Annotated in this window: 58 protein-coding genes (2 of these 58 only partly in view); 30 read left to right on the top strand and 28 right to left on the bottom strand. The window is 64.3% G+C overall.

Features of this window, described 5'->3' with window-relative positions:
- The 3 genes from AC0L3J_RS07490 to AC0L3J_RS07480 all read right to left on the bottom strand — a co-directional run.
- Window positions 1-306, bottom strand: the 5' portion of a protein-coding gene (locus AC0L3J_RS07490; RefSeq protein ID WP_473346661.1) for a sensor histidine kinase. Its footprint begins 1,290 nt before the window's first position; only the first 306 of its 1,596 coding nucleotides appear in the window; it begins with the start codon at window positions 304-306; the stop codon falls past the left edge of the window.
- Window positions 307-443: 137 nt separating this feature from the next.
- Window positions 444-1,721, bottom strand: a complete 1,278-nt coding sequence (gene nhaD, locus AC0L3J_RS07485) for a sodium:proton antiporter NhaD (RefSeq protein ID WP_473346659.1) — start codon at window positions 1,719-1,721, stop codon at window positions 444-446.
- A gap of 22 nt (window positions 1,722-1,743) precedes the next feature.
- Entirely contained in the window at window positions 1,744-2,616 is an 873-nt protein-coding gene (locus tag AC0L3J_RS07480) for an NAD(P)-dependent oxidoreductase (RefSeq protein ID WP_473346658.1), read from the bottom strand.
- A 182-nt stretch (window positions 2,617-2,798) separates the two neighbouring features.
- On the opposite strand from AC0L3J_RS07480, the gene AC0L3J_RS07475 reads away from it, so the two are divergent.
- The 4 genes from AC0L3J_RS07475 to AC0L3J_RS07460 all read left to right on the top strand — a co-directional run bounded on the left by AC0L3J_RS07475 (window position 2,799) and on the right by AC0L3J_RS07460 (window position 6,529).
- A complete protein-coding gene (locus tag AC0L3J_RS07475) occupies window positions 2,799-3,236 on the top strand; it encodes a VOC family protein (protein ID WP_354161083.1) in 438 nt (145 codons plus the stop codon).
- A 53-nt stretch (window positions 3,237-3,289) separates the two neighbouring features.
- Window positions 3,290-4,432, top strand: coding sequence for an Mrp/NBP35 family ATP-binding protein (locus AC0L3J_RS07470; RefSeq protein ID WP_247360352.1), 1,143 nt, complete (start codon window positions 3,290-3,292; stop codon window positions 4,430-4,432).
- A gap of 232 nt (window positions 4,433-4,664) precedes the next feature.
- Window positions 4,665-5,756, top strand: a complete 1,092-nt coding sequence (locus AC0L3J_RS07465) for a TRAP transporter substrate-binding protein (RefSeq protein ID WP_007592593.1) — start codon at window positions 4,665-4,667, stop codon at window positions 5,754-5,756.
- 338 nt (window positions 5,757-6,094) lie between these two features.
- Window positions 6,095-6,529, top strand: coding sequence for a YunG family protein (locus AC0L3J_RS07460; protein WP_473346657.1), 435 nt, complete (start codon window positions 6,095-6,097; stop codon window positions 6,527-6,529).
- On the opposite strand, the gene AC0L3J_RS07455 is transcribed toward AC0L3J_RS07460, so the two are convergent.
- Both AC0L3J_RS07455 and AC0L3J_RS07450 read right to left on the bottom strand, forming a co-directional pair.
- Window positions 6,526-7,017, bottom strand: a complete 492-nt coding sequence (locus AC0L3J_RS07455; protein ID WP_473346656.1) for a GNAT family N-acetyltransferase — start codon at window positions 7,015-7,017, stop codon at window positions 6,526-6,528. The genes AC0L3J_RS07460 and AC0L3J_RS07455 overlap by 4 nt on opposite strands.
- A 150-nt stretch (window positions 7,018-7,167) precedes the next feature.
- Window positions 7,168-8,226, bottom strand: a complete 1,059-nt coding sequence (locus AC0L3J_RS07450) for an alpha/beta fold hydrolase (RefSeq protein ID WP_473346655.1) — start codon at window positions 8,224-8,226, stop codon at window positions 7,168-7,170.
- Window positions 8,227-8,539: 313 nt separating this feature from the next.
- Here AC0L3J_RS07450 and AC0L3J_RS07445 point away from each other — a divergent pair, with 313 nt between their 5' ends.
- The gene (locus AC0L3J_RS07445; RefSeq protein ID WP_007592584.1) at window positions 8,540-9,214 is read left to right on the top strand and encodes a response regulator transcription factor; all 675 of its coding nucleotides are present in this window, start codon (window positions 8,540-8,542) and stop codon (window positions 9,212-9,214) included.
- 1 nt (window position 9,215) lies between these two features.
- The gene (locus tag AC0L3J_RS07440; RefSeq protein WP_473346654.1) at window positions 9,216-10,625 is read left to right on the top strand and encodes a sensor histidine kinase; all 1,410 of its coding nucleotides are present in this window, start codon (window positions 9,216-9,218) and stop codon (window positions 10,623-10,625) included.
- A gap of 72 nt (window positions 10,626-10,697) precedes the next feature.
- Here AC0L3J_RS07440 and AC0L3J_RS07435 read toward each other — a convergent pair whose 3' ends face one another.
- On the bottom strand, window positions 10,698-11,999 hold the full coding sequence (locus AC0L3J_RS07435; protein WP_473346653.1) for a M20/M25/M40 family metallo-hydrolase: 1,302 nt from the start codon (window positions 11,997-11,999) through the stop codon (window positions 10,698-10,700).
- A gap of 276 nt (window positions 12,000-12,275) precedes the next feature.
- Between AC0L3J_RS07435 and AC0L3J_RS07430 the strand changes: the two genes are divergently transcribed.
- Entirely contained in the window at window positions 12,276-13,364 is a 1,089-nt protein-coding gene (locus AC0L3J_RS07430) for a TRAP transporter substrate-binding protein (protein WP_018459382.1), read from the top strand.
- Window positions 13,365-13,443: 79 nt separating this feature from the next.
- Here the strand turns inward: AC0L3J_RS07430 and AC0L3J_RS07425 are convergent, their stop codons facing one another.
- The 5 genes from AC0L3J_RS07425 to AC0L3J_RS07405 all read right to left on the bottom strand — a co-directional run bounded on the left by AC0L3J_RS07425 (window position 13,444) and on the right by AC0L3J_RS07405 (window position 18,348).
- Window positions 13,444-15,099, bottom strand: a complete 1,656-nt coding sequence (locus AC0L3J_RS07425) for a TRAP transporter large permease (protein WP_473346652.1) — start codon at window positions 15,097-15,099, stop codon at window positions 13,444-13,446.
- 28 nt (window positions 15,100-15,127) lie between these two features.
- Window positions 15,128-15,709, bottom strand: coding sequence for a TRAP transporter small permease subunit (locus tag AC0L3J_RS07420; protein WP_456764884.1), 582 nt, complete (start codon window positions 15,707-15,709; stop codon window positions 15,128-15,130).
- Window positions 15,710-15,878: 169 nt separating this feature from the next.
- Window positions 15,879-16,913: a GTP 3',8-cyclase MoaA gene (moaA, locus tag AC0L3J_RS07415; protein WP_473346651.1), complete on the bottom strand. Its 1,035-nt coding sequence runs from the start codon at window positions 16,911-16,913 to the stop codon at window positions 15,879-15,881.
- Between the two features lie 108 nt (window positions 16,914-17,021).
- The gene (locus AC0L3J_RS07410; RefSeq protein ID WP_473346650.1) at window positions 17,022-17,522 is read right to left on the bottom strand and encodes a hypothetical protein; all 501 of its coding nucleotides are present in this window, start codon (window positions 17,520-17,522) and stop codon (window positions 17,022-17,024) included.
- Between the two features lie 136 nt (window positions 17,523-17,658).
- Complete coding sequence (locus tag AC0L3J_RS07405) at window positions 17,659-18,348, bottom strand: HAD-IA family hydrolase (RefSeq protein ID WP_473346649.1); 690 nt, start codon at window positions 18,346-18,348, stop codon at window positions 17,659-17,661.
- Window positions 18,349-18,524: 176 nt separating this feature from the next.
- Between AC0L3J_RS07405 and rpiA the strand changes: the two genes are divergently transcribed.
- The 3 genes from rpiA to gor are packed head-to-tail and all read left to right on the top strand — an operon-like array spanning window position 18,525 to window position 21,203.
- Window positions 18,525-19,238 carry a ribose-5-phosphate isomerase RpiA gene (gene rpiA / locus AC0L3J_RS07400; protein ID WP_354055680.1) on the top strand — a complete coding sequence of 238 codons (714 nt, stop codon included), beginning with the start codon at window positions 18,525-18,527 and terminating at the stop codon, window positions 19,236-19,238.
- A gap of 2 nt (window positions 19,239-19,240) precedes the next feature.
- The gene (locus AC0L3J_RS07395; RefSeq protein WP_456764880.1) at window positions 19,241-19,759 is read left to right on the top strand and encodes a DUF2059 domain-containing protein; all 519 of its coding nucleotides are present in this window, start codon (window positions 19,241-19,243) and stop codon (window positions 19,757-19,759) included.
- Between the two features lie 55 nt (window positions 19,760-19,814).
- Complete coding sequence (gene gor, locus AC0L3J_RS07390) at window positions 19,815-21,203, top strand: glutathione-disulfide reductase (protein WP_473346648.1); 1,389 nt, start codon at window positions 19,815-19,817, stop codon at window positions 21,201-21,203.
- A gap of 6 nt (window positions 21,204-21,209) precedes the next feature.
- Here gor and AC0L3J_RS07385 read toward each other — a convergent pair whose 3' ends face one another.
- The 8 genes from AC0L3J_RS07385 to AC0L3J_RS07350 all read right to left on the bottom strand — a co-directional run bounded on the left by AC0L3J_RS07385 (window position 21,210) and on the right by AC0L3J_RS07350 (window position 29,691).
- Entirely contained in the window at window positions 21,210-22,349 is a 1,140-nt protein-coding gene (locus AC0L3J_RS07385; RefSeq protein ID WP_473346647.1) for a hypothetical protein, read from the bottom strand.
- 337 nt (window positions 22,350-22,686) lie between these two features.
- Window positions 22,687-22,872, bottom strand: a complete 186-nt coding sequence (locus AC0L3J_RS07380; RefSeq protein WP_027569415.1) for a hypothetical protein — start codon at window positions 22,870-22,872, stop codon at window positions 22,687-22,689.
- A gap of 63 nt (window positions 22,873-22,935) precedes the next feature.
- Window positions 22,936-24,162, bottom strand: coding sequence for a carboxylate-amine ligase (locus tag AC0L3J_RS07375; RefSeq protein WP_473346646.1), 1,227 nt, complete (start codon window positions 24,160-24,162; stop codon window positions 22,936-22,938).
- A gap of 21 nt (window positions 24,163-24,183) precedes the next feature.
- Window positions 24,184-25,011 carry a class II glutamine amidotransferase gene (locus AC0L3J_RS07370; RefSeq protein WP_473346645.1) on the bottom strand — a complete coding sequence of 276 codons (828 nt, stop codon included), beginning with the start codon at window positions 25,009-25,011 and terminating at the stop codon, window positions 24,184-24,186.
- 92 nt (window positions 25,012-25,103) lie between these two features.
- Window positions 25,104-25,730 (bottom strand): FMN-binding negative transcriptional regulator, encoded by a 627-nt coding sequence (locus AC0L3J_RS07365; protein WP_473346642.1) that lies wholly within the window; start codon window positions 25,728-25,730, stop codon window positions 25,104-25,106.
- A gap of 74 nt (window positions 25,731-25,804) precedes the next feature.
- Window positions 25,805-27,271 (bottom strand): MocR-like pyridoxine biosynthesis transcription factor PdxR, encoded by a 1,467-nt coding sequence (pdxR, locus tag AC0L3J_RS07360; RefSeq protein WP_473346640.1) that lies wholly within the window; start codon window positions 27,269-27,271, stop codon window positions 25,805-25,807.
- A gap of 50 nt (window positions 27,272-27,321) precedes the next feature.
- Window positions 27,322-27,918 carry a redoxin domain-containing protein gene (locus AC0L3J_RS07355; protein WP_473346638.1) on the bottom strand — a complete coding sequence of 199 codons (597 nt, stop codon included), beginning with the start codon at window positions 27,916-27,918 and terminating at the stop codon, window positions 27,322-27,324.
- Between the two features lie 15 nt (window positions 27,919-27,933).
- Window positions 27,934-29,691, bottom strand: a complete 1,758-nt coding sequence (locus AC0L3J_RS07350) for an MOSC domain-containing protein (RefSeq protein ID WP_473346637.1) — start codon at window positions 29,689-29,691, stop codon at window positions 27,934-27,936.
- Between the two features lie 170 nt (window positions 29,692-29,861).
- Here AC0L3J_RS07350 and AC0L3J_RS07345 point away from each other — a divergent pair, with 170 nt between their 5' ends.
- The 5 genes from AC0L3J_RS07345 to AC0L3J_RS07325 all read left to right on the top strand — a co-directional run bounded on the left by AC0L3J_RS07345 (window position 29,862) and on the right by AC0L3J_RS07325 (window position 32,590).
- The gene (locus tag AC0L3J_RS07345) at window positions 29,862-30,242 is read left to right on the top strand and encodes a nuclear transport factor 2 family protein (RefSeq protein ID WP_473346635.1); all 381 of its coding nucleotides are present in this window, start codon (window positions 29,862-29,864) and stop codon (window positions 30,240-30,242) included.
- A 260-nt stretch (window positions 30,243-30,502) separates the two neighbouring features.
- Entirely contained in the window at window positions 30,503-30,976 is a 474-nt protein-coding gene (locus AC0L3J_RS07340; protein ID WP_473346633.1) for a tellurite resistance TerB family protein, read from the top strand.
- A gap of 2 nt (window positions 30,977-30,978) precedes the next feature.
- A complete protein-coding gene (locus AC0L3J_RS07335) occupies window positions 30,979-31,344 on the top strand; it encodes a hypothetical protein (RefSeq protein WP_473346632.1) in 366 nt (121 codons plus the stop codon).
- Window positions 31,337-31,972, top strand: coding sequence for a TerC family protein (locus tag AC0L3J_RS07330; protein WP_007592545.1), 636 nt, complete (start codon window positions 31,337-31,339; stop codon window positions 31,970-31,972). Before AC0L3J_RS07335 ends, AC0L3J_RS07330 begins: the two co-directional genes overlap by 8 nt.
- A 33-nt stretch (window positions 31,973-32,005) precedes the next feature.
- Window positions 32,006-32,590 carry a TIGR00645 family protein gene (locus tag AC0L3J_RS07325; RefSeq protein WP_027517271.1) on the top strand — a complete coding sequence of 195 codons (585 nt, stop codon included), beginning with the start codon at window positions 32,006-32,008 and terminating at the stop codon, window positions 32,588-32,590.
- Window positions 32,591-32,631: 41 nt separating this feature from the next.
- On the opposite strand, the gene AC0L3J_RS07320 is transcribed toward AC0L3J_RS07325, so the two are convergent.
- The gene (locus AC0L3J_RS07320) at window positions 32,632-33,579 is read right to left on the bottom strand and encodes a helix-turn-helix domain-containing protein (protein WP_473346630.1); all 948 of its coding nucleotides are present in this window, start codon (window positions 33,577-33,579) and stop codon (window positions 32,632-32,634) included.
- A 130-nt stretch (window positions 33,580-33,709) separates the two neighbouring features.
- Window positions 33,710-34,648 carry a LysR family transcriptional regulator gene (locus AC0L3J_RS07315; protein WP_473346629.1) on the bottom strand — a complete coding sequence of 313 codons (939 nt, stop codon included), beginning with the start codon at window positions 34,646-34,648 and terminating at the stop codon, window positions 33,710-33,712.
- A gap of 158 nt (window positions 34,649-34,806) precedes the next feature.
- On the opposite strand from AC0L3J_RS07315, the gene AC0L3J_RS07310 reads away from it, so the two are divergent.
- Entirely contained in the window at window positions 34,807-35,382 is a 576-nt protein-coding gene (locus AC0L3J_RS07310) for a hypothetical protein (protein WP_473346627.1), read from the top strand.
- 33 nt (window positions 35,383-35,415) lie between these two features.
- On the opposite strand, the gene AC0L3J_RS07305 is transcribed toward AC0L3J_RS07310, so the two are convergent.
- Complete coding sequence (locus tag AC0L3J_RS07305) at window positions 35,416-36,498, bottom strand: substrate-binding domain-containing protein (RefSeq protein ID WP_473346625.1); 1,083 nt, start codon at window positions 36,496-36,498, stop codon at window positions 35,416-35,418.
- Window positions 36,499-36,611: 113 nt separating this feature from the next.
- Here AC0L3J_RS07305 and AC0L3J_RS07300 point away from each other — a divergent pair, with 113 nt between their 5' ends.
- Window positions 36,612-38,096 carry an aldehyde dehydrogenase family protein gene (locus AC0L3J_RS07300; protein ID WP_473346763.1) on the top strand — a complete coding sequence of 495 codons (1,485 nt, stop codon included), beginning with the start codon at window positions 36,612-36,614 and terminating at the stop codon, window positions 38,094-38,096.
- Between the two features lie 53 nt (window positions 38,097-38,149).
- Here the strand turns inward: AC0L3J_RS07300 and AC0L3J_RS07295 are convergent, their stop codons facing one another.
- On the bottom strand, window positions 38,150-38,284 hold the full coding sequence (locus tag AC0L3J_RS07295; RefSeq protein ID WP_473346624.1) for a hypothetical protein: 135 nt from the start codon (window positions 38,282-38,284) through the stop codon (window positions 38,150-38,152).
- Here AC0L3J_RS07295 and AC0L3J_RS07290 point away from each other — a divergent pair.
- The gene (locus AC0L3J_RS07290; RefSeq protein WP_473346622.1) at window positions 38,283-38,546 is read left to right on the top strand and encodes a hypothetical protein; all 264 of its coding nucleotides are present in this window, start codon (window positions 38,283-38,285) and stop codon (window positions 38,544-38,546) included. The genes AC0L3J_RS07295 and AC0L3J_RS07290 overlap by 2 nt on opposite strands.
- Window positions 38,547-38,553: 7 nt before the next feature.
- Here AC0L3J_RS07290 and AC0L3J_RS07285 read toward each other — a convergent pair whose 3' ends face one another.
- Entirely contained in the window at window positions 38,554-39,450 is an 897-nt protein-coding gene (locus AC0L3J_RS07285) for an alpha/beta hydrolase family protein (RefSeq protein WP_473346621.1), read from the bottom strand.
- A 180-nt stretch (window positions 39,451-39,630) separates the two neighbouring features.
- Between AC0L3J_RS07285 and AC0L3J_RS07280 the strand changes: the two genes are divergently transcribed.
- From AC0L3J_RS07280 to AC0L3J_RS07270, 3 genes are read left to right on the top strand one after another with little or no spacing between them, the layout of a single operon-like run.
- The gene (locus tag AC0L3J_RS07280; RefSeq protein WP_027517279.1) at window positions 39,631-41,019 is read left to right on the top strand and encodes a class II 3-deoxy-7-phosphoheptulonate synthase; all 1,389 of its coding nucleotides are present in this window, start codon (window positions 39,631-39,633) and stop codon (window positions 41,017-41,019) included.
- 4 nt (window positions 41,020-41,023) lie between these two features.
- On the top strand, window positions 41,024-41,377 hold the full coding sequence (locus tag AC0L3J_RS07275) for a diacylglycerol kinase (protein ID WP_473346619.1): 354 nt from the start codon (window positions 41,024-41,026) through the stop codon (window positions 41,375-41,377).
- A gap of 23 nt (window positions 41,378-41,400) precedes the next feature.
- The gene (locus tag AC0L3J_RS07270) at window positions 41,401-43,158 is read left to right on the top strand and encodes an NAD+ synthase (RefSeq protein WP_473346618.1); all 1,758 of its coding nucleotides are present in this window, start codon (window positions 41,401-41,403) and stop codon (window positions 43,156-43,158) included.
- 162 nt (window positions 43,159-43,320) lie between these two features.
- On the opposite strand, the gene AC0L3J_RS07265 is transcribed toward AC0L3J_RS07270, so the two are convergent.
- A complete protein-coding gene (locus AC0L3J_RS07265; RefSeq protein WP_473287337.1) occupies window positions 43,321-44,502 on the bottom strand; it encodes a DUF2865 domain-containing protein in 1,182 nt (393 codons plus the stop codon).
- 130 nt (window positions 44,503-44,632) lie between these two features.
- Window positions 44,633-44,938, bottom strand: a complete 306-nt coding sequence (locus tag AC0L3J_RS07260; protein ID WP_473346762.1) for a hypothetical protein — start codon at window positions 44,936-44,938, stop codon at window positions 44,633-44,635.
- 292 nt (window positions 44,939-45,230) lie between these two features.
- Between AC0L3J_RS07260 and cysS the strand changes: the two genes are divergently transcribed.
- The 4 genes from cysS to AC0L3J_RS07240 all read left to right on the top strand — a co-directional run bounded on the left by cysS (window position 45,231) and on the right by AC0L3J_RS07240 (window position 49,356).
- Entirely contained in the window at window positions 45,231-46,613 is a 1,383-nt protein-coding gene (gene cysS / locus AC0L3J_RS07255; protein ID WP_473346616.1) for a cysteine--tRNA ligase, read from the top strand.
- Window positions 46,614-46,728: 115 nt separating this feature from the next.
- A complete protein-coding gene (locus tag AC0L3J_RS07250; protein WP_473346614.1) occupies window positions 46,729-47,238 on the top strand; it encodes a GNAT family N-acetyltransferase in 510 nt (169 codons plus the stop codon).
- The gene (gene cimA, locus AC0L3J_RS07245) at window positions 47,235-48,833 is read left to right on the top strand and encodes a citramalate synthase (protein WP_473346612.1); all 1,599 of its coding nucleotides are present in this window, start codon (window positions 47,235-47,237) and stop codon (window positions 48,831-48,833) included. The genes AC0L3J_RS07250 and cimA overlap by 4 nt, the downstream gene beginning before the upstream one ends.
- Window positions 48,834-48,978: 145 nt before the next feature.
- The gene (locus AC0L3J_RS07240; protein ID WP_473346611.1) at window positions 48,979-49,356 is read left to right on the top strand and encodes a VOC family protein; all 378 of its coding nucleotides are present in this window, start codon (window positions 48,979-48,981) and stop codon (window positions 49,354-49,356) included.
- Here the strand turns inward: AC0L3J_RS07240 and AC0L3J_RS07235 are convergent.
- Window positions 49,353-49,958 (bottom strand): LOG family protein, encoded by a 606-nt coding sequence (locus tag AC0L3J_RS07235; RefSeq protein WP_018459347.1) that lies wholly within the window; start codon window positions 49,956-49,958, stop codon window positions 49,353-49,355. The two genes, AC0L3J_RS07240 and AC0L3J_RS07235, sit on opposite strands and share 4 nt — an antisense overlap.
- A 203-nt stretch (window positions 49,959-50,161) precedes the next feature.
- Here AC0L3J_RS07235 and AC0L3J_RS07230 point away from each other — a divergent pair, with 203 nt between their 5' ends.
- The 4 genes from AC0L3J_RS07230 (at window position 50,162) to AC0L3J_RS07215 (ending at window position 54,741) form a co-directional block, all read left to right on the top strand.
- A complete protein-coding gene (locus AC0L3J_RS07230) occupies window positions 50,162-52,117 on the top strand; it encodes an ABCB family ABC transporter ATP-binding protein/permease (RefSeq protein ID WP_473346609.1) in 1,956 nt (651 codons plus the stop codon).
- Window positions 52,118-52,194: 77 nt separating this feature from the next.
- Entirely contained in the window at window positions 52,195-52,899 is a 705-nt protein-coding gene (locus tag AC0L3J_RS07225) for a phosphatidylserine decarboxylase (protein WP_473346761.1), read from the top strand.
- 87 nt (window positions 52,900-52,986) lie between these two features.
- Window positions 52,987-53,868 (top strand): CDP-alcohol phosphatidyltransferase family protein, encoded by an 882-nt coding sequence (locus AC0L3J_RS07220; protein ID WP_473346607.1) that lies wholly within the window; start codon window positions 52,987-52,989, stop codon window positions 53,866-53,868.
- A 153-nt stretch (window positions 53,869-54,021) separates the two neighbouring features.
- Window positions 54,022-54,741 carry an RraA family protein gene (locus tag AC0L3J_RS07215; protein WP_473346606.1) on the top strand — a complete coding sequence of 240 codons (720 nt, stop codon included), beginning with the start codon at window positions 54,022-54,024 and terminating at the stop codon, window positions 54,739-54,741.
- 19 nt (window positions 54,742-54,760) lie between these two features.
- On the opposite strand, the gene AC0L3J_RS07210 is transcribed toward AC0L3J_RS07215, so the two are convergent.
- Window positions 54,761-55,054, bottom strand: coding sequence for a hypothetical protein (locus AC0L3J_RS07210; protein WP_027569442.1), 294 nt, complete (start codon window positions 55,052-55,054; stop codon window positions 54,761-54,763).
- Window positions 55,055-55,389: 335 nt separating this feature from the next.
- Here AC0L3J_RS07210 and AC0L3J_RS07205 point away from each other — a divergent pair, with 335 nt between their 5' ends.
- Window positions 55,390-55,393 carry the 5' end (the start) of a motility protein A gene (locus AC0L3J_RS07205; RefSeq protein WP_018459340.1) on the top strand. 770 nt of this gene lie beyond the right edge of the window, so the window shows 4 of its 774 coding nt (coding positions 1-4); its start codon is at window positions 55,390-55,392; its stop codon lies beyond the right edge, outside the window.

Here is a 55,393-nt window from a genome sequence, read left to right as displayed (position 1 = left end):
CGCGGCATGGATGCACAGCATGCCGACGGTCCAGGCCGCGGCGGGGATCGGCTGCATCCACAGGCCAAACAGCACGCCTGTCGCGACCACTAGCAGCATCACGACATAGGAGGCCGACAGCCGGGTCTGGGCGTAATGGCGCAGCATCTCGGCGTCGAAAGCCGGCCGGGTTCCACTGGTCGACGTTAACTTGTCGCGCGCCTCGCGCACCCGCTGTGCCGCAGCCCGGCGATGGCTCGCCGACGGCACGCTCACCGGCTCGGCCGGAAGCTGCACAACCTCGGGCTTTTCAGCGGGTTTACTCATCGCACAACAACAATTCCTGCCCGCGCGGGACGGGCCTTCTGCATTGTCTATCTCTGGCAAGAAATCCTTAAGAGGTGACTTAAGGAGCTAAAGAATTACGTTAACCCGGCGTTAATTTTGGATCCGGCGTGAGCCGCTCAATGTAGCGCCGCGTGCTGTGCGATGTACACCACGGCGCCCGCCAGATAGCCGGCGAGCGCCGGGAGGGCGATGCGACGGGCGTACCAGAGGAACTCGATGCGCTCGAGCCCCATGGCGGCGACGCCTGCGGCCGAGCCGATGATCAGGATCGAGCCGCCGGTTCCGGCGCAATAGGCGATGAACTCCCAGAGGAAGCTGTCGGGTGGATAATGCGCCAGGTCGTACATGCCCATCGTCGCGGCGACCAGCGGCACGTTGTCGATGACGGCGCTGAGCAGGCCGAGCACGATCACGATGATGTCCTGTCGGCCGATCGCGGTGTCCAGCCATTTGGCCAACATAGAGAGCAGGCCGGCATGTTCGAGGCAGGCGACCGCGAGCAAGATGCCGAGGAAGAACACGATCGAGCCCATGTCGATCCGCGTCAGCGCATTCGCAAGCGTGAGCGGACCGCGGACATGCTCATCCTTGTGGCGGTGAACGATCTCGCCGACCAACCACACGACGCCAAGCCCGAGCAGGACGCCCATGAAGGGCGGCAGGTGCGTGACCGTCTTGAAGGCGGGCACCGCGATCAGCACGCCAAGTCCGAGATAGAACATCACGTTCCGCTCGAACGGATCGACGCCTTGCAATCCGTCCTCTTTCGGCGGCGGTGCGATGGTCTTGCCCTTGAGCGAAAAGCTGATGAATGCGAGCGGCACCAGCAGGTTGAGCAGGGAGGGCAGGAACACCGCGCCCATGATTTTCAGCGGCGAAATCTGTCCGCCGATCCACAGCATGGTCGTGGTGACGTCGCCGATCACGGTCCATGCTCCGCCGGCATTTGCGGCGATGACGATGAGGGAGGCGAACAGCAAGCGGTCGTCGCGCTTGGCGATCAACCGCTGGATCAGCGAGACCATCACGATGGTGGTGGTCAGGTTGTCCAGGATTGCGCTGAGGAAGAAGGTCACGAAGCCAATCAGCCATATCAAACGGACCTGGCTGGTCGTGCTGATGCGGGAGGTAATGACCTCGAAACCATCATGGGCGTCGATGACCTCGACGATGGTCATCGCGCCGATCAGGAAGAACACGATCTGCGCGGTGGAGGCGACGGACTCATCTAGCTGATGGCCGACCAGCGTGTGGTCGCCGGTCGCGAGGGCGTAGATGGTCCAGAGCACGCCTGCGCCGAGGAGTGCAGACGCGCTCTTGTTCACCCCGATCGGATGCTCGAGCGCGATCGCCGCATAGGCGAGGACGAAGATTGCGGCGAGTGCGGTCAGCAAGGCAGGATCACTTCGTCAGAGGTCAGCGATTAAGGCGCGCGAGCAGGCTCGACGTATCCCAGCGCTTGCCGCCCATCTTCTCGACCTCCGCGTAGAACTGGTCGACCAGCGCGGTCACCGGCAAATTGGCGCCATTGCGGCGGGCTTCGGCCAGCGAGATCGAGAGATCCTTGCGCATCCATTCGACCGCGAAGCCGAAATCGTATTTGTCCTCGTTCATGGTCTTGTAGCGGTTTTCCATCTGCCAGGACTGCGCGGCGCCCTTTGAGATGGTTTCGATCACGGCGGCGACATCGAGGCCACTCTTCTTGGCGAAGTGAATACCCTCGGAGAGGCCCTGGACGAGGCCGGCGATGCAGATCTGGTTGACCATTTTGGTCAGCTGGCCGGAGCCGGCCGGCCCCAGCAATTTGCACATCCGCGCATAGGCGCCTGTGATGATCGGCTCGGCACCCGCATAGGCGTCCTGCGCGCCGCCGCACATCACCGTCAGCACGCCGTTCTCGGCGCCGGCCTGGCCGCCGGACACGGGTGCGTCGATGAACTTGAAGCCGGCCTTGGTCGCGGCCGCATCGAGCTCACGGGCGACCTCGGCGGACGCGGTGGTGTGGTCGACGAAGGTCGCACCCTTCTTCATGCCGGCAAACGCGCCGTCGGCACCGATCGTGACCGCGCGCAGATCGTTGTCGTTGCCGACGCAGCACATCACGAAATCCTGGCCCTCGGCTGCAGCCTTCGGGGTCGCCGCGGACTTGCCGCCGAACTTGTCCGCCCACTCCTTCGCCTTGGCCGCGGTGCGGTTATAGACGGTGACCTCATGGCCCCCTTTTTTCACGAGGTGTCCGGCCATGGGGAAGCCCATCACGCCGAGACCGAGGAAAGCGACTTTAGCCATCTGTGGTACCTTGTCCGTAGTTTGGGTTTTACGGTTCTTGCCGGGCGAGGGCCGCCCGGTTCCGCCATTGCGGCAGATCGGCCGCACCATAAACCCTTGAGGCCGGAGGGCAACGGGTTCGTTTGGCCCCCGCTTGTGCTAGAATGGCGGACCTAAGGACTTCAAAAAAAGGGAGCGAAGGCATGGGCGGCGTAAGCGTGGGCGTGCTCGATCATTTCAATATCCGGACCCGGAATCTGGCCGAGACCGTCCGCTTCTATGAGGACGTGCTGGGCCTTGAAAAAGGCCCCCGGCCGAATTTCGCCTTCCCCGGCGCCTGGATGTACAGCGAGGGTAAGCCGGTGGTGCACCTCGTCGATATTTCCCCGACTGCCGAGCCACAAAAGCCGGATTCCGGCGTTGTCCACCACGTCGCCTTCGCCAGCCGCGGGTTTGACGGCATGAAGCAGCGGCTGGCCTCAAAAGGGATGAAGTTCGACTCCCGCCAGGTGCCCGGCGGCGAGCTCTGGCAGATCTTCGTCCACGACCCCAATGGGGTCATGATCGAGCTGAATTACGAGGCGGCCCTGGAGCAGGGCGCCGCGCCCGCCGAGATGGCTGACGATATCGGCAGGCAGTAGCCTTTTGGGCGTTTCCGCTCTAATGGGGCATCTTGAATTCTAGGAGATGCGCTTTGAGCGTGACGCAGCAACAGGTTCTCGACAGCCTCGCCAGGATCAAGTCGCCCCGCGGGGTCGCGCTCACCAATGCCAATGTGCTGAGCGCGATCAGCGCGGCCGACGGCAAGGTGTTCTTCTCGATCAATGTCGATGCCGCCGAGGCGCGCGCCTGGGAATCCGTCCGGGCCGAGGCCGAGGCCGCGGTGCGTGCCATTCCCGGCGTCACCACCGTCATGGTGGCGCTCACGGCCGAGCGGAAGGCGGGCGCGGCGCCGCCACCGCCGCCAACGCCCAGCCGCGGCACGCCGGGCGTGCAGCCGGTCCACGCCCACAAGCCGCCGCCGCAGGGCGGCGCCCAATCGCCGATGGCGCGGCAGTCCGAGATTCCGGGCGTCGCGGCGGTGATCGCGGTCGCCTCGGGCAAGGGCGGCGTCGGCAAATCCACTACCGCGCTCAATCTTGCGCTGGGCCTGCGCGATCTCGGCCTCAAGGTCGGGCTGCTCGATGCCGACATCTACGGTCCCTCGGTGCCGCGGCTAACGGGCCTGCATGAGAAGCCGGAGCTGGATGGCGAGCGCAAGATGATTCCGCTCAGGCGCTTTGGCCTGGCCATCATGTCGATCGGCTTCCTGGTGGAGGAAGAGACCGCGATGATCTGGCGCGGGCCGATGGTGATGTCGGCGGTGACGCAGATGCTGCGCGACGTCGCATGGGGCCAGCTCGACGTTCTCGTCGTCGACATGCCGCCAGGCACCGGCGATGCCCAGCTCACGCTGGCGCAGAACGTCCCCTTGAAGGGCGCCGTGATCGTCTCGACCCCGCAAGACCTGTCCCTGATCGACGCGAGGCGCGGGCTTGCGATGTTCAAGAAGGTCAACGTGCCCGTGCTCGGCATCGTCGAGAACATGAGCTATTTCCAATGTCCGCAATGCGGCACGAAATCCGACATTTTCGGCCATGGCGGCGCGCGCCACGAGGCCGAGAAGCTCGGGGTACCGTTCCTGGGCGAGGTCCCCCTGCACATGGCGATTCGCGCCACCTCGGACGCCGGGACGCCCGTTGTGGACAGCGAGCCGGATGGTCCCCATGCGGCGATCTACCGCGCCATCGCGGGACAGGTGCGGGACCAGCTCAAGGGCGTCATCGCCGCGGCCTGAGCGGATCCAAGGCAATACCTTCAAGCCAATCCCTTCAAACCAGTACCTTGGGGACATGCGACTTTCGTAGAGCCCTGTCATGCCAATGTCGCGTTTCGAAAGCGGGGCTTCCGTGTTAAAGGCCCACGGCAGTCAAGCCCCTTCGGTTCGACGCGGCCAAAGAACGCGTCGCCGGAATGAGCGGCAGCAAAGAGGAAGTTAGGGGAAACGCCCCAACAAGGAGAGACTGAAGATGAAGCGTCGTGATTTTTTGAAAGTGTCGGCAGCCGGCGCGGCGGCGACCGCCGCGGTGGCCTCGCCGGCGATCGCGCAGTCCTCGCCCGAGATCAAGTGGCGCCTGACGTCGAGCTTCCCGAAGTCGCTGGACACCATCTATGGCGGTGCCGAGCAGATGGCGAAATACGTCGCCGAGATGACCGACAACAAGTTTCAGATCCAGGTCTTCCAGGCGGGTGAAATCGTTCCGGGCCTGCAGGCGCTGGATGCGACGCAGAAGGGCACCGTCGAGATGTGCCACACGGTGTCGTATTACTACGTCGGCAAGGACCCGACCTTCGCGATCTTCGCGTCGGTGCCTTTCGGCCTGAACGCACGCCAGCAGAATTCCTGGCTCTACCAGGGCGGCGGCAACGAGCTCGCCAACGAGTTCTTCAAGAAGTCGAACGTGATGGGCTTCCCCTGCGGCAACACCGGCACCCAGATGGGCGGCTGGTTCCGCAAGGAGATCAAGACCGTTGCCGACCTCTCGGGCCTCAAGATGCGCATCGGCGGCATTGCCGGCCAGGTGCTCCAGAAGGTCGGCGTGGTGCCGCAGCAGCTCGCCGGCGGCGACATCTATCCGTCGCTCGAGAAGGGCACCATCGACGCGGCCGAATGGGTCGGTCCCTACGATGACGAGAAGCTCGGCTTCGCCAAGGTCGCCAAGTACTACTACTACCCGGGCTTCTGGGAAGGCGGTCCGACCGTTCACGCCTTCGCCAACATCGACAAGTGGAACGAGCTGCCCAAGAACTACCAGGCGATCCTCACCAACGCGACCGTCAACACCAACACCTGGATGGCCGCGCGCTACGACATGGTGAACCCCGGCGCCCTGAAGCGTCTGGTCGCCGGCGGAACGCAGCTTCGCCCGTTCACCAATGAAGTTCTGGAAGCCTGTCTCAAGGCGACCAACGAATTGTGGGGCGAGATCTCGGCCAAGAATCCCGACTTCAAGAAGTCAATCGATGCCATGCAGGCCTACCGCTCCGACGAATATCTGTGGTGGCAGGTCGCCGAATACACCTACGACAGCTTCATGATCCGCTCGCGCACCCGCGGCTGATCTTCGAACAAGTCGCAAGACGACACGCCCGGTCTCGTTCGCGAGGCCGGGCTTTTTCTTTGGGACGACGCGATCGGAATAGGCGAGGCGGAAGCCGCCGAGCGGCGTCGTCGCCGGGGGACCGGTGGGGCGCCCAACAAAAAATCTGAAAAACAACCCCATGCACAGTAGACGAGGGGTGAGCGGATAAGGCGCCGCGAGTGCAGCCAAGCGCTTGATGCGATGAAGCTAATTGGCAGGCACGCCAGAGCATCGCGGGGGCGATGGGAACTTCGCAATTTGGGCGTCAAAGCGGGGTCTGCCCAGGAGTACCAAGCGAGCGCTTCAGCGAGGGCCGTTTGACTCGTCGGGCAAAACAGTGGCATAAAGGCATTATCGCAAAATCCGAAATCAACGACTCGGTGGCCAACCTGGGGTTGACCATGAGCTTCGATCCCGATGGGGTTCAAAGCGCGTTGCGCAAGGCCTGGTCGTTGGCAACCGCCAGTCAATGGACGGCGAGCAATCCGGCGGCAGGGCAATGCAACGTCACCTCGCTGCTGATTCACGAGCTCTTCGGCGGCGACTTGCTGAAGACGCCGCTGCCGGCCGGCGACCACTTTTACAATCGCATCAAAGGCCAGCGGTATGACTTCACGGCGAGCCAGTTCGATCAGCCGATTGCTTACAAGGATTTACCTGCAAGCCGTGCCGATGCGGAACGGGGAGCGACAAGCGATGAACTGGCTGCTCTAAGCGCTGCTTTTCACAAGCACCGTACCAAGTCAGGTTAGGAGCACCTCCGAACCCAAAGGTTAGTCTGTGGGCAAAGATTCATCGCAAGTTTCGGCAGTGTTCTTCCCGGCACCGACCCTGATGGTACTTGGCCGACCTCGTGAGCTCCCATTCTGCGGTAAAAGGGAGCTGCACCGGGATCCGCCTCGATTGTTAGCCGCTTGGCACCCAGTTTCCTCGCGACATCGGAAGCCCAAGCGAACAAGGCCTTACCCGTGCCGCTGCGAATCGCACTCGGCTCGACGAACAGCTTCAGCAAATCGGCCTCGTGATAGACGATTCTTAGCTGTGCAACTCCGATGGGTCTCCCGTGATTTTCGGCAACCGCGATGGACGTCACCTCCAGGTCGCGCGGTTCAAAGGAAAGCTCGCCACGACAGGCTTCCATGAACTCATTGTCGTAGCCCCAGACGGTTTTAGACCTGAAACACAAATCGGAAAGCCCGGATAGCTCATCGATCGTTGGCGGCCGGATGATCAGAGGCAAGCTAAACCTCCCTGCACTGAGGAAGTGTAGCACTTCGGCTTGCCGAAGTCTCCGTGGGTCAACCGGGTCGGTCTGCCTCTAACTGGACGGCTTCACAACCGACGTCGTAGGCGCCGGCATGTCTTGGCGTAGGCGGCTCGGCCACGCTGCTCAGGCGTCCGAGGTCTGCCGAGCCTGTATTACGGGTGAGTCTTCCCTCCCATGAGTCAACACGGCCTCGGCAGCAGCTTCGTCGATGGCCGCCATCACATCAGCGGTTGCGGAATGATGAATCATGTGTCCCGCTCCGTCGATCCGGTGCAATTTACTCTGCTTAATCTCGCCATGCAGCCTGGCCGACTGCTTGATGTCGATCATACGGTCGCCCTGGCCCGCGATAATGATCGTCGGCATCTTGAGTTCACCGTAAGTCTTCGAGCTTGAGAATGCGGCAGGGACCAACATCGTCGCTTCGGCCGCTGCGGCCCGCATCTGTGATGGGCGGAGCGCCATTTCTTTCGGAAAGCCCGCGAACTTGTTCGGGACCGGCCGCGGGCCAAACAGCTTGCGCAACATCGCGGGCCACATCATCCGACCGGCTAACGGCGAGATCGTGGAGCTGATGACGTCGCCGACCACCGGTAGGGCGGATAGCAGGGACGTGGCGCTGTCTGAGCGGGGCGTCGGGAAATAATAGCCCGAGGCCAGCACGAGAGCCTGCACGAACGAAGGATGTCTTGTCGCCAGCGCAACCGCAACCGACGCTCCCCACGAATGGCCGAGGACAATCGCTTGAGAGACGCCCAACTGATCGAGCGCCTTCTTGAACAAATCCGCTTGGGCATCCGGGGTCCAGAGGACGTGTCTCGGCCGCGAGCTATGCCCAAAACCGGGACGATCGAACACCATGACCCTGTAGTTCTCGGCTGCGAGATCGATCAATCCACTCGAGTCGAAATCCTGGACCATGCTGCCATTGCCGTGAAACAAAACCAGCGGCTTGCCCCTGCCGCGTTCCAGATAGTGCAGGCGAACCCCCTCGACGTCGATGAACCGACCCTGCGGAGGATTATCGCGTTGCGCTTTGTTCGCGAGCCGCCGATTTATGATCGCGGTAGCCGCAACGAGGGTCCCTGCGGCAGCAAATGCGGCGGCGCCCGGATGTCGCGTGATGGCGGTCAAGCAATCGGATAGGAGGGAGCTGGAACGTGTTCGTCGTGCAAGGCGCATGTGCATTACCTTAGGTGGTCTGCACGACGCCCCATCAAATGAGAAATGTTGCAGTTGAGCTAAACGGTCCGCGGGGGTGTTCGTTCCTTGGCAGGGTCGATGCGACGCGGACGGCAGGGCTCACGGAGGCAAGCTTCCGCGCCATCCGCGACCTCATCCGCGCATGCCCTGGTTGGCTTACAGGAACCTGACGGGAGGGAGCGGCCGGCCCGCCGGGCGCTTTTTCGCTGGCCGAGATGCCCCGGATGGTGGAAGACAGCCAACATGCGGCGCGAGCCGTGCGGTGTACCGGAACATCCCGCGGGACAATGCGATGCGCCTTCTGATCGTCGAGGACAATGCCGAGCTGTCGCGGCTGGTTGCCGGCGGGCTGTCGGCGGCCGGCTACGAGAGCGACATCGTCGGCAGCGCCGCCGAAGCGCGCGAGGCGGTCAGCAGCGTCAGCTATGCCGCGATGATCCTGGACCTCGGGCTGCCCGATGGCGATGGCCTGTCGGTGCTGCGCGAGCTGCGCCGGCAGATGGAGCCATTGCCGGTGCTGGTGCTGACCGCGCGCGGCGGCTTGCAGGACCGCGTCAGCGGCCTGCGCAGCGGCGCCGACGACTATCTGGCAAAACCGTTCGCGATGGAGGAGCTGGTGGCGCGGCTGGAAGCGATCCTGCGCCGTCCGGGCCAGTTGCTCGGCCGCTCGCTGCGCCTCGCCAACCTCGTCTATGACACCGAAAGCCGCCAGATCTTCGTTGACGACCAGCCGCGGATCATTTCCGCGCGCGAGACCTCGGTGCTCGAGATCCTGCTGCGCCGGCAGGGGCGGGTGGTGCCGAAGAAGAACGTCGAGGACCACATCTTCGGCCTCGACGGCGAGGTCGCCTCCAACGCGGTCGAGGTCTACGTCTCGCGGCTGCGCAAGCAGCTCGCCGAGCACGGCGCCAAGGTCGTGATCCACACTATCCGTGGCGTCGGCTATCTCATGGCCGAGGAGAAATAGCGTGGCGCGGATCGGATCTCACGCCGGATTCCGCGCCGGGATCCAGGCGAGGTCGCCGACGTTCAAATCGCTGATCTGGCGCATCGTGTTCCTGCACATCGTGGCGGTCGCGGTGGTCGCGATCTTCCTGCCGCTGGTGCTGTTCTGGCTGCTCAATTCCGAGATCGACCAGCTGCATCGCGATGCCATGCGCGCCCAGGCCGAGGTGTTGGCCGAGCGCATCGTCGCCCAGCCCGACGGCTTGTTGACGTTCAACCTGCCGGACAGTCTCAAGGGCCTTTATTCGGAAGCCTATGGCCGCTACCAGTACGACATCCGCGATGCCGAGGGGAATCTGCTGTTCTCGTCGCGGCGCAAGACCGGCACTGCCACGGCCGCGCCACCGCCGCTTTCCGAGACGATTTCCGGCGCCGGCGTCACCCGCACCATCGACGGCAAGGTGATACGCATTCGCGTCGCGGAGGATCTGGCGCACCGCGACGTCATCATCGACGACATCGTGTCGAACTTCTTCCGGCGGGTCGGGTGGATCACCATTCCGATCCTGCTGGTCCTGCTCGCCATCGACATCATCATCTTTCGCCGCGCCGTCGCGCCGCTGTGGAAGGCCTCCGAGGAGGCGAGCAATATCGGTCCGGCGCGCACCGACATCCGCCTGCCGACGGAGCAGATCCCCCGCGAGATCATGCCGCTCGTCACCGCCGTCAACCAGGCGCTCGACCGCCTCGAGGACGGCTTTCGGGTGCAGCGGCAGTTCACCGCCGACGCCGCGCACCAATTGCGCACGCCGCTCGCGATCCTGCGCACGCGGATCGAGACGCTCGGCGACGGCGCTGCACGGCAGGCGCTGCATGCCGACATCGAGGGCATGAGCCGCATCGTCGCGCAGCTGCTGGAGATCGCCGAACTCGACACGCTGGTGCTCGATCCCGGCGAGACCGCGGATTTGCGCGCAGTCTGCGCCGAGGTGGTCGGTTCGATCGCGCCGCTCGCGATCGCGCAGCACAAGGACATCGCGCTGAGGGGCACCGAGGCGCCGGTGCTGATCCACGGCAATTCCGTGATGCTCCAGCGCGCGATCTTCAATCTCGCCGAAAACGCCATCAAGTTCACGGCAAAGGACACGTCGGTCGATGTCGACGTGAGCGAGGACGGTGCGGTGCGCGTGCGCGATTGCGGACCGGGAATTGCGGAAGCCGAGCGCGAATTGATCTTCCAGCGCTTCTGGCGCGCCGACCGCCAGCGCAGCGACGGCGCCGGCCTCGGCCTCTCGATCGTGCGCGCGGTGGCGGATGATCACGCAGCGACGGTTGCGGTGGAGAATCTTCCGGGCGGCGGTGCGCAGTTCACGCTGCGGTTCAGGCTGGCGGAGAAGTCGGACGACGTTGATTTGAACGCGGTGCGGCACTGACGCGCCACCTTCTCCGACATCCGCCTTCGCCGAGGCTTCGGCGGACATGAGCGGAGAAGGAGAACGCGACGGCTATTTCAGCTTGCCGGTGGACAAATCCATGATCATGCGCGTGGTCAGATAAAGCCGCGGCACGATGCTGTTGAGCTGCACATATTCGGCATCGTTGGAATGCGCGCCGAAGCCCGACAGGCCCATGCCTTCCACCACGGCTCCGCTGGTCTTGAGCGCGGCAAACGCCGCATCCGTGCCGCCGCCGGTCGCCTTCTCGTCGACCTTGAGGGGCAGTCCGAGCTCCCCATAGATCGTCTTGCCATGGGCCGCGACGCGGCGAGAGGCGTCGTTGGCCTCAAGCGGCGGGCGACGCACCTCGAATTTGAGCGCGACCTTGGAGTCGGGCAGCAGGTGATTCTTGATCTTGTCCTGCAGCGCCTTCTCCAGCTCATCGAAATCGGCGACCTTGAGCGCGCGTGCATCGGCCTGGGCCGTGGCGTCGGCGGGGATCACGTTGCGGTTGGTGCCGGATTTGGAGACGGTCCAGTTCAGCTTCAGGCCCTGTTCTGGTTTGGACAGGTCCTTCATCTGCAGCAGCTGGTGCGAGAGTTCGTACAGCGCGTTGACGCCGCCCTCGGGCCGTGAGCCCGCATGCGAGGACTTGCCCTGCACCGTGAGATAAGCCGAGCCGATGCCGCTGGTGGCCAGCCGCAGCGTGCCGTCGGTGCCGCCGCCTTCAAAGGAGAACACCACATCCTGATCCGCGGCGAACCTGGTGATAGAGCTGCGCCAGCCCGGCGAGGAGATCTCCTCGTCGCCATTGGTGAGCACCGTGAGCGTGCCGTAATCCCGGAAGCTCAGCTTCTGCAGCAACGCCACGGTATGGAGAATGAGCGCGACGCCCTGCTTGTCGTCGGCAATGCCGAGGCCGTAGGCCTTGTCGCCGTCGATGCGGAACGGTTGATCCTTCAGCATCCCCCTCAGGTACACCGTGTCCATGTGGGCGATCAGCATGATCTTCTTGCTGCCCGTGCCCTTGAATACGGCGTGTACGGCCGGGCCGATCTTCTCCGGTGTGTCGTCGAGGCGATAGACGTCGGTGGGTTGCAGGATCTCCACGGTGCCGCCGAGCTGCTTGAGCTGGCCGGCAACGCGCTCGGCGATCTGGTTCAGGCCTTCGACATCCTTGCTGCCGGATTCGATGCTGACGAGATCGCGCAGCGTGTCGAGCAGCGGCTGCTGCTCCTTTTGCGCCAGCGCGTGGACGTCGGCCATGACATTCGCGCTGGGCTCGGCATGGGCCGGCATTGCCGCACAGGCCAGCCAGAGCGACGCGATCAAGGGAGCAACGAGCGATGGAGCAGGGTGCGATCGAGGCATGCGTGGCGGCCTTGGGTTGGGGGATGGCGCGGTATGCCCGTGTTTCCGGCGCTTGTCACGCCCGGCGCAGCCGTCATGCCGGGCCGAGGCGGACATGATGTCGAGAGGCAGGGCCGCTGGCCGCCTAAGCCTAAAGTCGTAGGACGGACGGTGCGGGAGCTGGGCATTTTCGTCCCTCACATCGTGAGGGATGGAAATCGGGCGACACTTGTTCCATGCTGACCGCCAAGCCTCGGCAAGAAGGCCCACCGTCACAATCCATCAGGGTAGGAAATCATGAAAAGACGAGATTTTATCAAGGTCACCGGGCTTGGTGCGGCGGGTGTCGCCACGCTCGCCGCTCCAGCGATCGCGCAGACGACGCCCGAGATCAAATGGCGCATGCCGACGAGCTGGCCGAAATCACTCGATACGCTCTATGGCGGCGCCGAGATGATGGCCAAGATGGTCGCGGAGGCGACGGACAACAAATTCCAGATTCAGACATTTGCCGGCGGCGAGATCGTGCCGGGCCTCCAGGTGCTCGATGCCGTGCAGAACGGCACCTGCGAAATCGGCCACACCGCGTCCTACTATTATTTTGGCAAGGACCCGACCTTCACCTTCGGATCGTCGGTGCCGTTCGGGCCGAACATGCGCATCAACCAGGCCTGGTACACACTCGGCGGCGGCAGGGAGATTCTCAACGAGTTCTACAAGAAGTACAACGTCGTCTCGCTGCTTGCCGGCAACACCGGCTGTCAGATGGGCGGCTGGTTCCGCAAGGAGGTCAAGACGCCTCAGGACTTCAGCGGCTTGAAATTCCGCATCGGCGGCTTTGCCGGAAAGGTGATGGCCAAACTCGGTGCGGTGCCGCAGCAGATCGCCGGTGGCGACATTTATCCGGCGCTGGAGAAGGGCACCATCGACGCAGCGGAATGGGTCGGGCCCTATGACGACGAGAAGCTCGGCTTCGTGAAAGTCGCGCCGCATTATTACTTCCCGGGCTGGTGGGAAGGCGGGCCGATGCTTCTCGCCTTCGTCAACCAGGACAAGTGGAATGCGCTGCCGAAGCACTACCAGAGCATCCTCGAGCAGGCGGGTCATTATGCCAACAACTGGATGATGGCGAAGTACGACCAGTCCAATCCGCCGGCGTTGCGGCGCCTGCTCGCAGCCGGCGCCAAGCTGCATCCGTTCTCGCCCGAGGTCATGCAGGCCTGCTTCAAGGCGTCAAAGGAGCTGCACACCGAAGTCTCGGCCACCAACCCGGACTTCAAGAAAGTCTATGAATCGCTGACCGCGTTCTCGAACAACGGATATCAGTGGTTCCAGGTCGCCGAAGTCGGCTATGACAACTTCATGGCGCGCAACTCGCAGAGCTGATCGCAGGGCGCGCGATCGGCCCAAACGAAAAAACCCGGAGCAAAAGCTCCGGGTTCTTTTTTTGCAGGCGGGCCGGGCGCTATTGCTTCGGCTGGCCGAAATCGAGCGGCGGCAGATCGATCTGGGGAATGTCGATCTTGATGCTGTTGGGATCGACGGTGGACTGTACGCCCTTGTAGTGCATCACCATCGACGGGAACATGATCACGAGCAGCACCATGATCATCTGAATCACGACGAACGGCACCGCACCCCAATAGATCTGTCCCGTCGTGACCGGCTCCATGCGCTTGCCGGTGACGCGATCGGTATAACGTTCCTTTGGCGCCACCGAGCGCAAATAGAACAGCGCAAATCCGAACGGCGGATGCATGAACGACGTCTGCATGTTGACGCCGAGGATGACGCCGAACCAGATCAGGTCGATGCCGAGATGCTCGGCAGCCGGCCCGAGCAGCGGGATCACGATGAAGGCAAGCTCGAAGAAGTCGAGGAAGAACGCCAGCACGAACACGAAGGCGTTGACGAAGATCAGGAACCCGATCTGGCCGCCGGGCAGGGAGGTCAGCAGGTGCTCGACCCAGACGTGGCCGCTGACGCCGTAGAAGGTGAGCGAGAATACGCGCGCGCCGACCAGGATGAAGACGACGAACGCGGACAGCTTCGCCGTCGATTCGGTGGCCTGACGGATCAGGTCCCAGGTCAGGCGCCGCTTCGCGGCTCCGAGAATGAGGGCGCCGGCTGCGCCCATGGCGCCGCCTTCGGTGGGGGTCGCGACGCCGATGAAGATCGTGCCCAGCACCAGGAAGATCAGGAATAGCGGGGGCACCATGACGAAGGTGGTCTGTTGCGCCATCTTCGAGAGGAAGCGGTAGCCCGTCAGCTTGTCGAGGACCCAGTTCGCGATGGCGACGAAGAACGCGAAGAGGATGCCGAAGAACATGCTGAGCACGACGAAGTCGGCGCCGTGTGTCTCCGAATTCCGCATCATGAGCCAGCCGAACACGCAGCTCGCCAGGAACAGCACGCCGAGCGACTTCAGGCCGCGGTCGCCGCTCTCCTCGCGGAAACCGATGGCCTCCTTGGGAAGACCCGGCGCTGCCTTCGGAAAAATCATGGTCACGAGGAACGCGTAACCTGCATAGAGGCCGGCGAGCACCAGGCCCGGAATGAATGCGCCCTCGTACATGTCGCCGACGGACTTGCCGAGCTGGTCGGCCATCACGATCAAGACGAGCGAGGGCGGAATGATCTGCGCCAGCGTGCCGGAGGCCGCGATGATGCCGGTCGCCACGCGGCGGTCGTAGCCGTAGCGCAGCATGATCGGCAGCGAGATCAGGCCCATCGAGATCACCGAGGCCGCCACGACGCCGGTCGTCGCCGCAAGCAGGGCGCCGACGAACACCACCGCGTAGGCGAGACCGCCGCGGATGGTGCCGAACAACTGGCCGATGGTGTCGAGCAGATCCTCCGCCATGCCGGAGCGCTCGAGCACTAACCCCATGAAGGTGAAGAAGGGAATGGCGAGCAGCGTGTCGTTGTTCATGACCCCGTAGACGCGCTCGGGCAGGGCCTGAAGAAAGTCCGGGTGAAATTGCCCGAGCTGAACGCCGATGATGGCGAAGAACAGGCCGACGGCGCCGAGCGAAAATGCCGCCGGATAGCCGAGCAGCAGCACGACGACGAGCGTCGCGAACATGATGGGCGCCATATTGGCGACGATAAACGCGGTCATTGAATCCCCCTACGATGCCGCTTGGCGATCACTTCTGTTCGATCGCTTCAACGAGATGCTCGACTTCGGCTTCCAGCGCCGAAATCTGCGACTCGTGGGGATCCGGAATCATGCCACGCATGATGGCGATCCGCTTGATCAGTTCGGAGATGCCTTGAACAAGCAGGAGCGCGAAGCCGATCATGATGAGCGACTTGGCCGGCCATTGCGGCAGGCCGCCCGCATTGCCGGATTGCTCGTTGATCTGGAGCGAGCGCAGGAAGAACGGTACCCCGGTGACGATCATGACAATGGTCAGCGGGATCAGGAAGAAGATGTGCCCGATGATGTCGATGATGTTGCGAGCCCGCTTCGGCATCATGCTGTTGAAGATGTCGATCCGGATGTGCTCGTTGTCGAGCAGCGTCCAGGACGCGCACAGCAGGAACACGATGCTGAAAAGCACCCATTGCAGCTCGAGCCACGAGTTGGAGGACGTGTCCAACGTCTTTCGAATGATCGCATTGACCGCTGAGATGACGACGGCGACCAGGATCAGCCAAGCCAGACGCTTGCCGGTCCAACGTGTGAACGCGTCAATTCCATTGCTCAGCTTCAGGAGCGCTTGCAAGATTGGTCCTCCCCGATTTGCCCCGGCCGTCTTGACTGCGCCGAGTGGCGCGTTGGCTTGTCTCGCCGCGCAGGCATGAGGCAGCCGCACCAAACCAGCGAGTTTGCCGCCAGTCAATCGGAAGTTTGTTGATAGTTAAGGGGAATAAGCCGCGGCCGGGCAGCCGATGCTAGCCGCCGGTGACGCTCATGTGCCTGCTGACGCTGGGGCGGTCGTGGCGGCGGTCGATGATGAAATCGTGGCCCTTGGGCTTCAGCCCAATGGCGCGATCGATCGCATCCGCAAGCAGCGAATCGTCGTCCGATGCACGCAGAGGTTTGCGCAAATCGGAGGCATCTTCGTGGCCGAGGCAGGTGTGCAGCGTTCCCGTGCAGGTGACGCGCACGCGATTGCAGGATTCGCAGAAATTATGAGTCATCGGGGTGATGAAGCCGAGCTTGCCGCCGGTCTCGGCGACGCTGACATAGCGCGCCGGCCCGCCGGTGCTCTCGGCCAGATCGGTCAGCGTGAACTGCTGGGCGAGGCGCGCGCGCACCAGCGACAGCGGCAGATATTGGTCGATCCGTCCCGATCCGATCTCGCCCATCGGCATGACCTCGATCAGCGTCAGCCCCATGCCCTTGCCGTGGGCCCAGCGCATCAGGTCGGGAAGTTCGTCCTCGTTGAGGTTCTTCAGCGCCACGGCGTTGATCTTGACGGCGAGGCCTGCAGCGCGTGCCGCCTCGATGCCTTCCAGCACCTTGTCGATCTCGCCCCACCGGGTGATCTCGCGAAACTTCTGCGGGTCGAGCGTGTCGAGCGAGACGTTGATGCGGCGGACGCCGCAATCGGCGAGTTCGCTGGCGTGTTTCGCAAGCTGGGTGCCGTTGGTGGTCAGCGTCAGCTCGCTCAACGCGCCGCTCTTGAGATGCCGCGACAGCGAGCGCACCAGCGTCATCACGTTGCGGCGGACCAGCGGCTCGCCGCCGGTGAGCCGCAGCTTCTTCACGCCCTTGGCGATGAAGGCCGAGCAGAGCCGGTCGAGTTCCTCCAGCGTCAGCAGGTCCGCCTTGGGCAGGAACGTCATGTCTTCCGACATGCAGTAGAAGCAGCGCAGGTCGCAGCGGTCGGTGACGGAGACGCGCAAATACGAGATGGTCCGTCCGAACGGATCGGTCATCGCGCTCGACAGCGCGGCGCGGGAGCTCGCGGAAAGTCCGTTCATACCAAATGCCTTGTCACTTGCGGCAACGGGAGCAGCTTTGCTTCAGCTGCGCCCTGAACGCAATCTAAGCATCGGTGGCGTCAGAGACAATTGGGGGGATGACGGAGGTCAGCGCTTGCCTGTGTTCGGATCGGGGAACGGCGAGCCCGCGGCCGGTGCGGCAGCAGCCGCCGGGGCAGCGGCGGGCGCCGCCGGTTTCGGCTTCTTCGGCCGGTGCGGCTTGCGGACCGGTTTCGGCGGAACGGCCGGCTGGAGCTCCGCGAAAACCGGATTGGGGTCGGTGGTGACCGAGGCGGGGGTCGTGAAGTCGCCGGGATTCCTGATGACGTTCACCGGCACGCTCAGCGGCTGATATTTCGGCAGCGCGAAAGCGACCGTGAGGGGGGCGTCGGGGGCGGGAACCGACACGGAGCAGGGGGTCTTGCAGCCTCCACCGAGTGAGGTCGTGGCGTCAGCACCCGGGGGATTGGATTCGAGCCGGACCTGGACGATCGGCGGGGCCGACTTGAACATGTCCCAGGACACCGAAGACATCGAGGAGCAGCCAGCAAGGCTCGTTGCCCCGATGACGCTTACTCCGGCTAACGCAAACGAGATGACACGACGCATGACATCCACCTAGTGCGGCGAACCGCCACATCCCCGGACAAACTTAGGAGTGTCGTTCCAAGCGAGCAACCGGCGGGCCGCGCATAGTTAGTAGATGGTTAATGCGGGATTCCGTGGAGTAATCAAGCAATCTCAGCTACTTGAGAGCTTCCTGCGTAGTCATCAGGCTGTGGGCTGCGGCCGGCAGGTCGCGCATGTGATGGATCAGCCGGTCCGGCTTCAGCTCGGCGATCGGCACGTCCGTATAGCCGAAGCTGACGCCGATCACGGGAACTCCTGCGCGCCGGGCCACGCCGACATCGGGTCCGGCGTCGCCGACCATGATGCTGGCTTTGACCTCGCCGCCGGCCCGCGCCACCGTTTCGCGGAAAATGGTCGGATCGGGCTTCTGGACGCCGAAAGTGTCGGCGCCGCAGATTGCGGCGAAGCGCCGGCTCAGGTCGAGCTGGTCCAGCAGGCGCTTCGACAGCCATTCCAGCTTGTTGGTGCAGACGGCGAGACGATGGCCCTGGGCCGCAAAATGGTCGAGCGCAGCCTCCAGCCCCTCGAACGGCCGGGATTCGACGGCGATATTGTCGGCGTAATAGGCGATGAAGTCGGCCGTCATCCGGTCCATGTCGGCGACCGTGACGCTGCGGCCCTCGGCCTCCAGCCCCCGCTCGATCAGCTTGCGGGCGCCGGCGCCGATCATGTTGCGGGCCGAGGCCATCGGCACGGGCGGCAGCCCTTCGCGGTCGAGCACGTAATTGAGCGCGGTGATCAGGTCGGGCGCCGTATCCACAAGCGTGCCGTCGAGATCGAAGACGATGGTGTGGGAGGGGATCATGGCCCAGCGCTACCGGCCCGGCCCCGCCCGCGCAAGGGCCGAAGCCATAAGATCACCTTATAAGGCGGGCCCGGAGGCCCGTTCCCCCAGACCCTGTTCTCCGAGGGAAAACGAGGCTACACAGGCCGCCGCAAGCCCATCGGGCAGCACACTCGTTATTCAGGGACGGCGCAAACGTGAACATGGACCAGTTGAAGCGGCAGGCTGCGGCGCGCGCCCTCGAGGACGTCCGAGACGGCATGCAGCTCGGGCTTGGGACCGGCTCGACCGCCAAACATTTCGTCGAGCTGCTCGGCGAGCGGGTCCGCGCCGGACTGAAAGTGATCGGCGTGCCGACCTCCGAGGCGACGCGCCTCGATGCAATCCGCTGCGGCGTGCCGCTGACCACGCTGGACGAGATCGACCATCTCGATATCACAATCGACGGCGCCGACGAGATCGACCCCGAACTCAATCTGATCAAGGGTGGTGGCGGCGCGCTGTTGCGCGAGAAGATCGTCGCGGCCGCCTCGGATCGCATGATCGTGATTGCCGACGACACTAAATGGGTGCCGACACTCGGCCGCTTTCCGCTGCCGGTCGAGGTCATCCCGTTCGGGCTCGGCGCAACGCGGCGCGCGATCGAGAAGGCGTTTGCGGAATGCGGCGTTTCCGGGCAGATGGCGGTCCGCAACGGCAAGGACGGCCACGTTTTCGTCACCGATGGCGGCCACTGGATCGTCGATGCCCAGCTCGAAAAGATTGAGGATCCCGCGCGCCTCGCCACGGCGTTGAGCGCGATCCCCGGCGTCGTCGAGCATGGTTTGTTCATCGGCTTGGCCAGCTCGGCTGTTTTGGCGGGTGGCGAGGGAATTCGCGTGATTGAACGGCGAAAGCCGAAAGGAGACTAGGAATGAAGAGCGTTTTGAAATTGTTGCCGGTCGCGACCCTCGCTGTGGGACTGGCCCTCTCGGTCGCCCCGGCCGTGGCTCAGCAGGCCGCCGGGCCGAAATCGACGCCGGCGGCCATCGCGGCCGCCAAGGAGATCCTGGCAATCAAGAACGCCAGTGCGATGTACGCGAACGCCGTGCCCGGCCTGGTCGAGAAGACCAAGATCGCGCTGATCCAGCAGAACCTGAATTATCAGAAGGACCTCACCGAGGTCGCCCAGGTCGTCGCCCAGCAGCTCAAGGGCCGCGAGAACGAAATCGGCGAGGGCATGGCGCAGGTCTATGCCAGCGAGTTCACCGAGCAGGAGCTGAAGGATCTCGTCACCTTCTACAAATCGCCGCTGGGAAAGAAGCTGATCGAGGCCGAGCCCCGCGCCATCGGGCTGAGCATGGCCTTCATGAACTCCTGGGCCCAGAACTTCTCCGAGACCGTAATGGGCAACTTCCGGGCCGAGATGCGCAAGCGTGGCAAGGAGATCTGACAGTTCCTATCTGATCAGAATCCAGATCATGTTCTGAAAGAGGTCGGAGTGGACAATGGCTGAATTCGACGTCGACCTCTTTGTCATCGGTGGCGGTTCGGGCGGCGTGCGTGCCGCCCGCATCGCGGCCGGCTACGGCGCCCGCGTGATGATCGCGGAAGAGTACCGCATGGGCGGGACCTGCGTGATCCGCGGCTGCGTGCCGAAGAAGCTGTTCGTCATCGGCTCGCATTTCCGTCATGAGATCGAGGACGCCGCCGGTTTTGGCTGGACCGTTCCGCCTGCGACCTTCGACTGGCAGACGCTGATCGCCAACAAGGACAAGGAGATCGCACGTCTGGAGGCGGCTTACACCGCCAATGTCGAGAAGTCGGGCGCGCAGATCGTCAAGAGCCGCGCGGTGATCGAGGACAAGCACACGGTCCGCCTGCTCGAGAACGACAGGAAGATCACCGCAAAATACATTTTGATCGCCACCGGCGGCGCGCCCAATCACGGCGCTCCGATTCCCGGCATCGAGCACGTGATCTCCTCCAACGAGGCGTTTCACCTGACCAAGCTGCCGAAGCGGATCGTGATCCAGGGCGGCGGCTACATCGCGCTGGAGTTTGCCGGCATCTTCGGCGGCTTCGGCTCCGACGTCAGCGTGATCTATCGCGGCGACAACATTTTGCGCGGCTTTGACGAGGATGTTCGCGCCCACGTCCGCGCCGAGATGGAGAAGCAGGGCATCACCATTCTCACCGGCTGCACGGTGACGAAGGTCGATCGGCACGGCGAGGAATTCACCACGCATCTGTCGAACGGATCGAGCCTCGCCTCCGACCAGGTGATGTTCGCGATCGGCCGCCATCCCGCGGTCGCCAATCTCGGCCTGGAGAAGGCCGGCGTCGCCATCAACCCGCGGAACGGCGGCATCGCCGTCGACCATTTCTCGAAGAGTTCGGTCGACAGCATCTATGCAATCGGCGACGTCACCCATCGCTTCAATCTGACGCCGGTCGCGATCCGCGAGGGCCATGCGTTCGCCGACACCGTGTTTGGCAAGCGCGAGGTGCAGGTGGATCACGCCAACATCCCGACTGCCGTGTTCTCGCAGCCGGAGGTCGGCACCGTCGGCCTCACCGAGACCGAGGCCCGCGCGCAATTCAGCCATGTCGACATTTACAAGACCACGTTCCGCCCCATCAAGGCGACGATGTCGGGCCGCGATACCCGCGTGCTGATGAAGCTCGTCGTCGACGGTTCAACCGATCGCGTGCTCGGCTGTCACATCGTCGGCGACGCCGCGGCCGAGATCACGCAGGCGGTCGCGATTGCGGTGAAGATGAAGGCGACAAAGGCCGATTTCGATGCGACGATCGCGCTGCATCCGACCGCGGCCGAAGAGCTCGTCACCATGCGCACCCCGACCGCCCGCCACGTCCGCCAGGCGGCGGAGTAACTCCGCTCAGTCGTAGAGATACCCGACCGGCTTGCCCTCGGTGCGCAGGGGACGGATGTCCTTCTGTGTGATGATCTGACCGGCGAGGCCGTCGATCTCGTCGCGTTGCGTCGGCGTCCAGCTGCGGAGGTCGTTCATGCCTTTGAGAAGGCCGAGCCGAAGGACCTGCGTGTTCTCACCGACACCGACGAGGGCCGTGGCGTTCTTGCCTGCCGTCACCACGTCGCCGGCCGTGAGCTCAAAGGTCTCGCCAGTCTTGTTCCTGAATTCGGCCGTGCCGCGGATCACGCGGTAGATCACGACCTCGCCCTTGGCGAAGCATGTGGTGTCCGCCGCTGCAGCCGTGCTTTTGGGCAAGAGCGATTGGCCGCGCGGATCGGTTGCGATGATGTGGCCGGCGACGAGGTGACCGCTCGGGACTTCAATGCCGATGTCGCGCACATAGACCGGCATCGATGATTTGACCGGGCTGTCGGTGAGCGGCTTGAACAGTGCATCCAGCGCCAGCGGGTCCTGGAGCCAAAAGCCTGCGTCCGCAGGGCGATCATGCAGAGAGTGGCTCCATGCCACCCGTGGCGTCTCGTCTTCGTTGATCTGATCCGGGCCGACAATGGTCGGGTTTGGAAACGTCGTCGGATCGGTGATGAAGGCTTCGAGGAATTTGCCGGAATAGCCCATGGAAATTGGATCCGGCGCCACCGTTTGTGGTGTCTTCAAATTCTCTTCGGTCGATAATCCGGACCAGGTATAAAATAGCTGGCGGTGCACGATCGCGCTTTGCAGCATCACCGCGCCGGGGCCGACATTGTAGAAGCGCCCGTCATAATCGAAGGTGAACGCGCCCGAGGTGACCAACACGAGCTGAAAGCCGCCCGGCGGCAGATGAAGATGGAAATCTGTGGGACCGGTGTCGGGCAGATAGATCGGCAGATTGGTCGCGACTTCGTGTAGCAGGAAGGTTTCGTTGTTGGCGTGGAAACCCTCGTTGGCGCGATTGTAGAGGGCTTGCGGCCGGTACGTTGCCTCGAACTTCGCATTCCGGTCGCGGTCGATCGCCACGAAATCCTGAGTGTTGAGGCGAAGGGGGGCGCCGTCCGGGCGGGTGAGGCCGGTGATTTTGAGATCGCCGGCGGCATGCACGTTCATGGCATTCTCCGATTCTAGACCGCTCACCCCGGTCTCTCGGCGCACGCATCTTGCTGCTCCAATCGGGGGAGCAGGGATCAGGCCTGATGCTGCCTTGCGAATTTTGGGCCAGTCGAAGTGCTGTGCGGCATGCAAGGCTTGGCGACTCGCCGCCACGCGAGGAAAAATCGAGGTTGCACCTGAGGTTAGCTGACACGCTTCGCCAGCCTGCATGGCCGGGTTCGCCCGGTCTGCAAACCTGGCGACGAAACGTGTCTTGTCTAATTTGTCGGCATCCTGGCGCGGACGTGCAGCGGCGCCGATCAGGAGAAGTCGGCGGCCGGGTGTCTGGAGCCGTTCATTCGAAAGATCGACGGAGGGTCCGCTCGGGCTTGCCGTACGGGCTGTCAGCCCACTTCGCCATGTCCACTGCACGGGCCTCGATCAGCTCGCACCACAGGCAGCTGAGCTCCGCGCGCCCTTTGGCCGAGAGCATCGGAATGAGGCCATGGCCACAGCCGGCGCAACATTTGACGCGATTCATGGTTCTCTCCGCGACCTTCCGAATTCAGGACCGACACTGTTGCTCCCGAAGCTTGCGCGGGCGCTATGAGGGCGCAGCGACGCCTGCGGCCGGGGTGCTCGTCCCCGAGATCGTCGCGTCTGCGATCCAGCGCGACACGGCGGCGATGTCCTCCGCATTGTCGCGGAAGGCACGAAGCTGGAATTCAGCCGAGCTGCCACGTTCGACGATGGTACGACAGTGTTCGACCTCCGCGGCGCAGTTCAGCGCGGCGGCGTCTTCGGCGATGTCCTCGATCACGCGGGAGAGCAGCTCGGAGATCTCGACCGGCCCGTCCTTGGAGGCAAAGATGCAATCGGTGCCGTAGCGCTGGGCGCGCCATTTGTTCTCCACCGCGATCGCGCGTTCGACCGCGGTGACCTCCTTCGACAGATGAGGTCGCAGGTAGAGATAGCGGGTCAGGCAGCGATAGAGCGAGGCGATGGCAACGGCGTCGTCGACGAAGGTGCAGGTATCGGGCGCACGCAGCTCGAGGGTCGGGTGCTTCATGGAGGGGCGCATGGCCCACCAGATGTGGCTTTCATCGGGGATCACGCCCGAGCGCTGCAACGCGCCGACATATTCGTCGTAATCCTGCCTGCTCTCGAACAATTCGGGCAGGCCGGTGCGCGGCAGCTCGGAATAGGCGGCGAGCCGATAGCCTTTGAGCCCGGTCTTGTGGGAATTCCAGAACGGCGAGGAGGCCGACAGGGCGATGAACAGCGGCAGATGCGGCAGCATCGCTCGCATCACCGCCATGCGTTTCTCCGGATCGGGCAACTGGACGTGCACATGCATGCCGCACATCAGGTTGCGGTGGCCGATGCTGCGCAGATCCTCGATCATCTCCTCGTAGCGCGGCTTCGGGCTCGGCTGCGACATGCGCCAGACCGCGGTCGGATGCGTGCCGCAGGCCATGATCACGAAACCGTATTGTGCCGCGACGTTTGCGACTTCGCGACGCAGGAAGCGAAGCTCTTCGCGCGCGTCGGCGACGTCGACATGAACGTTGGTGGCGACCTCGAGCTGCGACTGCAACATCTCCCGCATCGCCTGGCCGCCGGTGGACCAGTTCGCAGATTCGAAAAGCTCATTCGGAGTCTGGATCGCGACCTCAAGGCTGCGCCGATCGGCGAGGAAGTATTCCTCCTCGATGCCGAACGAATATTCCGCGGCCTTGCCGCGTCCGCCGGCGGAGCGAATGACGAGGTGCTGCTTGTCTTCCGAGGAATCGAGCCGCAGCAGTCTCAAAACGTCTGATGCAAATGTCATCGTGCCACCCGGCCAAGGTATTTACCTGCGGGCGATAATCCTTCTGACAGGGGCGGGTTCCGCGTCGGCCCCACCGCAAATTGCAAGATCGAACGGAACAATTTTCGCGCTTTCGGACGCACGTGCGACCAACGCGTGATTCGGGGGCACTTCCGTCCAGTCCGTTTCCTTGTCGAACGGCTCGGACACCACGATGACCTGGCCGCCGGCCTCGCGGAAATACAGCGTGTTGGCGGCATCGTTGACGGCGACCCGGAAGGCGTAGAGATCCCGGCCGTTGGCGATGGCGCTGGTGAAGCGGAGCCGCTCACGAAGCTCGCCTTCGTTGACGAGGCCGACGAGGGCTCGCAGCACGCGATGGGTTGCGCCGAGCGGATCGGCGTCGAGTCCGGCGCCCATCATGGCGAGAAACACGGCTTCCGAATCGGTCGTGCCCGTCCGCGAGGGGTAGTAGGCATCGGGGATCAGCGCCTCGACCTTGCGCCGCAGGCGATTCCAGCTGCCGACGAAGCCATTGTGCATGAACATCCACTGGCCGCAGGCAAAGGGATGGCAGTTCTGCCGCGTCACCGCCGTGCCGGTGGCGGCGCGCACATGGGCGAAGAACAGATGCGAGCGCAAATGGCGGCAGAGGTAGCGGAGATTCTCGTCCGACCAGGCCGGGCGTGTTTCACGATAAAGACCAGGCTCCGGATGCTCGCCGTACCAGCCGAGACCAAAGCCGTCTCCATTCGAGCCGGCGGTCGACTGGAGCGAGCGGATGCTTTGCGCGATCAGCGAATGCTCGGGCTCGGTGACGTAGGGCTCGAAGGACGTGGTCTCGCCCCGATATGCGATCCAGCGACACATGGGAATCCTGTCAGGAGATGCTTGCTGAAATGTATCAACGAACCTGACAGGACGATGGTTCCCGACAGCGAGTGTCGGGAACCAAGTGGCCACTACCCCGGAACCGGAATCAACGGCGCAACGTCGCGATCATCTGCATTCTCGCTCGCCGCAAGTCCTTGCGCGACGCCGACGCGGTCAGCCTCGGGACGGTTCTGGCTCATCTTGCGCTTGCCTTCGAACCGCACGACTGGAATGCGCACGCCGACGATTCCGCGCAATTGCGCGGCGATGAAATCCGCAGGGGCATCGGTCACGGCCCAAGGCTTGGCACGCGATCCTTCGTGCCTGTTGGTGAGCCGCGTCACGGCGTCGAGCAGGCGCTCGGGCTCCTGGAAGAATTCGACCGGGCCGTAGGCATGCACGGCGACGTAGTTCCAGGTCGGCACGACCTTTTCGGTCTCCTGCTTGGTCGCGTACCAGGACGGCGTCACATAGGCGTCGGGACCGCTGAAGATCGCCAGCGCATCTCCGATCGGCGGCAGTTTCCATTGCAGATTGGCTTTCGCCACATGTCCATACAGCACGCCATGCTCGCCTTCGCCCTCGTCGAGAAAGAGCGGCAGCGGCGTGGCGACCGGGCCTTCGCTGGTGGCCGTGACCAGGCTGGCGAGGCGGGCGCCGTGAATGGTCGCCCGGATGCTCTCGATGTCGTCCTTGAAGGCGGGAGGGATGTACATGGTCTATCTCCGGTGTTGGTCTGGAGATAGCCGGAATCTGGCCTGTAAGAAACTGCCAGTTACCGTCTATTTGATCAGTCCAGTTCGGCGATGGCCTGTGCAAGAAGCCTGCAGCCGCGCTCGATTTGTGCCACCTCCAGTGCCGAATAGCCCATGACGAGGCCGACGGTCTTGCGCGGTCGGCGAGGTCCGACGAACAGTGCCGAGACGGGATAGATGCCGACGCCCTTGGCATGAGCCGCTTTGATCAACGCGTCCTCTCGCTTCTGCGGCAGATTATCGAACCACGCCACGATGTGCAGGCCGGCGGCCGTCCCCTCGATCCGGACGCGATCCCCGAACCGGCGGCGAAGCGCGTCGAGCAGCGTGCGCTGGCGTTCGGCGTTGCGCCGGCGCACGCGCCTGATGTGGCCGTCATAGGCGCCGCTTTCGAGCATCGACGCGAGAGCGTCCTGTTCGATCAGTGGCGTGTGCCGGTCCATGATCTGCTTGGCGGCGGCGAACAGGGATCGCAGGGCGGCAGGCACCACCAGATAGCCGATCCGCAAGGTCGGGGAGAGCGTCTTGGAGACGGTGCCGAGATAGATCACATTGCCGCCGCCTGCCAGCGCGTGCAGGGGCGGGATCGGCCTGGTGTCGTAGCGATACTCGCTGTCGTAATCGTCCTCGATCACGTAGGCGTCGTTTGCCCTGGCCCAGGCGAGCAATTGGTGCCGGCGTCCGATCGGCATGACGCCGCCGAGCGGATATTGGTGCGACGGCGTGACATAGGCGAGGCGGGCTTCGACGCCATCGAGCCGCGCTGTCTCCAGTCCATCCGCGTCAACCGGAATCGGGATCGTCTCCGCGCCCGTCGCCGCAAAAGTGTGCCGCGCCATCTGGTAGCCGGGATCCTCCATCACGAAGCGGTCGCCGGCATCGAGCAGCAGGCGCGCGCAGATGTCGAGGCCCTGCTGCGATCCGTTGACGACGACGATCTGATCGACCTCGCAGCGGACGCTGCGCGACCGCCACAGATAGCCCTGAAGCGCGGTCCGCAGCCGCAGCGCGCCGCAGGGATCGTCATAGGCCAGCCGCTCGGGTTTGCGCGCCATCGCAGCAGTCACGGCCTTCTTCCATGCCAGGACCGGGAAATCCGACGGCGCGAGCTCGCCATAGCGGAAGTTGGCGACGAGCCCGCGCGGCGGCTCGGTCCAGCGCGGCGGGTCTTGAAGCAACCGGTCTCCGAAGGCCGACAGCCGCACCTTCCGCGCCGGCGGCCGCGACACTACGCGTGTGTGTCCCCGTTCGACGACGGCGCGAGCCACACGCGGCCGCGCGCCATGGCGTGTCTCGATGAAGCCTTCGGCGGCGAGCTGTTCGTAGGCGATCGTCACGGTCGAGCGTGCCACGCCCATCTCGCCGGCCAGCGCGCGGGAGGACGGCAGCAACCCGTCGATCCCGTACACCCGCGCCAGGATCTGATCTCTCAGGACCTCGTAGATCTGGCGCGCGCCCATGCGGTCGGCACGCGGCGCGGGATTGGTCTTCATCTGGGTCATCCACATTCCAAGCAGGCATTTGCCCGAGCGGACGATGTCGGAATGTGGTTCTAATCCCGTTCGCCGAGAGTTTCGACGTAAGCCTTGCCGTAGGGATGAAAATGCTCCTTGCGGCCCTGGTCCCACAGTGCCCTGAGGCCGGGTGCCGTGATATCCCAATCCGGCCGGCACTTCATGCCGACTGCCCTGAGGTCCTGGCGGAGCTCTTCGACGGTTGGACGGCCGAAGAACCAGTAGCCGTTGTAGATCTTGTGAATGACGAGACCGGGCTCGAGCACGATCACGTGCGGAATCATCGGATTATGGACGGGGTCGGTGTATTCGGCGATGTCGAGGTCCTTCTGAACGAGGCGCCGCGAATCCGAGAGGAACGGCCAGTGCGCTCCGACGCCGCTGCGATATTCGCTGGTCTCGGTGATGTTGTCGGTCGTGATCGTGACCATCCGGCAATAGCCCACCTCCATCTCCCGATGGAGCTGCAGCAAGCCTTCGGCCTGGCGGCGATCCTTCGGACAAAATCCACCGCGGCCGAGCACGAGCACCATCGGATCGCCCGCCTGCAGTTCGGAGAGCTTCCGGTGCTTGCCGGTGTGGTCGCTGAGCTCGTAATCCGGGAAGGTCGCTCCCGGCATGATGTCAGGTCGCATTACGCTCTCCCATTTTTACAGATCAATCACGACGTCGTTTCGCGGCCGTGCGCAGCAGATCAGGACATTGCCGTCCGCCGGCGGATCGAGCGGATCCGGCGCATAGTCAACCGTCCCCGCGATCAATCCGCTCTCGCAATTGTGGCAGACGCCGGTCCGGCATGACCAGCGCACGGGGACGTCGCAAGCTTCGGCCAATTCCAGCAGGCTGGCGTAGGCCGGTCCCCAGCGGACATTGAGGCCACTGCGGGCGAACGACACCATCGGGCCGGGGCCGGGGGCGCCGACCGGCGAGTGCGCTCGCTTCTGGGGGGAGGGCGCTATGCCGGGCGTCAAGGATGGTCCGGCGCCGAACAATTCGGTGTAGACGCGATCCGGTGCGATACCCAACGTGGTGAGGCCAGCTTTCAGATCGCTCATGAAAGCTGCCGGTCCGCACAGATAGAAATCGCCGTCATGCGGCACGTCCAGGGTCTGGAGCAGGTGTGCGTCGAGATGTCCGGCTGTATCGAACGCCACATTGAGACGATCGCCCGGGTCCGGCGCGCTGTAGCAGACGTGGCTATGGTGATGAGAGAGCCCACCTAGCAATTCGCGTGCCTCGGCGGCGAACGCATGTTCGCGGCCGTTGCGGGTGCCGTGCAGCCACCAGACGTCGCGAGTCGTCGCTTCCGCGGCGAGCGCGTGGAGCATCGCGAGCACCGGGGTGACGCCGATACCGGCGCTCAGCAGGATGACGGGGCGCGCATCTTGCCGGAGCGTGAAACTGCCGCGTGGCGCACCGAGCTGCACGGCAGCGCCGTCCACCAGCTCGTCGGCGATGTAGCGGCTGGCGGCGCCGTGCGCTTCGCGCTTGACGCTGATGCGATAGGACGCGGCATTGGCGCCGCTCGACAGCGAATAGCTGCGCGTCATCGCCTGCGCACCGGAGGGCGCGAGCCTGATGACGACGAACTGACCGGGCAGGGCGGCCGCCACGGGATGTCCGTCGGCGGGTTCGAGGATCAGCGACGTCACGTTGCCGCTTTCCGCGATCTTGCGCTCCACGCGAAAGGAGCGGAATCCGCGCCAGGCCGGAGGAGGGCTCGCCGCCGGCCCAAGCCCGGCGTTTCCCGCGGTCTTGTTGTCCTTCTGCTGCTCGAGCAGCGCCGCGAAGGAACGGTGCCAGCCGCGGCTCAGTGCGGGAATCCGCAGCGCGCGCTCCAGGCGCTCGCGCGGATGAGGCGGCAGGTAAAGCAGCGCATTGATCTCGAACACGCTCATGCGCTCGGGTCCCACGGCAATCTGCGTGATCTCGTCACCGGCTTCGACGTCGCCCTCCTCGATCACACGGAAATAGAATCCGGGCCGGCCGTGCCTGACCAGCAGCGCGGCCATGTCCGGCTCGTCCATGCGAATGCCGAGCCGGTAGCAGGTGACGCGCGGTTGCGTCACTTCGAACAGGGCAGAGCCGATCCTGTAGCGGTCCCCGATGCACACGTTGGTGTCGGCGAGGCCCTCGACCGTAAAGTTCTCGCCGAACTGGCCATGAACGAGGTTCGATCGACCGAGATGCTCCTGCCAGTACTGATAGGATTCGTCCTGATAGACGAATACGGCACGATGTTCGCCGCCATGACCGGCCGTATCGCCCTGGCCGTCGCCGTCGATGTTGAGCCGGCGCACCCTGCGCGGGCCTGTGACCTGCGCCTTCCAGATGCCGGTGTGAACGGTCCGACCCTGCCAGGCGACGTCGCGCGGCAGGCCGACATTGACCGAAAGCAGACGTGCCATTGCGTGTTCCCAATCTCTCTGCGCGGCTCGGCCGTCATCCTTGCAGCAAGAGGGCGTTTTTGGCTCGTTAGTCGTTGTTAGACGTTGCGAGCAAGCCTTGCCACCGGCGGCCTTGAGGCCAATCTGAGATGGCGTAAAGGAAAACGCAGTCGGGACAACGGGAGATCGCGATGGATGATCAGGGCAAGCTGGCCGCGCTTCAGCGCCATTGGGACGCTTCGGACGCGAACGATTTCGAGGCCGAGCACGACATCTATCGCGAGGACGCGGTGCTCGACTATCCGCAATCCGGCGAGCGCATCCGCGGTCGCAGTAACATCCAGCAAAGCCGGTTCGTGCAACCGAACAAGAAGCGCTTCACGGTTCGGCGCATCGTCGGCGGTAACGATCTCTGGGTGAGCGAATTCGTGCTGACCTATGACGGGGTGCCGTCTTATGTGGTGAGCATCATGGAATTCCGCGACGGTCTGGTGGCGCACGAGACGCAATATTTCGGCGACAGGTTCGAGCCCTCGCCCTCGCGGGCGCATCTTGTCGAGCGGGTGGAGTAACACGGGGAACCCGATGCGGCGGCTGGTCGCAGTCGCGTCGCCTTGATTCCGACAGTCCCATCTTTATGTGTGGAAGGAACAAGAATCCGGGCCCCTCTGGCGAGGACGCCGACGCTGTCGGCAAACCTCGTGATGTCGGATGACCTGTCCCGCGCGAATGCGATGGATCGGCCGATCGTCGGGCCTTCTTGAGAGTCTCTCCGACCCAATCGTCCCCATCGCAGCTCCGTGCGGTCATTTCGCAAGATAAGGGAGCAACGATGTCCGACGCCAAGCATTCCAATCCGATCGAAATCGAGATCACCGAGCCGTCCAGCCTGAACGAGCAGGCTGCGGTGGCGCTGGTGATCGTCGGCGCGCTGGTTGCGGTTGCCGACCGGCAAGTTTCGCCGGTCGAACGCGACGAGGTCGTCCGTTTCATCCGGGATCGCAAGCTCGCACCGCACATATCGGAGGACCGGCTCTACGCCATGTTCGACGAGCTTGCCGAACGTCTTGAGGAGCCTGATTTCGCCAATGTGGTGATCGAGAATCTACGTCCGGTGTCGGACCTGCCGCTGTCGGCTCATTTGATGGAACTGTCCGAGCGCGTCGCGGCCGCCGACGAGGACGTGCATCCCCACGAAGTGCAGGCAATCAAGCTGTTGCGCCTGCTGACGCTGGTGCTGCCTCGCGCAAAGCAGGTGGCGCCGGGTGCGCTACGTGCCGAACAGCGCATCGCCGCCGAGGAGTAAGCATGAGCGTAGTTTCGGACGAAGATAAGACAGGGACTGCGGACGCTACCGGCCAGATGGCCGGCGGCGACCCGCGCCTCGACAAGCTCGTCCGTCGCCTACCGCCACGCATGGGTGACACCGTCACCTATCTGCTCAAGCCGTCCAGCCGCTGGGTGAGAATCCCCTCGGGCGCCCTGCTCATTGTCGGCGGCGTGCTCTCCTTCCTGCCAGTGCTCGGAATCTGGATGCTCCCGCTCGGCCTCGCTTTGCTCGCGGAAGACGTGCCCGCGCTGCGATCCTCGCGCGGCAAGGTTCTGGACTGGGTCGAGCGGAAGAAGCCGCAATGGCTCGATCCTGCCGCACCGAAAAATGACAATAATGACTGAATTCATCACCACCGAAGCGCTGACCGCGCTGCTTCAGGTCGTCCTGATCGACCTCGTGCTCGCCGGCGACAATGCCGTCGTCATCGGCCTTGCCGCAGCCGGTCTGCCGGCCGAGCAGCGCCGGCGCGCCATCGTCGTCGGCATCATTGCCGCCACCGCGTTGCGCATCGTCTTCGCCGGCGTGGCGACCCAGCTTCTGCAAGTGATCGGGCTGTTGCTCGCCGGCGGCGTGCTGCTGCTCTGGGTGTGCTGGAAGATGTGGCGGGAGCTGCGCGAGCAGTCCGCGCATGCGAACGAGCTCGCGTTCAGCCATGGCGGCAGCGGCGCTGCTCCGGCCTCCCGGAAGACCTTCAGGCAGGCGGCTGTGCAGATCGTCGCCGCCGACGTCTCGATGTCGCTCGACAACGTGCTCGCGGTCGCGGGCGCTGCGCGCGAGCATCCCTACATCCTCGCCTTCGGCCTGTTATTGTCGGTCGCGCTGATGGGCGTTGCCGCCGATTTGCTCGGCCGCGTGCTCCAGAAGCAGCGCTGGATCGGCTATGTCGGCCTCGCCATCATCGTTTACGTCGCCTTCGAGATGATCTATCGCGGGTCGCTCGAGCTCGCGCCTGTGATCGCGAGTCTCTGAGGCAACGTGCCTGTCCATCATCCGGAGTGATCAATGACGTCCGAACCAAAAGCACCTTCGGCGGTTTCCGTGCCGGCGCCGCAAATCGGCGCGTTTGCCCAACTCATCTTTGGCTCGCGCTGGCTGCAAGTTCCGCTCTATGTCGGCCTGATCGTCGCGCAGGCCGTCTATGTGCTGCTGTTTCTGAAGGAGCTCTGGCACCTGGTCGTGCACTCGTTCGACGCCAGCGAGCAACAGATCATGCTGGTCGTGCTCGGGCTGATCGACGTCGTGATGATTTCGAACCTGCTGGTGATGGTGATCGTCGGCGGTTACGAGACCTTCGTCTCGCGCCTGAACCTCAGCGGTCATCCGGACGAGCCGGAATGGCTGAGCCACGTCAATGCCAGCGTGCTCAAGATCAAGCTTGCGATGGCGATCATCGGCATCTCCTCGATCTCGCTGCTCAGGACCTTCATCGAGGCCGGCAATCTCGGCACGACGCGGAGCAATTTCACCGAGAGCGGCGTGATGTGGCAGGTGCTGATCCACTTGACCTTCATCATCTCTGCGATCGGCATCGCCTGGGTCGACCGCCTCGGCGATAGCGGCCAGCGCAAGGGAGCCGGTCACGGCTGAACGTGACACACGGCACGCCGCTCAAAGACCGAAGGCTGCGCTCAGGGACGTCGGCTCCGCGCCAGCGTCTCGGAGGGTGTCTCGCCGAACGCCAATCTGTAGCCGCGCGAGAACTCACCAAGATGCCAGAAGCCGTTGCCGAGCGCCGCGGCCTTGACGCTCATGCCGCCGCCTCCGACCACGAGCTGGATGCGGGCGGACCACAGCCGCTTGAGGCGCAGATAGTGGTGCAGGCTCACGCCGTGCACCGCGTGCGCGGCGGTCTGGAGCGTACGCACGGATACGCCGAGCGCAGAGGCCAGGTCGTCACTGTAGAGTGCCTTGCTGCCGGACCACATGACCATTTCGTCGAGGCGCGCGATCAGCTTGCGGTGCTTGGCGAACGATCCGCGTCGCGCAGTCAGCCCGCCTGCCGGCGCCAGGGCGTCGTCGAGGCAGGCGAGCAGCGTCTCCTGGATGGGGCGGTTGAGCGCCTCGAACTGCCGGGGATCGTTGCACGCCGAGGCGAGCGAGAACATCTCCAGGATAGCGGCGCGCAATCGCGCCATCGGTTGGTCCGGCGCGCGAACATATGCGAGGCCCGTGTCGAAATCCGTCCAGCCGCGATGACGCATGTCCGAGTTGAAGCGCAGCATCAGGTAAGTGTTGGGATGATGCTCGATCGCGTCTACGGGGGCTTTGCCGCGCATCATGGCAATCGTTGAATTGTCGACTTCGCGGCCGTTGGAGGTGGAGTGAAACGCGAGGGGGACAACGAGGCCGACACCATTGTCCGTGCCGATCTCGGCCTCAAACCGCCGCGCAAAGGAGCGCTGGAGCACGAATAGCCCATCCTGGAGCGGCAGGATGGCGCGAGACAGCGAGAATTCGCGCGGACGAAGCGGCGTGCTGATGCCGAGGCCGAGCACCTCGTTGGCGCGAAACTCGGCGAAATCCGAGAAGCGCTCGATGCCGAGGATTCGCGAAGGCTTCAGCCGACATAGCGGCATTTCGGAATCCTTGGGGCGTCAAAGTTGAGCAGGTTTGAAGAGGGTATCAATGGCCGGCCATCGGCCATATTCCGGAAAACTACTGTCGGCGCGATCACGTCCACGCGCATCGAAAGTTGATTTTGTTTGATCAGGCGATCTGCGGATGCGCCGCGTTTTCCCGCCGCTCGCGCTCGCCCAATTCGCGCACCAGCTCCTGGAGGAAGGATTCCGTGTGGGCGGGCAGGGTGCGCTCGGCCCGAACGTAGATGCCGAGGTCGGACCATACCGGACTGCCGGCATTGTCGAGCGGCAGGAAGACGAGCCGGCTGTCGCGTGACAGTCTGTCGATGCCGAGCTGGGTCTGGAAGGCGACGCCGACGCCGCGCGCGGCGAGCTCGCGCATCAGGTCGATCGAGTTGGCCTGGATCGCCGGCTCCGGCGTCTCGGACAGCTGTGCGATCAGCGGCTGCAGCAGATGATAGATCGACAGCTCCGGCAGCGCGTGGATGACGGGAAAGGCGAGACATTGGGTTAGCGTGACCGTCTTGCCGCGCGCGAGTGGATGATCGCACGCCACGACCGCGCCGAGGCGAAACCGCTTCAAGGCGACCTGGCGCAGATCCGGCGGATGCCGCAGCGCCATGGCGATACCAATGTCGGCCTCGCCGCGGCTCAAGGCCTCCAGCACATCCGACGATCCCTTCACCTCGGTGGTGAAGCTGACGCGCCGGGCGCGGCCGCGATGGGAGGCGATCAAGTCCGGCAGCACCGCCTCCGTGAGCGACTCGATGCAGGCAATGCTGACGGTGCCGTGCCAGGTCCCCGACAGGGACGCGACGTCGGAGCGGAAGCGGTCGAGGTCCTGGAGCACGTTCATGACGTGCCGGGCCAACATCTCGCCGACCGTCGTCAGCGTCAGGCCGCGCGCATTGCGCTCGAACAACGGTGACCCAACCTCTTGTTCAAGCTTCAGAATCTGGCGGCTTACGGCCGACGAGGCAACGTTCAGCAAACGCGCCGCGGCCCGGATCGAGCCGGTGCGGCGTACGGCGTGGAAGTACTGGATGGCTGGTGAGTGAAAGCGCATGGGACCCCCGGCTGGACTATAGCTGTTGCCGAAACGGCATCAACATGTGCGAAATTCTGTGCTTTTCGAGCACGCTCCTCCCACCTAGGTTCGCGCCCGGCTTGGCCGGTCCCGCCGGACCGTCATGCCATGCGCAACGAGGCGCCAGGGGATCCGGGGTGGACGAGAACATTGTTTGCGAGGTCGCGCCGGATACGCGTCTGGTCGATCGCCGTCGTGCGGCCGCCTATGTCGGCGTGACCGCCGGACGCTTCGAGCAACTGGTGCGCGACAGCGTCGTGCCACCGCCGGTCATGGTGGACAACAAGCGGCGCTGGCCGCTCGCGTTGCTCGACGTTGCGAAGGACGCGGTTGTCGGCAGCAGCATGCCGTGCCTGCCGCAGGTGACGGTCGAGATTATGCAGGACGCGCGTCCCTGCGAACGGGCCCCGGCACCGGCCTTGCACGAACTGCCGGACCAAGCCTGGTTCGAGCAGCGCGCGCGGTTCGTTCAGCGCGTGCGCCGATCGCTGCTGTCGGGCAACGAGATCCGTCTTTTACGCGAGTTCAAGCTGCTCAGGCAGAACCAGATCAGCATGTTTGGCTATTACGGCAGCTTCGAAGCCCTGATGGTGCGCGGCTACATCGTCGAGCTCGCGCGAAAGCCGCCGTCGAGCCGTCCGCTGGTGACGTACCGGCTAACCGAGCAGGGCGAGCGGGTCCTCTCGGCGCTGAAGGACGAGCCGGCGATCTGACCGGCGCGGACAAAGCGACGGCATCCTTCGGCGTCATCGCACGGCGTGCATCTCCAGAAACGCCTTCACACCGGTGACGGTGCCCGTGTCCGACGGCACATAGCCGGCTAGCGTAGCGACAGCCGCGCGAAAGTCGGCGCTGCGGATGATCTCCAGGATGCGCTGCATCGGCCCGGTGTCCAGGAACGCGCGCTTGCAGACGAAGAAATAATCCTCGGTCAGGAGCCGGATGAAATCGAGGCCGAAATGCCGGGCGGCGGCTTCGACGCCGAAACTCGCATCAGCCATGCCGCTCGCCACATAGGCTGCTACCGCGGCGTGGGTGAATTCGATCTGCTGCGCGCCGTTGATGCGGCTCTCGTCGATACCGTTTGCCGCAAGCAGTTGGTCGAACAGAAGCCGCGTGCCGGAATCGTGATCGCGGTTCACGAAGCGGACTTTGGGTCCGGTGAGATCATCAAGCGAAGCGATGCGCAGCGGATTGCCGCGCGCGACCATCAATCCCATTTCGCGTGTGACGAAGCTGATGATGCGATCCTCGCGCGGATCGAGCCATTCGCGCGCAGCCTTGATGCCCTGGGCGCGCAGCGCGCCGTGCGGCAGATGCAGGCCGGAAAGATCACAGGCGCCCTGCGCGAGCGAGACCAGCGAATGCTGGTTGCTGACATAGCGCAGGTCGACGCCGATGCCGGGTTCGCGGTCGAGGAATTCGCGCAGTTTTGCGACCGCAAAACCGTGGCTGGCATGCACGCGGATCACCGACGGGCGCTGCTCGAGGAATGGCTTGATCTCGCTCGCCAGCTCCTGCGCGAGGTTTTCAAGCTGAGGTCCGAGCCGGGCCTGCATGCGCTCGCCCGCCCATACCAGCCGCTCGCCGAACGGCGTGAGCTTCGAGCCTTTGCCGCGCTGGGTCTCCACCAGCGGCGTGCCGAAAAACTCCGACCATTGCTCGATCAGATTCCAGACATGGCGGTAGGAGAGGTGCGCGTCCTTGGCCGCGCTGGTGATCTTCCCCGTCCTCCTGATTTCGTTGAGGACGCCGAGCATGATGATGGCGGTGCGTGGATTGCCCTCGCGGCGAAACCGCCAGACGGCCTCGATCTCGATCTGAAGCATTGGTCTCCCTTATGAACTGTACTTCATATGCCGACCGTCCATTTGCAATTCATATCATATTTACTCCGGCGTAAGGTTGCCTAGTCTGGTATACCAGAACTGGAGGAGATATGATGTCTGTTGCATATGACTTTGCACACTCGCCGGCCACCGACTTCATGTCCCGGCCACAGCATCTGCTGATCGACGGTCGCCGCGTCCCCGCAAGCTCCGGGCGCACCTTCAAGTCGCTCAATCCGGCCACCGGGCAGGTCATCGCCGTCGTCGCCGAAGGCAACGAGGCCGATGTCGACCATGCGGTCGCCGCCGCGCGCCGGGCTTTCGAAGGCCCCTGGCGCACGATGCGGGCGTCCGAGCGCGGCCAGATCCTGCTGCGCTGGGCTGACCTGCTCAAGGCTCACGCCGAGGAGATCATCGAGCTCGAGTCGATTGATGCGGGTAAGCCGATCGCCGCGACATCGCGGCAGGATTTTCCGGCGGCCGTCGACACGCTGATCTACTACGCCGGTTGGGCCGACAAGATCAGCGGCGACGTCGTGCCAGTGCGCGATGATGCCCTGACTTACACCGTGCGCGAGCCGGTCGGCGTGGTCGCCGCGATCGTGCCCTGGAATTTCCCGCTGATGATCGGGATGTGGAAGCTCGCGCCTGCGCTGGCCTGCGGCTGCACCATCGTGATGAAGCCGGCCGAGCTGACCTCGCTGTCGGCGCTGCGCATCGCCGAGCTCGCGCTCGAAGCCGGCCTGCCGGCGGGCGTCTTCAACGTCGTCACTGGTCCCGGCCGCGTCGTCGGCGACGCGCTGGTCAATCACCCCGACGTCGACAAGGTCACCTTCACCGGCTCTCCCGGTGTGGGGCGGGGAATCATGAAGGGCGCCGCAAGCAACTTCAAGCGCGTCTCGCTCGAACTCGGCGGCAAGTCGGCCAACGTCATTTTCGACGATGCCGACCTCGAAGCCGCATCGAAAGCTGCGGCTTCCGGCATCTTCTTCAATGCCGGCCAGGTCTGCTCGGCCGGCTCGCGCGTGCTGGTGCAGGAGAAGGCCTATGACGAGGTCGTCGAGCGGCTGGCGGCGCGCGCAAAGTCGCTCCGGATCGGCGACCCGCTCGACCGCAAGACGACGCTCGGCCCCGTCATATCCGAGAAGCAGATGAAATCGATCCTCGATTACGTCGAGATCGGCCGGAAAGACGGAGCGACCCTCGTCACGGGTGGCGAGAAGGTCGGCGATCGCGGCTACTTCATCAGCCCCGCGGTGTTCGCGAATGTCGCCCACGAGATGCGGATCTCGCAGGAGGAGATCTTTGGACCCGTCGTCAGCGTCATCAAATTCAAGGACGAGGCCGACGCTTTGCGCATTGCCAACGGCACGGCTTACAGCCTCGCCGCCGGCGTCTGGAGCCGCGACATCGGCAAGCTGCAGCGCTTCGCCAAGCGGGCGCGCGCGGGCACGGTCTGGATGAACACCTATGGCTATACCGACGTGCGCCTGCCCTGGGGCGGCGAGCGCGACTCCGGCCTCGGCCGCGAGCACGGCACCGCCGCGCTCGACAATTTCACGGAGCCCAAGGCTGTCTGGATGAATCTGGCCGTTTGATACCTCCCGAGCGGCCAAGCCTGGAGCCCGCCTGACCACCCGTGCAGGCGGGCTCATTTTTCGAGATCGATAAAATTGTCTGCATTCCGCTCAGCGGCGGCAAACCCTGCGGACAAGAACTGTGCGGCCTTAAACCCCGGCTTTGGAACCGGCGTGCATCCTGCCTGCAACAGGGTGGGCATCAGCATGTCAGTTCTCAGGGAGGTCGTCGTCGCGGTCGCGGGAGTCTATGCGCTCCTGTTCGCGTGCGACGCAGTGTTCGGGGTCGGCGAGGCACGCTTCGACGACACTTATTACAGCGCCAGCTTCTACGCGCCGCGGCCAAAGGAGTTTCGTTTCGCCGGCGATACGCCGCCGGCCGTCCGCGTCAGCGACGCCTTTGCGCAATTCGCGCCGGGCGAGGCCAAGCCGAACAAGCGCTACTCGTCGCTGGCGACGATCCTCCGGTAAGCGCCGTCTACTCTCCCTGGATCCATTCCGCGACGCCGCGCCACAAAGTGTCGCGGTGGTCGGGGCGGAAGAAGCCGAAATGGCCGATCGCCTTGGCGCCGACGTCGGACGGCTTCACGTTGATTACCTCCGGCTTGATCGCGGTGAATCCGCTCGCAAGCAGCTCCACCGCGGGCCGCGTCGCCCAGGGATCGTCGGAGAAGCAGAGTGTGCGCAGTTCGCCCTTGAACCTGGCGAAATTCTCCAGCTCCGGCAGCTTTGAATCGAAGAGATAACGCGGTCTCGAGACCCACTCGGCCCATTGCAGGAAGACGCCCTTGGGCAAATCCTCACCGATGCCGGCCCAGCCCGGCGCGTAACCGAGCGCGTGGGCGAGCGGCACACCGACAAAATTCATGAAGGCGAAGACGCGGTATTTTTCCGGCGACGTCATCAGCCGCCAGGTCGCCGCCTGCGACGCCACGAACGCGGCGCGCGAAATGTCCGTGTTGTTGGCGATCAGCCCGAGCGCCTGGCCGCCAAAGGAGTGCCCGACGTAGGCCAAGGGCAGGGTGTTGTAGCGCTCGCGCATCCAGTGCACTGCGGCGGTGACGTCGAGCGCGGCCCAGTCCGACATCGAGGCCTTGAAGCCGACCAGCGATTTCGGCTGGTTGTAGCCGACCATCGCCGGCAGCCGGGAGTCGCCGATGCCGCGATAGTCGTAGGTCAGGACCGCGCAGCCGCGATGGGCGAGATAGGAGGCAAAGCCGCGATAGATTTTTCGCGGGACGGCCGTCGCCGAGTTGACCAATACGGCATGACGTTTGGTGCCGCGCGGCAAGAATAGCGTACCGCTCAGCGCATACCCGTCGGTCGCCGGGAAGCTGATCTCGTCGATGAAAACGTCGTCCAGTGCCACGTCCATGGGCCGAAGGTATCTTGCCAGTTTCCGAGCCGTTCCCAGCAAATGCGAATTTGGCTTTCCCCGCAAGGCTTTGCAGTGCCGGATGGATTTACAACTGGCGGCCGGTGGCCAGCCTGTGTATAAGGCGACCCTCGCAACCCACAGATCAGGTTGTGCTTTTTGCTTCACGGAGAGATTGCGATGTCCGAGCGGTGGACGCCCGAATCCTGGCGCAGCAAGCCGGTGCTACAGGTGCCCGATTATCCCGACGCCAAGGCCTTGGCCGACGTCGAGGCGCAGCTTGCGACCTTTCCGCCGCTGGTGTTCGCGGGCGAGGCGCGCAATCTGAAGAAGGCCTTAGCGCGGGTCGCGGCCGGAGAGGCCTTCCTGCTGCAGGGCGGCGACTGCGCCGAGAGCTTCGCCGAGCACGGCGCCAACAACATCCGCGACTTCTTTCGCGTGCTGCTCCAGATGGCGGTGGTGCTGACCTATGCCGGCGCCGTTCCGGTGGTGAAGGTCGGGCGCGTCGCCGGCCAGTTCGCAAAACCCCGGTCATCGCCGATGGAGAAGATCGACGGTGTCGAGCTGCCGAGCTATCGCGGCGACATCGTCAACGACATCGCCTTCACCAAGCAAGCGCGAATCCCTGATCCGCAGCGCCAGTTGATGGCCTATCGCCAGTCGGCCGCGACGCTGAACCTGCTGCGTGCATTCGCCACCGGCGGTTACGCCAATCTCGGCAGCGTGCATCAGTGGATGCTCGGCTTCCTCAAGGACAGCCCGCAGTCCCGCCGCTACAAGGAATTGGCCGACCGCATCTCGGACGCGCTCAATTTCATGCGCGCCTGCGGCCTCGATCTCGAGGCCCACCCCGAACTGCGCGCCACCGATTTCTACACCAGCCACGAGGCCCTGCTGCTCGGCTACGAGCAGGCCATGACCCGCGTCGATTCCACCACCGGCGACTGGTACGCGACCTCGGGTCACATGATCTGGATCGGCGACCGCACCCGCCAGCTCGACCACGGCCATATCGAATATTTCCGCGGCATCAAGAATCCGATCGGGCTCAAATGCGGCCCGTCGCTCAAGCCCGACGAGCTGCTGAAGCTGATCGACGTGCTCAACCCGGACAATGAGCCGGGCCGGCTGACGCTGATCGGCCGCTTCGGCTCCGACAAGATCGGCGAGCACCTGCCGAACATGATCCGCGCCGTGAAGCGCGAGGGCAAAGTGGTGGTCTGGTCGTGCGATCCCATGCACGGCAACACCATCACCTCGACCTCGGGTTACAAGACGCGGCCGTTCGACCGCATCCTGTCCGAGGTGAAGTCGTTCTTCGCGATCCACGCCGCGGAAGGCACTCATGCCGGCGGCGTGCATCTGGAGATGACCGGCCAGGACGTCACCGAGTGCCTTGGCGGTGCCCGCGCGATCACCGACGAGGATCTCAACGATCGCTATCACACGGTCTGTGATCCCCGGCTCAACGCCGAGCAATCCATCGACATGGCTTTCCTGGTCGCAGAACTGCTCAAGCAGGAACGCGCCGGCAAGGTCAGGCCGATGCCGGCCGCAGCGGGGCTCTGAGACCTTGCTGCGGATCTGGAAGGCCACGATCAATTCCCGTAACGGTCTGGCCTTTGCGTTCCGCTCGGAGCAGGCCGTCCGCGAGGAGATCGTCGCGCTCCTCTTGTCGCTGCCGCTTGCATGGTTCGTCGGCGCGACCGCGATGCGCGCGGTCGAGCTGATCTGCGCGGTGGCGTTCGTGCTGGTGGTCGAGCTGCTCAATACGGCGATCGAGAAGCTTGCCGACCGGCTGACGATGGATCACGACAAGCAGATCGGACGGGTCAAGGACATGGGCTCGGCCGCGGTCGGTATTGCGCTCCTGATGGCCGGCGCATTCTGGATCATCGCCATCATCGAGCGATTGGGACTCCTCTAGCCTAGAGACCGGATACAGCGGCCATGACCGAACGTCTCAACGCATTCGCGGTCACGCTCGCCCAGCTCAATCCGACCATGGGCGACATCGAGGGCAATGCCGCGAAAGCGCGCGCGGCGCGCGTGCGGGCAGCCGCCGACGGCGCCGATCTCGTGCTGTTTCCGGAATTGTTCATCGCCGGTTACCCCCCGGAAGATTTGGTGCAGAAGGCTTCCTTTCAGGCGGCCTGCCGCGCTGCGATCGAAGCGCTGGCGCGCGAGACCGCCGATGGCGGGCCGGCCATGCTGGTCGGCACGCCCTGGGTCGAGGAGGGCAGGCTCTACAATGCCTGCGCGCTGCTCGATGGCGGCCGTATCGCTGGCCTGCGCTTCAAATGCAATCTGCCGAATTACGGTGTGTTCGACGAGAAGCGGCTGTTTTCGCGCGGCCCTGCGGCGGGCCCCGTCACCGTGCGCGGCGTGCGCATCGGTGTGCCGATCTGCGAGGACATCTGGCTGGAGGAGTCCGAGGACTACGAGAACGTGGTCGAGACGCTGGCCGAGACCGGCGCCGAGATCATCCTTGTGCCGAACGGATCTCCTTACGCCCGCAGCAAGGCCGACGTGCGCTTGTCGGTCGCGGTCGCGCGCGTCACCGAGAGCGGTCTGCCGCTGGTCTATCTCAACCAGGTTTGCGGCCAGGACGAGCTGGTGTTCGACGGTGCTTCCTTCGCGCTCAACGGCGACCTTTCGCTCGCAGCGCAATTGGCGGCATTCGCGGAGAGCGTCACCACACTGCGGTTCACACGAAGCGGCGACGATTGGCGCTGCACCGGTCCGATCGCCGCGCAGCCCGAGGGCGACCACGCCGATTACGCGGCCTGCGTGCTGGGTCTGCGCGACTACGTCGCCAAGAATGGCTTTCCCGGTGTGCTGCTCGGCATTTCCGGCGGCATCGACTCCGCGCTGTGCGCCGCGATCGTCGTCGACGCGCTGGGTGCGGATCAGGTGCATGGCGTGATGCTGCCTTATCGCTACACTGCGGCAAGCTCGATTGCGGACGCCGGCGAGCTCGCCGGCCATCTCGGCATCCGCTACGAGGTGCTGCCGATCGCGGAAGCAGTAAGCGGGTTCGAGACCATCCTGTCCGGCGTCTTCAAGAATCTGCCGCCCGATGTCACCGAAGAAAATCTCCAGGCCCGCACCCGGGGCACGCTGCTGATGGCGATCTCCAACAAGACCGGCCTGATGGTGGTGACAACCGGCAACAAGTCGGAAATGTCGGTCGGCTACGCCACGCTTTACGGCGACATGAACGGCGGCTTCAATCCGATCAAGGACATCTACAAGACGCAGGTGTTTCGGCTCGCAAGCTTGCGCAATGCGTGGAAGCCCGAGGGGGCGCTGGGGCCGGACGGCGAGGTGATCCCGCCCGACATCATCACGCGTCCACCGACCGCGGAGCTGCGCGAGAACCAGACCGACCAGGATTCGTTGCCCGCTTACGACGTGCTCGATGCTATCCTGGAGCGTCTGATCGAGCGCGAAGAGCCGCTCGACAACATCATCGCGGCCGGCTTCGACCGCGAGACGGTGACCCGCATCGACCATCTCCTCAACGTCGCCGAATACAAGCGCCGCCAGGCCGCGCCGGGCGTCAAGGTCACCGCCAGGAATTTCGGCCGCGACCGCCGCTATCCCATCACCAACCGTTTTCGCGACAAAGGCGAGCAGCTCGCCGCCCCGGACGAGACGCTGGTGTCCCGTGGGAGCAAAGCCTCGATCGACGCGTTCGAGGGGTGAGGCTGGCCGACGATCGTGGGATGGACGGTGTCGTCACGTACGACGCTGTCATCATCCGCGAAGGCGGATGATCCAGTACGCCGCGACGGACGTTGTCGAAACCCAACTGCCGCCACGGAGTACTGGATGCCCCGCCTTCGCGGGGCATGACAGTTGTGCGGCCTACTTCTGCTGTTGCGGCAGGAAGCTCGGGCCAACCGAACGGATCGGCTTGTTCTCGGACGAGGTCGTAGCGGTGCCGGTTTCCGCCGGCGGCGTTGCTGCCGGCGCGGTTGCCGTTGCAGGAGCCGCGCCCTTCTTGGCATTCGCAGGCGTGCCCTTGTTGAGCTGCCGCTGCTGCATCTTCTTGGCGCTCTCTTCGGTGACGATGATGTCACCCTGCTGCTCGGCCGATGCCTTGTCGTCGGCCGACTTGAGCGCGTCCGCCCAGGTCTGGCCCGCGGCCTTGCAGGAGCAGGACGGGTTGAACTCGCTGCGGAATTTGAACGCGGTCGGCAGCGCCGTGTAGGGCTGGCCGCTGGTGGAGACCGCGGAGTTCATATCCTCGCCGGGATTGCGATGGGTGTAGAGCACGGCTTCGGCGGCCGGGCACAGCGCCTTGCAGGTCTTCTCGTCGTCGGGGAAGCGCGCCGGCACGGTCGCAAACGAGACCGGGAAGTAGGCGCCGTCGCAGGTGCGCACGCACACGGTGCGATAGGTGCCTGATTGCGGGCCGAGATCGGACGGCGGCACGCCTTGCGGATTGTTGGGGTTGTTGCCGCCGAACAGATTGCTCAGGAAATTGCCGCCGCCTTGCGACTGCGCGGCGTTGGCATATTGCGGGCCGCAATTGTTCTGCGCCAGCGCTGCCAGCACCGAGCGGCGCTGGTTGTCACGCTCGGGGCTGAAGCCGCCGGCGCCGCCGCGCAGGCGTTCGAGATTGCCGGTGATCTGGTCCAGATTGGCGCGCATCTGCTGGATCTGGGTGTTGACCGGACCGCATTGCGCCGACTGGCCGCTGAACAGCGAGAAGAAGCCGGAGGAATCGCAACCCATGCGCTTGGCCTGCATGGTGACGCGGTCAAGCTCGGCCTGCTGCTTGCTCTGGGACTCCTGATAGCGGCGGATCTGGTCTTCGCGCGCGGGATCACCGCCGCCGCCACGATCGAGACCGGCGAGCTGGCCTTCCAGGCGCGCGCACATCGGATTGGGTCCGAGCCCGTTCTGGCCGGGCTGAGGCGGCGGTCCCGGCGGGCCTGCCTGTGCGGAAGCGCCATTGGCAAGCGCGACCGTGCTCAAGAGCACGGCGCAGGCAAGGATCGAGCGAGCACGGGAGAGAGACAAAAATTCAGGCATATCCGCCATTCTAGCGAGGTCACGGCCACGCGTGATGTGGGGGGCCGAAGCGCGCCCTCCCATAGCCGCTTCCTGCGGCATCGTCACGTCGTTTCAGAGGCCAGCGATGGGGCCTAAAGTACGCCAGTTCCGAGCGAATTCAGCGCTGGCAGGTGATTGCGACATATTCATCGCAATGGCCATGGGAGCAGTTTGCGCCGGATTTGGGGACAGAGCCGGTAATTTCGTCGGGATCGACCCGGCGATAGGCCGAAGCCTGGGCAAAATCGCGTGACTGGCAGTAGGTGCGGGCGACCTGCGCGCCGCATTTGTCGCTTTTGGCCAGGCACTGATCGAGGCCGTAGCCATCCGCCTGGTTGGCGATGATGAAGACGCGGGTCTCGGCGAGAGCGCTGGAAACGACAAGAATGGAGGCGCAGGAAATGAGCGCGAGCAATGATCGCATGAAAACACCGGGGCAAACAAAAGGGAACTGCCAGTTCCAGAATGGGCTCAAATGGTTAAGGAGATAAACCATCTGTGTGCGGCGGCTGCGCATTGCGGAGATAAAACGGCGTTTTCGCGGCTCTCTTGACGCGAGGCCGCCTCATAGCCCATATGTTCCGTCATGAACGGTCTCCTCGTCATTTGCGCCATTTGCCGCGAGATTACGAGCTAGCGATTCGCTGGCTGGAGCCGTCTTTTCTCAAAACCATTGAGAGCACTGGACGCCCGGCCAACAGCCGACGGGTATCCTTATGGAATTGCGCCTTTACGATACGCTGAGCCGGGACAAGCGCACCTTCGTGCCGCTCGATGCCGAGGACGTCCGCATGTATGTCTGCGGACCGACCGTCTATGACTTCGCCCATATCGGCAACGCCCGGCCGGTGATCGTGTTCGACGTGCTGTTCCGGCTGCTGCGCCATCTCTATGGCACGGCGCACGTCAAATATGTCCGCAACATCACCGACGTCGACGACAAGATCAACGACCGCGCCGCGCGTGATTTCCCCGGCCTGCCGCTGAACGAGGCGATCCGGAAAGTCACCGAGCAGACCGGCAAACAGTTTCACGCCGACGTCGATGCACTCGGTGCGCTGCGGCCGAGCGTCGAGCCGCGTGCCACCGAGCATATCGGCGAAATGCGCGAGATCATCGAGCGGTTGGTTGCCGGCGGCTTTGCCTATGTTGCCGAGGATCATGTGCTGTTCTCGCCGCAGGCGATGAACGCGGCCGATGCCGGGCTGCCGCGCTATGGCGCGTTGTCAAACCGTTCGCTGGACGAGATGGTCGCCGGCGCCCGCGTCGATGTCGCGCCCTACAAGAAGGGCAACACCGACTTCGTGCTGTGGAAGCCGTCCAAGCCCGGCGAGCCGTCATGGCCGTCACCGGCCGGGGTCGCCGCGCAGGGCCGCCCGGGCTGGCACGTCGAGTGCTCGGCCATGGCCTGGAAGCATCTCGGCGAGCACTTCGACATCCATGGCGGCGGCATCGATCTCGTGTTTCCGCATCACGAGAACGAGGTCGCGCAGACCTGCTGCGCCTTCCACCGGGAGCGCATGGCGAACTACTGGATGCACAACGGCTTCCTGCAGGTCGAAAGCGAGAAGATGTCGAAATCGCTCGGCAACTTCGTCACGATTCACGAGCTGCTCGCCGACTGGCCGGGCGAAGTGCTGCGCCTGAATATGCTGAAGACGCATTACCGCTCGCCGATCGACTGGACGATGAAGTCGCTGGAGGAGAGCGCGAGGACGCTCGACGATTGGTATCGGGTCGCGGCCGACGTCGCGCCCAGCACGCCCGCCCCGTCGGTGGTCGAGCCGCTGCTCGACGACCTCAACACGCCGCTGGCGATCGCTGCGCTGCATGGCCTGCGTGGGAGCGACGCTGGTGCGCTCGCGGGTTCGTTGCGTCTGCTCGGCTTTCTCTCCGAGAGTGCCGCGCAGTGGGAAGGACGCAAGCAGCAGGCGAGCGGCGTCGATGCCAAGGAAGTCGAGCGCCTGATCTCGGAGCGGACGGCGGCGCGTGCGCGCAAGGACTTTGCGGAGTCCGATCGTATCCGCGATCTGCTTGCCGCGATGGGCGTTGCGATCAAGGACTCCAAGGAAGGCACGACGTGGGAGGTCGCGCGATGAAGCGGCCCGACACGCCTTTTCCGCGGCACTGGTTCTATTACATTGCGCTGAAAATCCTGCTGCTCGGCGCTGCCGTGGCGCTGGCGCTGAAACTCTATGGGATGTGGTGACGACGATGGCACAAGCACTCCCAAAGCCCGGCTTGCGGCCCTTCCTGTCGGAGGACGTGCCGGTTCTCGCCGCGATCTTCACGGCCAGCATCGAAGAGCTGACCGGCGACGACTATAGCGAAACGCAGCAGCAGGCCTGGATGGCCGCAGCCGAGGACGAAGAGTTCGGCAAGCGGCTCGCCTCCGACCTGACGCTGATCGCAACGCTGGAGGGATCACCGGTGGGCTTTGCGTCGCTGCGCGGCAAGGATCATATCCGCATGCTCTATGTGCATCCGGCCGTGGCCGGGCAGGGCCTCGCGACGATGCTCGTCGATGCGCTGGAAAAGCTTGCGGGCGGCCGCGGCGCCGACAAGCTGACGGTCGATGCCAGCGACAACGCGCAGGGTTTTTTCGCCAAACGCGGCTATGTGGCCATGCAGCGCAACAGCATCACCGTCAACGACGAGTGGCTGGCCAACACCACCATGCAGAAGACGCTCGGCAGCGGCCTCGCGACGGGAGCGCTGCAATGAGCAAGGAGCGCCTCTATCTGTTCGACACCACGCTGCGCGACGGCGCGCAGACCAATGGCGTCGATTTCACGCTGACCGACAAGCAAATCATCGCCCAGATGCTCGATGAACTCGGCATCGACTATGTCGAGGGCGGCTATCCCGGCGCCAATCCAACCGACACCGAGTTCTTCGGCACCAAGCCGAAGTTTTCGCATGCGCGCTTCACCGCGTTCGGCATGACGCGCCGGGCGGGACGCTCGGTCTCCAACGATCCCGGCGTGGCCGGGCTGCTGGAGGCCAAAGCCGACGTGATCTGCTTCGTGGCGAAGTCGTCGGCCTATCAGGTGCGCGTTGCCCTGGAGACGACGAAGGAGGAGAACCTCGCCTCGATCCGCGACAGCGTCGCGGCGGCCAAGGCCACCGGCCGCGAGGTGATGCTCGACTGCGAGCATTTCTTCGACGGTTACAAGGAGGATTCCGGTTTCGCGCTCGCCTGCGCGAAGGCTGCCTATGAAGCCGGCGCGCGCTGGGTGGTGCTGTGCGACACCAACGGCGGCACCATGGCCAACGAGGTCGAAGCGATCGTTACTGAAGTAACGAAGCACATCCCCGGCGATCATCTCGGCATCCACGCCCATAACGACACCGAGCAGGCGGTGGCGAATTCGCTGGCCGCGGTGCGCGCCGGCGCGCGGCAGATCCAGGGCACGCTGAACGGCCTCGGCGAGCGCTGCGGCAACGCCAATCTCTGCTCGCTGATCCCGACCTTGAAGCTGAAGGCCGAGTTTGCCGACGCCTTCGAGATCGGCGTTACGGCGGAAAAGCTCGCAACCCTGGTCAAGGTGTCGCGCACGCTCGACGACATGCTCAATCGCGTGCCCAACCGGCATGCGGCCTATGTCGGCGAGAGCGCCTTCGTCACTAAGACCGGCATCCATGCCTCCGCCGTGCTGAAGGATCCGCAGACCTACGAGCATGTCCTGCCGGAGCTGGTCGGCAATCACCGCAAGGTGTTGGTGTCCGACCAAGCCGGCCGCTCCAATGTCATCGCCGAACTCGACCGCGCCGGCATCGCCTATGAGAAGAGCGATCCGAAGCTGTCGCGGCTGGTCGAGGAGTTGAAGGAGCGCGAGGCGCAGGGCTACGCCTATGAATCCGCCAACGCCTCGTTCGAGCTGCTGGCGCGGCGCACGCTCGGCAAGGTGCCGCATTATTTCGAGGTCGAGCAGTTCGACGTCAATGTCGAGCAGCGCTACAATTCGCATGGCGAGCGCGTCACCGTGGCGCTGGCGGTGGTCAAGGTCGACGTCGCCGGCGAGCATCTGATCTCGGCGGCCGAAGGCAACGGTCCCGTCAACGCGCTCGACGTCGCGCTGCGCAAGGATCTCGGCAAGTACCAGAAATATATCGAAGGCCTGACGCTGATCGACTATCGCGTCCGTATCCTCAACGGCGGCACCGGTGCGGTCACGCGCGTCCTGATCGAGAGCGAGGACGAGAACGGCGACAGCTGGACTACGGTCGGCGTGTCCCCCAACATCATCGACGCCTCGTTCCAGGCACTGATGGATTCGGTGATCTACAAGCTGGTGAAGTCGGGGGCGCCGGCTTAGGGGATGGTAGCGTGAGCTATGGCGGTGCCATATACGCCGTCATTGCGAGGAGTGAAGCGACGAAGCAATCCAGACTGCTTCCGCTGAGCCAGTCTGGATTGCTTCGCTTCGCTCGCAATGACGAGGAGAGAGGGGAGCGCGACCCATGATCGACCACATCTCCGTCGGCGTCAGCGATCTCGAACGTTCGGCGACATTTTACGAAGCAACGCTCGCGGCCCTCGGGCTCACGCGCGTCGTCACGCGACCGCGGACGATCGGCTTTGGCAAGGCCTATCCCGAATTCTGGATCAATCTGCGCGAGGGCATGCCGCGCGTCACGCCGGAGAGTGGGGTGCACATCTGCCTGCGGGCCAGGACGACCGCCGAGGTCCATGCATTTCACGCCGCGGCGCTGTCCGCCGGCGGCGCGTCTGACGGCGCGCCGGGCATCCGCCCGCACGATCGCGTGCGCTATTACGCAGCCTTTGTCGTCGACCCCGATGGCAACCGGATCGAGGCGGTGACGTTTCCTGCGGACTAAAGCTTGCGCGCCATTTCCGGGGCGAGCTGCTTTTCCGCATCTTCGATCTGCGCTGCAGCCGATTTGAGCTTCGGCAAAATCTCTTCGATCCGATCGGCCTTGAGGATGTCGACCGAAAGCCCGGCGCGGATGAACTCGGTCTGACGCATGTGCGACAGCAGCGAGAACAGCGGCTCCCAGAAATTGTCGATGTTGGCCAGCAGCACCGGCTTGGCATGACGTCCGAGCTGCTTCCAGGTCAATTGCTCGACCAGCTCTTCCAGCGTGCCGACGCCGCCCGGCAGCGCCACGAAGGCGTCGGAGCGTTCGAACATCAGCCGCTTGCGCTCGTGCATGTCGGGGGTGACGATCATCTCCTGCACGCGCGTCAGCGCGTTTTCGCGCATCCGCAGGAAATCGGGGATGATGCCGGTGACCGTGCCGCCGTGATCGAGCACGGAGGTCGCGACCGAGCCCATCAGGCCGAGCGAGCCGCCGCCGTAGACGAGCCGGATGTTGTTCTCGGCGAGCGCCTTGCCGAACGCCTTGGCGCCTTCGGTGAAACGGGGATTGGTTCCTGGGCCGGAGCCGCAATAGACACAGACGGTTTTGATCGTGCTCATTGGTGCCATGATGCATTGCAGCGGAGAGGCGTCAAGCCCAATCGGTGATTCGGGACTTCCGGAAATCTACCGGTAAACGACGGCGAACAATCGAAGATTCGCCATCTGGCGGGGTGCATGGGCATCGGTAAGGCTCTATATGACAAACGAAAATCCTTAATGGCAACACAGCCCGCATCCGACGGGCTTTTTCAGGCTTCTTGATGGACCAAGCTCAATCGCCCGCCGGCCCCAACGTTCCTGATCCCGCCGGAGGGCCGCTGGAGCGGGCCACGCTGATGGGCACGCTGGCGCATCTGTGGCCCTATATCTGGCCGGGCGACCGCTTCGACCTGAAGATGCGCGTGGTCTGGTCGATGGTGCTGCTGCTCGCCGCCAAGCTGATCACGCTGACGGTTCCTTTCAGCTTCAAATGGGCGACCGACGCGCTGACCGGCGCCAACACGGCGCCGGTGCAGGCCGATAATTGGCACCTCTGGGTGATCGCCTCGCCGCTGCTGCTGACTGCCAGCTACGGCGTGATGCGCGTCGTGATGGCGGTGCTGACGCAATGGCGCGACGGCATTTTCGCGCGCGTCGCCATGCACGCGGTGCGCAAGCTTGCCACCATCACCTTCATCCACATGCATGAGCTGTCGCTGCGCTTCCACCTGGAGCGCAAGACCGGCGGCCTGACGCGCGTGCTCGAGCGCGGCCGCGAGGGCATCGAGGTCATCGTGCGCATGGTGATCCTGCAGTTGATCCCGACCATCGTCGAGGTCTCGCTGCTGATGGCCGTGCTGCTGTGGCAGTTCGATTGGCGCTACGTGCTCGCGACCCTCGTCACTGTCGCCGTCTACATGTACTACACCTACATCGCGACCGAGTGGCGGATCGGTATCCGCCGCAAGATGAACGACGCCGACACCGAGGCGAACACCAAGGCGATCGACTCGCTGCTCAACTACGAGACCGTCAAATATTTCAGCGCCGAGACCCGTGAGGCGCAGCGCTACGACCGATCGGTCGCGCGTTACGAGGAGTCGAGCGTGCAGGCTTATACTTCGCTTGCCGTGCTCAACACCGGGCAAGCCGTGATCTTCACGCTGGGGCTGACCGCGACCATGCTGATGTGCGCGATCGGCGTCCGCAACGGCACCAACACGGTCGGAGATTTCGTGCTGGTCAACGCCATGATGATCCAGCTTTACCAGCCCTTGAACTTCATGGGCATGGTCTATCGCGAGATCAAGCAGGCGATCATCGACATCGAGAAGATGTTCAACGTGCTCGGGCGCGAGGCCGAGATCAAGGACGCGCCGGACGCGAAGCCGCTGGTGGTCTCAGCGGGCAATGTGCGTTTCGAGGACGTGCGCTTCGCCTATGAGCCTGCGCGCCCGATCCTAAAGGGCATCAGCTTCGAGGTGCCGGCCGGCAAGACGGTGGCGATCGTCGGCCCGTCCGGCGCCGGCAAATCGACCATCTCGCGGCTGCTGTTCCGCCTCTACGACATCTCCGGCGGCCGTATCCTGATCGACGGCCAGGATATTCGCGAGGTCACGCAGGCGAGCCTGCGCGCGTCCATCGGCATGGTGCCGCAGGACACCGTGCTGTTCAACGATACCATCCGCTACAACATCCGCTACGGTCGCTGGGACGCCAGCGATACCGAGGTCGAGCAGGCAGCGCAGCTGGCGCAGATCGATCATTTCATCCGCATGGCACCGAAGGGCTACGAGACCCAGGTCGGCGAGCGCGGCCTGAAGCTGTCGGGCGGCGAAAAACAGCGCGTCGCGATCGCGCGCACCGTGTTGAAGGCGCCGCCGATCCTGGTGCTGGACGAGGCGACTTCCGCACTGGACACCCACACCGAGCACGAAATCCAGGGCGCGCTCGAGCGCGTGGCGAAGAACCGCACATCGCTGGTGATCGCCCATCGGCTCTCGACCATCGTCGGCGCCGACGAGATCATCGTGCTGGACCAGGGTCGCATCGCCGAGCGCGGCACCCACGCGAAACTGCTCGCGGAGGGGGGACTTTACGCCAGCATGTGGAACAGGCAGCGCGAGGCCGAGGCGGCGCGCGAGAAACTGGCCAGGATGGCCGACCCTGACGAGGCGCCCAACCGGGAGCCACCGCCGGTCGCCGATGTCCTGACGGCGCCTGCGGCGGCGGAGTGACCTTGTCTCCGGTCCCAACTCTGGCCTAAACAACACCACCGCGCGGGACGACCTGCGCCATCAACCCTGAGCGGCAAATAGCGATGTCCATTCTCGATTCGATCCAGCGTCAGATCCCGCCGATCCACAAGGAGGGTTATCCCTTCATCGGCGGCTTTGCGCTGGCAAGCCTGGTCCTGTTCTGGCTGTGGTCGCCGTTGGGGTGGATCGGCACCATCCTGACCGTGTGGTGCGCGCTGTTCTTCCGCGACCCCGTGCGCGTGACCCCGGTGCGCGAGGGGCTCGTGGTGTCGCCGGCCGACGGCCGCGTCTCGATGATCACCATGGCGCTGCCGCCGGCCGAGCTCGGGCTCGGCGACCGGCCGCTGCCGCGCATCTCGGTGTTCATGAGCGTGTTCAACTGCCATGTGAACCGCAGCCCGATCGCGGGCCGGGTGGACCGTATCGCCTACCGCCCCGGCCTGTTCATCAATGCCGAGCTGGACAAGGCGAGCGAGGACAATGAGCGCAACTCGCTGGCGATCACGACGCCGACGGCGCGGATCGGCGTGGTTCAGATCGCAGGGCTCGTCGCCAAGCGCATCGTCTGCTTCGTCAAAGAGGGGCAGGCAATCGGCGCCGGTGAGCGCTTCGGCCTGATCCGCTTCGGCTCGCGGCTCGACGTCTATCTGCCGCTGGGCACTAGGGCGCTGGTCTCGGAAGGGCAGACCGCGATCGCCGGCGAGACGATTCTGGCCGATCTCGCCGGAGACGACCCGAGCCGCGCCTACCGCTCCAATTAACCAATAAAGTCGGCCCGAGGGGCCTTCCGCCGCAATGGCGGAGGGGAACGCGGCTTGCTATATCTCGCCCCAAGGTGAGGACGAGCCATGACGCCCTATGACTCTAGAGATCCAGACGTGCGCCGGCGGCGGTTCCGCCCGATCCCGGTGCGCATGCTGGTGCCCAACGTCATCACGCTGCTGGCGATCTGCGCCGGCCTGACCTCAATCCGGCTCTCGATCGAGGGGCGGATGTCGCTCGCGGTCTACGCCATCGTGTTTGCGGCGGCACTCGACGGCATCGACGGCCGCATCGCGCGCATGATCAAGGGGCAGTCCAAGTTCGGCGCCGAGCTCGACAGCCTCGCCGACTTCGTCAATTTCGGCGTGGCGCCCGGCCTGATGCTTTATTTCTGGCAGCTGCACGAGCTCGGCAATGCCGGCTGGATCGCCGCCATGGTGTTCGCGATTTCCGGTGGCCTCCGCCTGGCGCGCTTCAATGCCACCATGGACGATCCCAACAAGCCGGCCTTTGCCGCCAACTTCTTCACCGGCGTGCCGGCGCCGGCCGGCGCGATCACGGTGCTGCTGCCGATCTATGTCGCGTTCCTCGATCTCGGCCGGCTGCCTGCGGCGGTGACGGCTGCGTATACGCTGCTGATCGCCTTCCTGATGGTGTCGCGCCTGCCGGTGTTCTCCGGCAAGACCAAGCGCATGCGCGTGCCGCCCGAACTGGTGCTGCCGGCGTTCGTCGCGGTGGTCGTGTTCATCGCGATCCTGATCGCCTATCCCTGGCACGTGCTGTCCATCGGAACGGTGCTGTATCTCCTCGCTTTGCCGCTCGGCTACAAATCCTATCGCGACCAGGCACGCGCGATGGAAGCCAGCGCGCCGGCTGGAGGCGAGGTCTCCTCGCCGCCGTCGGCGCCGACGCTGGCAAACCTGTCGGAGCCGCCGCGCGAAGACGACCGGCCCGACCGGCTGCACTGAACGGCAAGGTCCTGAGCGGCAAAAAACCTGAGCAGCAAGACTTGGATATCTGCCATGAGGCGCCCTGAGTTGGGTTGAGGCCCGATCTCGGCTATATCGCCCGGTGCAGGCGGCACCGCGCCAACAGCGGCCGCCAATCTGGGAGAGAACGCCGTGACGAATGCTGCGACCGGGCCGCTGCCCGCTTCCGTCCTCGAAGCGCTGGGCCGCTATGACACGCCGACGATCTGCAATGCCATGGAGATCGTGGCGCCCGAGCGTCGGCTGATCGGCTACACTACCAAGCCGCTGGTCTGCCCATTTCCCGATCTGGCCCCGATCGTCGGCTATGCCCGCACGGTCGCGATCCGCTCGGTGCTGAAAAATTCGCTACCGCCGGAAGAGCAGTCCAAGCGCCGCATCGACTATTACGAATATGTCGGGACCGGCCACGGTCCGCGCATCTCGGTGATCCAGGACATCGACGGTCCCGACGTCGGCTACGGCGCGTTCTGGGGCGAGGTGCAGAGCAACGTGCACAAGGCGCTCGGCTGTCTCGGCGTCATCACCGACGGTTCGATCCGCGACATTCCGCAATGGGCACCGGGCTTCCAGGCACTGGCCGGCTCGATCGGCCCGTCGCATGCATGGGTGCATGCCGAGAGCTTTGGCGGCGAGGTGCGCGTCGCCGGCATGACCGTGAAGTCGGACGATTTGATCCACGCCGACCAACACGGCGCCATCGTGATTCCGCACGATATCGCCGCAAAGCTGCCCGAGGCTGCCGAGCTCTGCGGCCGTCGCGAGACGCCGATCCTCGAGATCGCCCGCAGCCCCGACTTCTCGCTGGAGAAGCTCAAGGCCGCGCTGAAGCGCTCGGCGGAGATCCACTAAACGGCGGGACCGCAATGATCTACGGCTGCGACGCCGCTCGCAGGCTGCCCTGTTCCGTCAGGAACAAGGCAGCTTGATCCGGCTCGCCGAGCACCGCGGCAGCGCATCCGATCAAGGTGAAGCCGCCGGCAAAATCCCACAGGGTGATATCTTCCGCATTGTCCGGCATGTGAATCAGGCGCGCTGCGATCACGGCCAGGGCTGCCTCGACAAAGAGCAGCACGCTGAACGCCGGCAGCACGAGCCCGGGTTCGAGCATATGGAGCGCCAGCACTGCGGGAAGCGCGGTGAGAAGACTGAACAGCGTCACCATTGCGATGCCTTCCGCCCTGAGGAGCCGGCCCGCTCCAGAATACCAACTGATCGGTCGCCCCCGATGTGGCGCAGGGCCGCAGCCGAAGGGATCGCGCGTGCACGGCCTTGGGTGATGGGGTACGCGCACGCCCTATGGTTAGCGAAATGTTGAAATCCCTGTCGGCACTCGGCAAAAGCCGGCGCCTTTCAGCGCGCTGCGGCCTCCAGGCGCGTCGGCTCAACTTAACCTTTACGCGTCTTTAATCGCGGCTCACTAGGGTTTCCAATGCGGTTCGGGGTTGGGCCGCGCCATCGGCCAGGACGGCCGTTGTTGCGTTCGCGTTGGAGTCTCCCATGG

It is taken from the genome of Bradyrhizobium sp. Kon37, assembly GCF_055807535.1.
This window is presented reverse-complemented; position numbering and strand designations above follow the sequence as displayed.

Coding starts and splice junctions, on each gene's coding strand:
- AC0L3J_RS07290 (WP_473346622.1), top strand. CDS start 38,283: ATGTCAGTTCTCAGGGAGGTCGTCGTCGCGGTCGCGGGAGTCTATGCG.
- cysS (WP_473346616.1), top strand. CDS start 45,231: ATGGAATTGCGCCTTTACGATACGCTGAGCCGGGACAAGCGCACCTTC.
- AC0L3J_RS07305 (WP_473346625.1), bottom strand. CDS start 36,498: ATGCTTCAGATCGAGATCGAGGCCGTCTGGCGGTTTCGCCGCGAGGGC.
- gor (WP_473346648.1), top strand. CDS start 19,815: ATGGCTGAATTCGACGTCGACCTCTTTGTCATCGGTGGCGGTTCGGGC.
- AC0L3J_RS07475 (WP_354161083.1), top strand. CDS start 2,799: ATGGGCGGCGTAAGCGTGGGCGTGCTCGATCATTTCAATATCCGGACC.
- AC0L3J_RS07335 (WP_473346632.1), top strand. CDS start 30,979: ATGAGCGTAGTTTCGGACGAAGATAAGACAGGGACTGCGGACGCTACC.
- AC0L3J_RS07315 (WP_473346629.1), bottom strand. CDS start 34,648: ATGCGCTTTCACTCACCAGCCATCCAGTACTTCCACGCCGTACGCCGC.
- AC0L3J_RS07265 (WP_473287337.1), bottom strand. CDS start 44,502: ATGGCGGATATGCCTGAATTTTTGTCTCTCTCCCGTGCTCGCTCGATC.
- AC0L3J_RS07355 (WP_473346638.1), bottom strand. CDS start 27,918: ATGCGACCTGACATCATGCCGGGAGCGACCTTCCCGGATTACGAGCTC.
- AC0L3J_RS07435 (WP_473346653.1), bottom strand. CDS start 11,999: ATGCCTCGATCGCACCCTGCTCCATCGCTCGTTGCTCCCTTGATCGCG.
- AC0L3J_RS07325 (WP_027517271.1), top strand. CDS start 32,006: ATGACGTCCGAACCAAAAGCACCTTCGGCGGTTTCCGTGCCGGCGCCG.
- AC0L3J_RS07230 (WP_473346609.1), top strand. CDS start 50,162: ATGGACCAAGCTCAATCGCCCGCCGGCCCCAACGTTCCTGATCCCGCC.
- AC0L3J_RS07280 (WP_027517279.1), top strand. CDS start 39,631: ATGTCCGAGCGGTGGACGCCCGAATCCTGGCGCAGCAAGCCGGTGCTA.
- AC0L3J_RS07300 (WP_473346763.1), top strand. CDS start 36,612: ATGTCTGTTGCATATGACTTTGCACACTCGCCGGCCACCGACTTCATG.
- AC0L3J_RS07445 (WP_007592584.1), top strand. CDS start 8,540: ATGCGCCTTCTGATCGTCGAGGACAATGCCGAGCTGTCGCGGCTGGTT.
- AC0L3J_RS07365 (WP_473346642.1), bottom strand. CDS start 25,730: ATGTACATCCCTCCCGCCTTCAAGGACGACATCGAGAGCATCCGGGCG.
- moaA (WP_473346651.1), bottom strand. CDS start 16,913: ATGAACGGACTTTCCGCGAGCTCCCGCGCCGCGCTGTCGAGCGCGATG.
- AC0L3J_RS07320 (WP_473346630.1), bottom strand. CDS start 33,579: ATGCCGCTATGTCGGCTGAAGCCTTCGCGAATCCTCGGCATCGAGCGC.
- AC0L3J_RS07375 (WP_473346646.1), bottom strand. CDS start 24,162: ATGACATTTGCATCAGACGTTTTGAGACTGCTGCGGCTCGATTCCTCG.
- AC0L3J_RS07405 (WP_473346649.1), bottom strand. CDS start 18,348: ATGATCCCCTCCCACACCATCGTCTTCGATCTCGACGGCACGCTTGTG.
- AC0L3J_RS07270 (WP_473346618.1), top strand. CDS start 41,401: ATGACCGAACGTCTCAACGCATTCGCGGTCACGCTCGCCCAGCTCAAT.
- AC0L3J_RS07465 (WP_007592593.1), top strand. CDS start 4,665: ATGAAGCGTCGTGATTTTTTGAAAGTGTCGGCAGCCGGCGCGGCGGCG.
- AC0L3J_RS07345 (WP_473346635.1), top strand. CDS start 29,862: ATGGATGATCAGGGCAAGCTGGCCGCGCTTCAGCGCCATTGGGACGCT.
- AC0L3J_RS07340 (WP_473346633.1), top strand. CDS start 30,503: ATGTCCGACGCCAAGCATTCCAATCCGATCGAAATCGAGATCACCGAG.
- AC0L3J_RS07250 (WP_473346614.1), top strand. CDS start 46,729: ATGGCACAAGCACTCCCAAAGCCCGGCTTGCGGCCCTTCCTGTCGGAG.
- AC0L3J_RS07260 (WP_473346762.1), bottom strand. CDS start 44,938: ATGCGATCATTGCTCGCGCTCATTTCCTGCGCCTCCATTCTTGTCGTT.
- AC0L3J_RS07240 (WP_473346611.1), top strand. CDS start 48,979: ATGATCGACCACATCTCCGTCGGCGTCAGCGATCTCGAACGTTCGGCG.
- AC0L3J_RS07235 (WP_018459347.1), bottom strand. CDS start 49,958: ATGAGCACGATCAAAACCGTCTGTGTCTATTGCGGCTCCGGCCCAGGA.
- AC0L3J_RS07410 (WP_473346650.1), bottom strand. CDS start 17,522: ATGCGTCGTGTCATCTCGTTTGCGTTAGCCGGAGTAAGCGTCATCGGG.
- AC0L3J_RS07425 (WP_473346652.1), bottom strand. CDS start 15,099: ATGACCGCGTTTATCGTCGCCAATATGGCGCCCATCATGTTCGCGACG.
- AC0L3J_RS07285 (WP_473346621.1), bottom strand. CDS start 39,450: ATGGACGTGGCACTGGACGACGTTTTCATCGACGAGATCAGCTTCCCG.
- AC0L3J_RS07330 (WP_007592545.1), top strand. CDS start 31,337: ATGACTGAATTCATCACCACCGAAGCGCTGACCGCGCTGCTTCAGGTC.
- AC0L3J_RS07380 (WP_027569415.1), bottom strand. CDS start 22,872: ATGAATCGCGTCAAATGTTGCGCCGGCTGTGGCCATGGCCTCATTCCG.
- AC0L3J_RS07430 (WP_018459382.1), top strand. CDS start 12,276: ATGAAAAGACGAGATTTTATCAAGGTCACCGGGCTTGGTGCGGCGGGT.
- AC0L3J_RS07480 (WP_473346658.1), bottom strand. CDS start 2,616: ATGGCTAAAGTCGCTTTCCTCGGTCTCGGCGTGATGGGCTTCCCCATG.
- AC0L3J_RS07350 (WP_473346637.1), bottom strand. CDS start 29,691: ATGGCACGTCTGCTTTCGGTCAATGTCGGCCTGCCGCGCGACGTCGCC.
- AC0L3J_RS07395 (WP_456764880.1), top strand. CDS start 19,241: ATGAAGAGCGTTTTGAAATTGTTGCCGGTCGCGACCCTCGCTGTGGGA.
- AC0L3J_RS07210 (WP_027569442.1), bottom strand. CDS start 55,054: ATGGTGACGCTGTTCAGTCTTCTCACCGCGCTTCCCGCAGTGCTGGCG.
- AC0L3J_RS07450 (WP_473346655.1), bottom strand. CDS start 8,226: ATGCGCCTTGCACGACGAACACGTTCCAGCTCCCTCCTATCCGATTGC.
- AC0L3J_RS07385 (WP_473346647.1), bottom strand. CDS start 22,349: ATGAACGTGCATGCCGCCGGCGATCTCAAAATCACCGGCCTCACCCGC.
- AC0L3J_RS07295 (WP_473346624.1), bottom strand. CDS start 38,284: ATGCTGATGCCCACCCTGTTGCAGGCAGGATGCACGCCGGTTCCAAAG.
- pdxR (WP_473346640.1), bottom strand. CDS start 27,271: ATGACCCAGATGAAGACCAATCCCGCGCCGCGTGCCGACCGCATGGGC.
- AC0L3J_RS07220 (WP_473346607.1), top strand. CDS start 52,987: ATGACGCCCTATGACTCTAGAGATCCAGACGTGCGCCGGCGGCGGTTC.
- AC0L3J_RS07370 (WP_473346645.1), bottom strand. CDS start 25,011: ATGTGTCGCTGGATCGCATATCGGGGCGAGACCACGTCCTTCGAGCCC.
- cimA (WP_473346612.1), top strand. CDS start 47,235: ATGAGCAAGGAGCGCCTCTATCTGTTCGACACCACGCTGCGCGACGGC.